The 55045-nt window shown below is 71.1% G+C and carries 57 protein-coding genes (2 of these 57 only partly in view); 22 read left to right on the top strand and 35 right to left on the bottom strand.

Annotated elements, in window-relative coordinates; genetic code table 11:
• The 5 genes from AB0C28_RS05105 to AB0C28_RS05085 all read left to right on the top strand — a co-directional run.
• Positions 1-422 carry the 3' portion of an alpha/beta hydrolase gene (locus tag AB0C28_RS05105; protein WP_358073120.1) on the top strand. The gene continues 415 nt to the left of window position 1, outside the view, so the window shows 422 of its 837 coding nt (coding positions 416-837); its start codon lies off the left edge, out of view; its stop codon occupies positions 420-422.
• A 21-nt stretch (positions 423-443) separates the two neighbouring features.
• Entirely contained in the window at positions 444-1316 is an 873-nt protein-coding gene (locus AB0C28_RS05100) for an alpha/beta fold hydrolase (RefSeq protein ID WP_358073119.1), read from the top strand.
• A 37-nt stretch (positions 1317-1353) separates the two neighbouring features.
• Entirely contained in the window at positions 1354-1827 is a 474-nt protein-coding gene (locus AB0C28_RS05095) for a MarR family transcriptional regulator (protein ID WP_346114276.1), read from the top strand.
• 207 nt (positions 1828-2034) lie between these two features.
• On the top strand, positions 2035-3123 hold the full coding sequence (locus AB0C28_RS05090; protein ID WP_358073118.1) for an MBL fold metallo-hydrolase: 1089 nt from the start codon (positions 2035-2037) through the stop codon (positions 3121-3123).
• Positions 3124-3168: 45 nt separating this feature from the next.
• A complete protein-coding gene (locus tag AB0C28_RS05085; protein ID WP_358073117.1) occupies positions 3169-3645 on the top strand; it encodes a helix-turn-helix domain-containing protein in 477 nt (158 codons plus the stop codon).
• Between the two features lie 70 nt (positions 3646-3715).
• On the opposite strand, the gene AB0C28_RS05080 is transcribed toward AB0C28_RS05085, so the two are convergent.
• Positions 3716-4246, bottom strand: a complete 531-nt coding sequence (locus AB0C28_RS05080; RefSeq protein WP_357838262.1) for a WHG domain-containing protein — start codon at positions 4244-4246, stop codon at positions 3716-3718.
• Positions 4247-4340: 94 nt separating this feature from the next.
• Between AB0C28_RS05080 and AB0C28_RS05075 the strand changes: the two genes are divergently transcribed.
• Positions 4341-5048 (top strand): MBL fold metallo-hydrolase, encoded by a 708-nt coding sequence (locus AB0C28_RS05075; RefSeq protein ID WP_358073116.1) that lies wholly within the window; start codon positions 4341-4343, stop codon positions 5046-5048.
• 107 nt (positions 5049-5155) lie between these two features.
• Here AB0C28_RS05075 and AB0C28_RS05070 read toward each other — a convergent pair whose 3' ends face one another.
• The 6 genes from AB0C28_RS05070 to AB0C28_RS05045 all read right to left on the bottom strand — a co-directional run bounded on the left by AB0C28_RS05070 (position 5156) and on the right by AB0C28_RS05045 (position 10642).
• Positions 5156-6382, bottom strand: coding sequence for a riboflavin synthase (locus AB0C28_RS05070; protein WP_357838267.1), 1227 nt, complete (start codon positions 6380-6382; stop codon positions 5156-5158).
• Positions 6383-6616: 234 nt separating this feature from the next.
• Complete coding sequence (locus tag AB0C28_RS05065) at positions 6617-6907, bottom strand: sigma factor (protein ID WP_357838270.1); 291 nt, start codon at positions 6905-6907, stop codon at positions 6617-6619.
• Positions 6908-7208: 301 nt separating this feature from the next.
• A complete protein-coding gene (locus AB0C28_RS05060; protein ID WP_358073115.1) occupies positions 7209-7481 on the bottom strand; it encodes a VOC family protein in 273 nt (90 codons plus the stop codon).
• Positions 7478-7771 carry a DUF1905 domain-containing protein gene (locus AB0C28_RS05055; protein WP_357838275.1) on the bottom strand — a complete coding sequence of 98 codons (294 nt, stop codon included), beginning with the start codon at positions 7769-7771 and terminating at the stop codon, positions 7478-7480. Before AB0C28_RS05055 ends, AB0C28_RS05060 begins: the two co-directional genes overlap by 4 nt.
• Positions 7768-8529 carry a metalloregulator ArsR/SmtB family transcription factor gene (locus AB0C28_RS05050; RefSeq protein WP_358073114.1) on the bottom strand — a complete coding sequence of 254 codons (762 nt, stop codon included), beginning with the start codon at positions 8527-8529 and terminating at the stop codon, positions 7768-7770. The genes AB0C28_RS05055 and AB0C28_RS05050 overlap by 4 nt, the downstream gene beginning before the upstream one ends.
• 34 nt (positions 8530-8563) lie before the next feature.
• Positions 8564-10642 (bottom strand): alpha-N-acetylglucosaminidase TIM-barrel domain-containing protein, encoded by a 2079-nt coding sequence (locus AB0C28_RS05045; RefSeq protein WP_358073113.1) that lies wholly within the window; start codon positions 10640-10642, stop codon positions 8564-8566.
• A 109-nt stretch (positions 10643-10751) separates the two neighbouring features.
• Between AB0C28_RS05045 and AB0C28_RS05040 the strand changes: the two genes are divergently transcribed.
• Together AB0C28_RS05040 and AB0C28_RS05035 are read left to right on the top strand one after the other, a co-directional pair.
• The gene (locus AB0C28_RS05040; protein ID WP_346114262.1) at positions 10752-11381 is read left to right on the top strand and encodes a TetR family transcriptional regulator; all 630 of its coding nucleotides are present in this window, start codon (positions 10752-10754) and stop codon (positions 11379-11381) included.
• Positions 11382-11383: 2 nt separating this feature from the next.
• Positions 11384-12637 (top strand): MFS transporter, encoded by a 1254-nt coding sequence (locus AB0C28_RS05035; RefSeq protein WP_357838285.1) that lies wholly within the window; start codon positions 11384-11386, stop codon positions 12635-12637.
• Between the two features lie 45 nt (positions 12638-12682).
• Here the strand turns inward: AB0C28_RS05035 and AB0C28_RS05030 are convergent, their stop codons facing one another.
• The 8 genes from AB0C28_RS05030 to AB0C28_RS04995 form a co-directional block, all read right to left on the bottom strand.
• Positions 12683-13903, bottom strand: coding sequence for a cytochrome P450 (locus AB0C28_RS05030; RefSeq protein WP_357838288.1), 1221 nt, complete (start codon positions 13901-13903; stop codon positions 12683-12685).
• On the bottom strand, positions 13807-15132 hold the full coding sequence (locus AB0C28_RS05025; RefSeq protein ID WP_358073112.1) for a cytochrome P450: 1326 nt from the start codon (positions 15130-15132) through the stop codon (positions 13807-13809). Before AB0C28_RS05025 ends, AB0C28_RS05030 begins: the two co-directional genes overlap by 97 nt.
• Positions 15129-15707 (bottom strand): ATP/GTP-binding protein, encoded by a 579-nt coding sequence (locus AB0C28_RS05020; protein ID WP_357838294.1) that lies wholly within the window; start codon positions 15705-15707, stop codon positions 15129-15131. Before AB0C28_RS05020 ends, AB0C28_RS05025 begins: the two co-directional genes overlap by 4 nt.
• Positions 15688-16038 (bottom strand): DUF742 domain-containing protein, encoded by a 351-nt coding sequence (locus AB0C28_RS05015; RefSeq protein ID WP_357838296.1) that lies wholly within the window; start codon positions 16036-16038, stop codon positions 15688-15690. Before AB0C28_RS05015 ends, AB0C28_RS05020 begins: the two co-directional genes overlap by 20 nt.
• Positions 16035-16490, bottom strand: coding sequence for a roadblock/LC7 domain-containing protein (locus tag AB0C28_RS05010; RefSeq protein WP_345575691.1), 456 nt, complete (start codon positions 16488-16490; stop codon positions 16035-16037). Before AB0C28_RS05010 ends, AB0C28_RS05015 begins: the two co-directional genes overlap by 4 nt.
• Before the next feature lie 7 nt (positions 16491-16497).
• A complete protein-coding gene (locus AB0C28_RS05005; RefSeq protein ID WP_357838299.1) occupies positions 16498-18132 on the bottom strand; it encodes an ATP-binding protein in 1635 nt (544 codons plus the stop codon).
• A 457-nt stretch (positions 18133-18589) separates the two neighbouring features.
• Positions 18590-19528 carry a hypothetical protein gene (locus tag AB0C28_RS05000; protein ID WP_357838301.1) on the bottom strand — a complete coding sequence of 313 codons (939 nt, stop codon included), beginning with the start codon at positions 19526-19528 and terminating at the stop codon, positions 18590-18592.
• 10 nt (positions 19529-19538) lie between these two features.
• Positions 19539-19661 carry a hypothetical protein gene (locus AB0C28_RS04995; RefSeq protein ID WP_358073111.1) on the bottom strand — a complete coding sequence of 41 codons (123 nt, stop codon included), beginning with the start codon at positions 19659-19661 and terminating at the stop codon, positions 19539-19541.
• A gap of 191 nt (positions 19662-19852) precedes the next feature.
• Between AB0C28_RS04995 and AB0C28_RS04990 the strand changes: the two genes are divergently transcribed.
• The 3 genes from AB0C28_RS04990 to AB0C28_RS04980 all read left to right on the top strand — a co-directional run bounded on the left by AB0C28_RS04990 (position 19853) and on the right by AB0C28_RS04980 (position 22719).
• On the top strand, positions 19853-20695 hold the full coding sequence (locus AB0C28_RS04990; protein ID WP_357838306.1) for a peptidoglycan-binding protein: 843 nt from the start codon (positions 19853-19855) through the stop codon (positions 20693-20695).
• Between the two features lie 79 nt (positions 20696-20774).
• The gene (locus AB0C28_RS04985) at positions 20775-21674 is read left to right on the top strand and encodes a peptidase inhibitor family I36 protein (protein ID WP_357838308.1); all 900 of its coding nucleotides are present in this window, start codon (positions 20775-20777) and stop codon (positions 21672-21674) included.
• Positions 21675-21771: 97 nt separating this feature from the next.
• A complete protein-coding gene (locus AB0C28_RS04980) occupies positions 21772-22719 on the top strand; it encodes a SpoIID/LytB domain-containing protein (RefSeq protein ID WP_358073110.1) in 948 nt (315 codons plus the stop codon).
• A gap of 62 nt (positions 22720-22781) precedes the next feature.
• Here AB0C28_RS04980 and AB0C28_RS04975 read toward each other — a convergent pair whose 3' ends face one another.
• The 3 genes from AB0C28_RS04975 to vanY-N all read right to left on the bottom strand — a co-directional run bounded on the left by AB0C28_RS04975 (position 22782) and on the right by vanY-N (position 24999).
• Positions 22782-23855, bottom strand: a complete 1074-nt coding sequence (locus tag AB0C28_RS04975) for an NBR1-Ig-like domain-containing protein (RefSeq protein WP_357838314.1) — start codon at positions 23853-23855, stop codon at positions 22782-22784.
• Positions 23856-23967: 112 nt separating this feature from the next.
• A complete protein-coding gene (locus tag AB0C28_RS04970; RefSeq protein WP_357838316.1) occupies positions 23968-24333 on the bottom strand; it encodes a DUF4267 domain-containing protein in 366 nt (121 codons plus the stop codon).
• Between the two features lie 108 nt (positions 24334-24441).
• Positions 24442-24999: a D,D-peptidase/D,D-carboxypeptidase VanY-N gene (gene vanY-N, locus AB0C28_RS04965; protein ID WP_357838319.1), complete on the bottom strand. Its 558-nt coding sequence runs from the start codon at positions 24997-24999 to the stop codon at positions 24442-24444.
• Positions 25000-25223: 224 nt separating this feature from the next.
• Here vanY-N and AB0C28_RS04960 point away from each other — a divergent pair, with 224 nt between their 5' ends.
• The 3 genes from AB0C28_RS04960 to AB0C28_RS04950 are packed head-to-tail and all read left to right on the top strand — an operon-like array spanning position 25224 to position 28139.
• Entirely contained in the window at positions 25224-25898 is a 675-nt protein-coding gene (locus AB0C28_RS04960; protein ID WP_326634011.1) for a response regulator transcription factor, read from the top strand.
• 7 nt (positions 25899-25905) lie between these two features.
• Complete coding sequence (locus tag AB0C28_RS04955; RefSeq protein WP_357838323.1) at positions 25906-27666, top strand: HAMP domain-containing sensor histidine kinase; 1761 nt, start codon at positions 25906-25908, stop codon at positions 27664-27666.
• Positions 27663-28139, top strand: a complete 477-nt coding sequence (locus AB0C28_RS04950; protein ID WP_358073109.1) for a hypothetical protein — start codon at positions 27663-27665, stop codon at positions 28137-28139. Before AB0C28_RS04955 ends, AB0C28_RS04950 begins: the two co-directional genes overlap by 4 nt.
• A 12-nt stretch (positions 28140-28151) precedes the next feature.
• Here AB0C28_RS04950 and AB0C28_RS04945 read toward each other — a convergent pair whose 3' ends face one another.
• Genes AB0C28_RS04945 through AB0C28_RS04935 form a run of 3 tightly spaced genes read right to left on the bottom strand, consistent with a single transcriptional unit; the run spans position 28152 to position 30635 of the window.
• The gene (locus tag AB0C28_RS04945; protein ID WP_358073108.1) at positions 28152-28790 is read right to left on the bottom strand and encodes a hypothetical protein; all 639 of its coding nucleotides are present in this window, start codon (positions 28788-28790) and stop codon (positions 28152-28154) included.
• Between the two features lie 52 nt (positions 28791-28842).
• Positions 28843-29499: a response regulator transcription factor gene (locus AB0C28_RS04940; RefSeq protein WP_357838331.1), complete on the bottom strand. Its 657-nt coding sequence runs from the start codon at positions 29497-29499 to the stop codon at positions 28843-28845.
• A complete protein-coding gene (locus AB0C28_RS04935) occupies positions 29496-30635 on the bottom strand; it encodes a HAMP domain-containing sensor histidine kinase (RefSeq protein ID WP_357838334.1) in 1140 nt (379 codons plus the stop codon). Before AB0C28_RS04935 ends, AB0C28_RS04940 begins: the two co-directional genes overlap by 4 nt.
• Before the next feature lie 128 nt (positions 30636-30763).
• Here AB0C28_RS04935 and AB0C28_RS04930 point away from each other — a divergent pair, with 128 nt between their 5' ends.
• On the top strand, positions 30764-32305 hold the full coding sequence (locus AB0C28_RS04930) for a hypothetical protein (RefSeq protein WP_358073107.1): 1542 nt from the start codon (positions 30764-30766) through the stop codon (positions 32303-32305).
• A 54-nt stretch (positions 32306-32359) separates the two neighbouring features.
• Here the strand turns inward: AB0C28_RS04930 and AB0C28_RS04925 are convergent, their stop codons facing one another.
• On the bottom strand, positions 32360-33178 hold the full coding sequence (locus tag AB0C28_RS04925) for an SDR family oxidoreductase (RefSeq protein ID WP_358073106.1): 819 nt from the start codon (positions 33176-33178) through the stop codon (positions 32360-32362).
• A 79-nt stretch (positions 33179-33257) separates the two neighbouring features.
• Here AB0C28_RS04925 and AB0C28_RS04920 point away from each other — a divergent pair, with 79 nt between their 5' ends.
• Positions 33258-33692: a MarR family winged helix-turn-helix transcriptional regulator gene (locus tag AB0C28_RS04920; RefSeq protein WP_357838342.1), complete on the top strand. Its 435-nt coding sequence runs from the start codon at positions 33258-33260 to the stop codon at positions 33690-33692.
• Positions 33693-33696: 4 nt separating this feature from the next.
• Here the strand turns inward: AB0C28_RS04920 and AB0C28_RS04915 are convergent, their stop codons facing one another.
• The 3 genes from AB0C28_RS04915 to AB0C28_RS04905 all read right to left on the bottom strand — a co-directional run bounded on the left by AB0C28_RS04915 (position 33697) and on the right by AB0C28_RS04905 (position 37222).
• A complete protein-coding gene (locus AB0C28_RS04915) occupies positions 33697-35835 on the bottom strand; it encodes a DUF6351 family protein (RefSeq protein WP_358073105.1) in 2139 nt (712 codons plus the stop codon).
• Positions 35836-35889: 54 nt separating this feature from the next.
• Positions 35890-36234: a hypothetical protein gene (locus AB0C28_RS04910; RefSeq protein ID WP_358073104.1), complete on the bottom strand. Its 345-nt coding sequence runs from the start codon at positions 36232-36234 to the stop codon at positions 35890-35892.
• 214 nt (positions 36235-36448) lie between these two features.
• Positions 36449-37222, bottom strand: coding sequence for a glucose 1-dehydrogenase (locus AB0C28_RS04905; protein WP_357838351.1), 774 nt, complete (start codon positions 37220-37222; stop codon positions 36449-36451).
• A gap of 226 nt (positions 37223-37448) precedes the next feature.
• On the opposite strand from AB0C28_RS04905, the gene AB0C28_RS04900 reads away from it, so the two are divergent.
• Genes AB0C28_RS04900 through AB0C28_RS04880 form a run of 5 tightly spaced genes read left to right on the top strand, consistent with a single transcriptional unit; the run spans position 37449 to position 41505 of the window.
• A complete protein-coding gene (locus AB0C28_RS04900; protein ID WP_358073103.1) occupies positions 37449-38888 on the top strand; it encodes an ATP-binding protein in 1440 nt (479 codons plus the stop codon).
• Positions 38885-39301: a roadblock/LC7 domain-containing protein gene (locus tag AB0C28_RS04895; protein WP_106241442.1), complete on the top strand. Its 417-nt coding sequence runs from the start codon at positions 38885-38887 to the stop codon at positions 39299-39301. Before AB0C28_RS04900 ends, AB0C28_RS04895 begins: the two co-directional genes overlap by 4 nt.
• Positions 39301-39657, top strand: coding sequence for a DUF742 domain-containing protein (locus AB0C28_RS04890; RefSeq protein WP_357838357.1), 357 nt, complete (start codon positions 39301-39303; stop codon positions 39655-39657). Before AB0C28_RS04895 ends, AB0C28_RS04890 begins: the two co-directional genes overlap by 1 nt.
• Positions 39638-40234 (top strand): ATP/GTP-binding protein, encoded by a 597-nt coding sequence (locus AB0C28_RS04885; protein ID WP_358073102.1) that lies wholly within the window; start codon positions 39638-39640, stop codon positions 40232-40234. The genes AB0C28_RS04890 and AB0C28_RS04885 overlap by 20 nt, the downstream gene beginning before the upstream one ends.
• Positions 40235-40242: 8 nt before the next feature.
• Complete coding sequence (locus AB0C28_RS04880; RefSeq protein WP_357838363.1) at positions 40243-41505, top strand: cytochrome P450; 1263 nt, start codon at positions 40243-40245, stop codon at positions 41503-41505.
• Positions 41506-41510: 5 nt separating this feature from the next.
• Here AB0C28_RS04880 and AB0C28_RS04875 read toward each other — a convergent pair whose 3' ends face one another.
• Genes AB0C28_RS04875 through AB0C28_RS04830 form a run of 10 tightly spaced genes read right to left on the bottom strand, consistent with a single transcriptional unit; the run spans position 41511 to position 53479 of the window.
• Complete coding sequence (locus AB0C28_RS04875; protein WP_358073101.1) at positions 41511-43073, bottom strand: arylsulfatase; 1563 nt, start codon at positions 43071-43073, stop codon at positions 41511-41513.
• Positions 43074-43111: 38 nt separating this feature from the next.
• On the bottom strand, positions 43112-44740 hold the full coding sequence (locus tag AB0C28_RS04870) for an alpha-amylase family glycosyl hydrolase (protein WP_358073100.1): 1629 nt from the start codon (positions 44738-44740) through the stop codon (positions 43112-43114).
• On the bottom strand, positions 44733-45641 hold the full coding sequence (locus AB0C28_RS04865) for a dihydrodipicolinate synthase family protein (protein WP_358073099.1): 909 nt from the start codon (positions 45639-45641) through the stop codon (positions 44733-44735). The genes AB0C28_RS04870 and AB0C28_RS04865 overlap by 8 nt, the downstream gene beginning before the upstream one ends.
• Positions 45641-47251 (bottom strand): FAD-dependent oxidoreductase, encoded by a 1611-nt coding sequence (locus tag AB0C28_RS04860; protein ID WP_357838375.1) that lies wholly within the window; start codon positions 47249-47251, stop codon positions 45641-45643. The genes AB0C28_RS04865 and AB0C28_RS04860 overlap by 1 nt, the downstream gene beginning before the upstream one ends.
• Before the next feature lie 27 nt (positions 47252-47278).
• A complete protein-coding gene (locus AB0C28_RS04855; protein WP_358073098.1) occupies positions 47279-48073 on the bottom strand; it encodes an ATP-binding cassette domain-containing protein in 795 nt (264 codons plus the stop codon).
• Positions 48070-49086 (bottom strand): ABC transporter ATP-binding protein, encoded by a 1017-nt coding sequence (locus AB0C28_RS04850; RefSeq protein ID WP_358073097.1) that lies wholly within the window; start codon positions 49084-49086, stop codon positions 48070-48072. Before AB0C28_RS04850 ends, AB0C28_RS04855 begins: the two co-directional genes overlap by 4 nt.
• Positions 49083-50609 (bottom strand): ABC transporter substrate-binding protein, encoded by a 1527-nt coding sequence (locus AB0C28_RS04845; protein WP_357838384.1) that lies wholly within the window; start codon positions 50607-50609, stop codon positions 49083-49085. Before AB0C28_RS04845 ends, AB0C28_RS04850 begins: the two co-directional genes overlap by 4 nt.
• 28 nt (positions 50610-50637) lie before the next feature.
• Positions 50638-51504, bottom strand: coding sequence for an ABC transporter permease (locus AB0C28_RS04840; RefSeq protein WP_357838386.1), 867 nt, complete (start codon positions 51502-51504; stop codon positions 50638-50640).
• Positions 51501-52427, bottom strand: coding sequence for an ABC transporter permease (locus tag AB0C28_RS04835; RefSeq protein ID WP_358073096.1), 927 nt, complete (start codon positions 52425-52427; stop codon positions 51501-51503). Before AB0C28_RS04835 ends, AB0C28_RS04840 begins: the two co-directional genes overlap by 4 nt.
• Positions 52424-53479: a LacI family DNA-binding transcriptional regulator gene (locus AB0C28_RS04830; RefSeq protein ID WP_357838392.1), complete on the bottom strand. Its 1056-nt coding sequence runs from the start codon at positions 53477-53479 to the stop codon at positions 52424-52426. Before AB0C28_RS04830 ends, AB0C28_RS04835 begins: the two co-directional genes overlap by 4 nt.
• A gap of 208 nt (positions 53480-53687) precedes the next feature.
• On the opposite strand from AB0C28_RS04830, the gene AB0C28_RS04825 reads away from it, so the two are divergent.
• Positions 53688-55045: the 5' portion of a glycosyl hydrolase family 28-related protein gene (locus tag AB0C28_RS04825; RefSeq protein WP_358073095.1), read on the top strand. 448 nt of this gene lie beyond the right edge of the window; only the first 1358 of its 1806 coding nucleotides appear in the window; the start codon lies at positions 53688-53690; the stop codon falls past the right edge of the window.

Here is a 55045-nt window from a genome sequence, read left to right as displayed (position 1 = left end):
ACATGCCGCGGATGAGCGAGAAGACGTGGCTGACCGCGACCAAGCCGGAGAACGTGGACGACGACTTCCTCTACCTCTTCTTCCCCGAGGACGAGGCGGGCCGGGCGGCGGGCCTGCGGTCGCTGCGCCGCCTCGACACCCGGCTGAGCGAGACCAAGGCGGGCGTCAGCCCGGCGGCGCTCGCCGCGCAGATGCGGGCCGCCGCCACGTTCGGCGGGTACTGGGACCGGATCGAGGAGCTGACGCTGCCGATCCTGGTGGCCAACGGCGCGCACGACGTCATGATCGACGCCTGGGGCAGCTGGGTGATGTCGCAGAAGCTGCCGAACAGCAAGCTGGTGATCTACGGCGACGCCGGTCACGGCTTCCTGTTCCAGCACGTCGAGGACTTCGGCCGGGAAGTCCTGGCCTTCCTGCGCTGACCGCTGCGGAAAGGGAGCAACATGCGTGCCTTATCGCGCAAGGTCAGCGGTTTCTTGGCCTTCATCACCCTGCGGACGACGTTCGCGGTCCTGGAGCGCGTGGCGCCGGGGCCCGGCTCGGCGCTGGCCGAGCGGCTGTGGTGCACCGTGCCGCGCCGCACGGTCAGACCGGCGAACGTCCTGCCCGGAAAACGGATCACCGTCTCCGTCAACCGCCGGGCCGTGGCCGCCGAGATCTGGGGCGACGGGCCGACCGTCTACCTGATGCACGGGTGGGGCGGCTCGCGTGGGCGGTTCGAGACGTTCATCCCTCCGCTCATCAAGGCCGGTTACCGCGTCGTGGCGCTCGACGCGCCCAGCCACGGCGCCTCGGCCCCGGGCGTGCACGGGCGGCGGCGGGCGGTGGCGGCCGAGTTCGCCGAGGCGCTCAGGTGCCTGATCGCCGAGTGCGGGCCGGCGTACGGGATCGTGGGGTATTCGCTCGGGGGCGCCGCCGCCGCGCTGGTCGTCCTGGACGGCGTGCCGGCGGGTCGGGTCGCTCTCGTCGCGCCGATGGCGAGCCCGCTCGCGTTCGCCGGCACGTTCGGCCGCGTGCTCGGCCTCGGCGAGCGCGTCCGGGCCGGCCTGCTCGAACGGGTGGAGCGCCGCAACGGCCGGCCGATGTCCGACCTCGATGTCGCGGCCCGGGCCGCGGCCCGGAGCGAGCTGCCCCCGCTCCTGGTCGTGCACGACCGGGACGACCAGGTCGTGGATCTGGGCGGCGCGGAGGCGATCACGAAGGCGTGGCCGCGAGCCGAGCTGCTGCGCACCGAGGGGCTGGGCCACCAGCGGATCCTCCGCGATCCTGAGGTCGTGCGGCAGGTCGTACGGTTCCTCGCCGACCTGCCGAGATAGTTGCGGCCGGGCGCAACTGAGAGGGTAACCTGCTCGGATGACGACCCCGGTGACCGGCCTGGACCGCGAAGAGGAGATCCTCTGGCGCTCCCTCATCGAAGTGCTCGTACGACTCCCGCGCCTGCTCGACGAGCAGTTCACCCGGGAGGCCCAGGTGGGGATGACCGAGTACTCGGTCCTCGTCGCGCTGTCCGAGGCGCCGGACGGCGAGCTGCGCATGGGGGAGCTCGCCCAGGCGACCGCGCTGTCCCGCAGCCGGATCAGCCGGGTCGTCGACGACCTGGTCCGCCGCTCGCTGGTGACGCGGCGCAAGTCCGAGCAGGACGCGCGCAGTTCGCTCGCGGCCATCGCCCCGGCCGGCGCGGCCGTGCTGGCGGCGGCCTATCCGGGACATCTCGCCCGGGTGCGTTCGCTGGTCTTCGACCATGTCACGAGGAGTGAGATGCGGACGATGACGGAGGCGCTCTCCCGGGTCCTGGTGGCGCTACGCGAGGCCGCGGGCGACGACTGACCGACCCGATCCTGCTTCCGGCGGCGGGATGCCTGTCGGCATATAGTTGCTTGCTTCCGCAACTAATCTGGCGCATACTGACGATCGTACACCGGCTTCATCCTGGGATAGCCGCGCACTCTAGCGACTCCCGACCAGCAATCCCGACTCCACTTCTGCCATCTACGGGCGGAAACTATTTCACAACGCAACTACTTGGAGCGCATCATGACCTCCTCCCCCACTTCCTCCGATCGGCGCGCCTTCCTGCGGCGGGCCTCCGTCGCGGCCGCCGTTCCCGCCGCGGCCGGCCTCCTTGGTCTCGGCCTGCCCCGTGCCGCGTCCGCCGCCTCGGCCGCGGCGGGCGAGCTGCCGGACTACGCGCCCGTGCCGGCCGGCGCCCTGGGCCCAGCCGTCAACGAGTCCGGATATTTCGTGGAACGCGTGCGTGGGAACCTGTACTGGGTCACCGACGGCTTCTACCAGGCCATGTTCCTGACCACGACCGAAGGCGTCGTGGTCGTGGACGCGCCGCCCACCATCGGCAAGAACCTGCTGCGCGCGATCGAGGAGGTCACCAAGGCCCGCCACCGGCCCAGCCGCGTGACGCACCTGGTCTACTCGCACTCGCACGCCGACCACATCGGCGCCGCCTCGATCTTCGGCAGCGGCGTCACCCGCGTCGCGCACTCGGAGACCAAGCGCCTGCTCAAGACCGCCAGGGACGCAAACCGCCCGCTCCCGGCCGTCACGTTCGACGACCGCCACGAGCTGCGGGTGGGCGGCGAGCGGCTGGTGCTCACCTACCACGGCCCCAACCACAGCCCCGACAACATCTTCATCCACGTGCCGTCCGCGGCGACGCTGATGGTGGTGGACGTGATCTTCCCCGGCTGGGTGCCGTTCAAGAACCTCGCCGAGTCGCAGGACATCCCGGCGTGGATCGCCGCCCATGACACGGTGCTGGCGAGCTCATGGAGCACACTGGTCGGCGGGCATCTCGGGCGCCTCGGCAGGCGCTCCGACGTGACCCTGCAACGCGACTACGTGCGGGACCTGTCCAGCAGCACCCGTACGACCATCGGCAAGCTGGATCCCACACCGTTCTTCGCCAAGTACGGCCCCACCGGCAACGCCTGGGCCGTCTTCAAGTCGTATCTCGACGCCGCCGCCGCGCAGGCCGCCGCCCCGGTCGTCGCGAAGTACAGCGGGCTGCTCGCCGGCGCGGACGTCTTCACCACCTCCAACGCGGCGGCCCTGGTCAACTCCGCCCGCATCGACCAGGGCGTCCTCGGCGCCTTCGGCATCCACCCGTAAGGACAGACTAGCCTCGACAAAAGTCAGCTCGGTACAATGAGGGACATGGGGAGTGTGCTGGAGAATCGGGACGCGTGGTCGATGGAGAACTGCTCGATCGCGCGGGCGTTCGAGGTGATCGGTTCGCGTTCCGCGGTGCTGGTGCTGCGCGAGGCGTTCTTCGGCGCCCGGCGGTTCGACGACTTCGTCCGCCGGGTGGAGGTCGGCGAGCCCGCGGTGGCGGCGCGACTGAAGGAGCTGACGGCGCTGGGGCTGCTGGAACGGGTGCCGTATCGCGAGCCCGGCCAGCGGACTCGCTACGAGTACCAGCTGACAGGCAAGGGCCGGGCCCTGTTCCCGGTGATCGCGGCGCTGCGCGAATGGGGCGACGCGTGGGCGGCCGACGCCGCGGGGCCGGCGCTGCGCTCGGTGCATCGGGGATGCGGGGCTGACGTGGGGGTCCGTCTGGTGTGCGCGGAGGGCCATGAGGTGACGCTGGAGGAGATGGAGGTCCGGGCGGGCCCAGGCCTGATCACCTCCTGACGGCTCGGACCGAGCGCTCCGGCGCCGGCGCCCCTTCTTGAGGGAGGGGCGCTCACGGCCCTGCCCCTACCTAGTGATCGGGCGCCAGCGCGCGGCGCATGCCGGCCAGGCCGTACTCGAAGGCCTGCTCGACGTCGCCCCCGAGCTTGAAGGCGCCGAGGAGTTCCATCTCGATGAAGCCGGTGATCCACGCCGTCAGCAAGCGGGCGGCTTCGAGCGCATGCTGTTCGCCCACGATCTCCCTGGAGACGCGCAGCACCGGATCGGCCACGCGGGCGCGGACCTCGGGCGCCACGTCCGCGGTGAGCATCAGCCGGAACCCGGCCGGCCAGTCCTGGGCGAACCGGCGGTAGCAGCGCCCCAGCGCGTCGATCGACCCGTCGGTGGCCTCCAACCGGGTGATCAGGTCCTCGATGGTGGCCTCGGCGACGGCGGTCAGCAGCGCCGCGTGGTTGGCGACGTGTTTGTAGAGGGACGGGGCGCGCACTCCGACCTTCGCGGCGACGTTCTGCATCGTCAGCTTCTGACCGCCGCCCTCCTCCAGCAGGTCGCGTCCGGCGGCGACGATGCGGTCGAGCGAGGTCTTCACTGGGGTCGGCACCGTTGATCCTCCCGAGGGGAAAGCTATTGACGTTAGCCATCATAGCTAATTATCGTAGCTATCAACAGTCCCGTCCACCTTGGGGAAGAAGACCATGAAACTCGCGCCCAACCTGCACCGCCTCGGTAACGATCTTGTGGCGTGCTATCTCGTCGACACCCCCGACGGCATCACGCTCATCGACGCCGGACTGCCCGGCCACTGGCGGGACCTTCAGCACGAACTCCGCTCCCTGGGCAAATCGGTCGAGAACATCCGCGGGCTCGTGCTGACCCACGGTGACTCCGACCACATCGGCTTCGCCGAACGCCTGCGGCGCGATCACGGCGTGCCGGTGTTCGTGCACGCCGCCGACGCCGTCCGCACCCGTACGGGAGAGAAGCCCAAGACCGCTCTCGGCCCCATGCGGATCGGCCCGACGCTCGGCTTCTTCGGCTACTCCGTCGGCAAGAACGGCCTGCGTACGCGCTACGTCAAGGAGGTCGTCGAGATCGGCGACGGCGACGTCCTCGACCTGCCGGGCAGCCCAGTGATCATCGGCATGCCGGGGCACTCGCCGGGAAGCGTGGCGGTGCACGTGCCGGTGGCCGACGCGGTCTTCGTCGGCGACGCGCTGACCACGCGGCACGTGCTCACCGGGCGCGTGGGCCCGCAGCCCGCCCCCTTCACCGACGACCCGGCGGAAGCGCTCGCCTCGCTCGACCGGATCGCCGGGCTGAAGGCGTCCTGGGTGCTTCCCGGCCACGGCGCTCCCTGGCGTGTCTCACCCGCCGAGGTGGGCGAGACGATCAGGAAGGCTTGAGCCGCCCCGGCACGCCGTACGCCGCCCGCCGATCAGCGAGGGCGGGGACGCTCCGGGCACGCCGTACAGCCAGGTGCCGGGAGCGTCACCTCACAGAGAGCGTTCTCTCACAGCCAGGTGCGGAGGGCGTCGATGTCGACCAGCGGAAGGCCCCAACGCAGGGCGGACGCCTCCAGATCGGCCGCGCCGGCCATGACGCCGTCGCGGCGCATCACCTCGCAGCACACCCCCACCGGCGGCAGGCCGGCGGCCAGGCACAGGGCGACCGTCGCCTCCGTGTGCCCGCCGCGTTCGCTCAACAGACCCGGCCTGGCGGCGACCGGGACGACATGGCCGGGCCCGACGAAGTCGGCCGGCCTGGCCTCGGGATGGGCGAGCCGCCGTACGGTCGCCGCACGTTCCGCGGCGCTGACCCCCGTGCCGGTGCCGGCGGCCAGATCCACCGGCGTGCGGAAGGCCGTCCCGTGGTGATCCCCCTCGCCGGACGGCGCCAGGATCTCCAGCCGGTCCAGGACCTCGGGCGCGCACGGGACGCACGGGTAGCCGCACACCTCGGTCAGCAGGAACGTGAAGGCGGCCGGGCGCAGGTTCTCGCCGGCGAAGATGACGTCGCCCTCGACCTCGCGATCGGGGTCCCACACCATGACCGCGCCGCCGGCGGCGATCTGCCGCACCGCCTTCTCCACCCCGACCCGGCCCGAGAGGTGCCCGGCCCAGCCGAGCGCCGCGACCGCGCGGGCGACGTTCGCGCCGGCGGAGGCGGGCCCGGCCTCGGCCAGGCGGCTCACCAGGTCGGATTCGAGGTTGACCCGGTCGCCCTCGGCCAGCCCGGCCAGGGTCGTCCCGGCCAGCGTGGCCGGGATCAGCGCCACCGAGAACCGGTCCTTGACGATCTCGGCCACCGTCAGGCTCACGCCCTCGACCGCGACCGACCCCTTGGCCGCGATCCTGCTCAGGAACCGGTCCGGCGGGCGGATCCACAGCCGCCGCCCGCTGCCGGGCTCGTCGTCCACGCGCACGACCTTGCCGACGCCGTCGACGTGGCCCTGCACCAGATGCCCGTCGAGCGGGTCGCCGACGATCAGCGGCGTCTCCAGGTTCACTGGCCGGCCGGGCTCCGGGGGCTCGTCGAACGTGGTCCGGCGCCGGGTCTCGGCGCTGATCGAGGTACGGATCAGGTCGTGCTCCACGCTCTCCGCGGTCACGCAGACCCCGGCGACGTTGAGCGAGCCGCCGGGGACCAGCCGCCCCGCGGACTTGGCCGCCCGGATGCCGAGGCCGCTCGCGTCGGCGTACTCGATCACGCCGATCTCGTGGATTCGTCCGGTGAACATGCCCATTCCCTTCGTGCCGGCGTCGGCCGCGTCCGTCGCGGCCGGTGGCGTCAGGGACCGTCATGGGGTCCGAGAGGGGGCGGGGTATCACCGCGTGGCTCCGGAATCGCACCGGATCGTTCCTCCCTGGGGAGAAACCGGGGGCTGTCACCGCCGCACCTGGAATTGCACCGCTGTCAACGATAACCGGCGCGATCTCCGATGGGAACAGCAGTCCGGCTGCTCCCACGCGTTCTACCCCTTGATCACGTCGTCGCGTGGACCGCCGTAGACGGGGTTCCTGGTGAGGCGGCGCACCTCGACCCGATAGTGGTTGGCCAGCACCTTGCGCGCCACGCCGTACAACCACAGGGTGGCCTGCTCTCCCTCCGGCACCTCGCCCATCCGCCGCCAGGCGATGGCGAAGGTCTCCGCCACGACGTCCGCCGCGTCCTGCGGCGAGTGACAGCGGCGGGCCGCGTACGCCGTGATCAGGCCGTACGTCGCCCGGTAGACGGCCTCGAACCGGTCCGGCTCGCTACCCACGGGCCGGTCCCGCGTCCGGTTGCCCCGGCATCCCCATGGCGGCCTCCTTCATGGCTTTGGCTTATCGACATCTGTGCCTATGTAAGGAGTCGGACCATCATTTCGCGCCAAAGCCGGATTTTTCACGACTGCTTCCGCCGTGGCACCGGGCATGATCGGGCCAACACGGCAGGAACGCCGAGCACGCCTGGGCCATGGGCGCCGGGCTACGGGACGGAACCCTCACCCCCGCGTTCCGTGTACTCTCCCGCCGGGCCGAGATCGTGGACGGCGGCGGCGGGACCTTCGAGTGGAAGCCGGCCTACGGCCGGGCGCCGCTGACGATCGTGCGTGACGTGCTGGTGAAGCGGATCATGATCGGGCCCCTGGTGACGTCCGTGGTGGCGTGGTCCAGGGTGACGATGACGTCGTCGGTGCCGGGGGCGAGTTCGATCCATCGCCCGGTCGGGATCGGGGCGTCGCGCAGTACGGTGAAGCCGAGTGTGCCGGTGTAGAAGCGCAGCGCCTGGTCCTGGTCGGTGACAGGCACGCTGACGGTTCTGATGCCGGTGACGAGCTTCGCCGGCGCGCTCATCGCGCGATCCGCTCGTCGAGGGTGACGGTGACGGTGTCGCCGGCCTGCTTGCCGATGCGGGCGCGGGTGCCGGCGGTGAACGCGAGCTTGTGCGTGCCGTCGCCCAGCGCCATGAACGAGCCCTGGAACGGCTCGCCGTCGACGCGTCCCCGGACCTTCACCAGGCCGCGGGTGCCGAAGAAGTCGGCCGAGCCGGGCATCACGACATAGGTCCAGCCGCCCTTGGCCGGGCTTTTGCGCAGGGTGGCGGTGAACGTCTTGTCCAGTTCGGTGCTTGCCGGTGCGGTCATGAGTGGTCGCCTCCGTACATGAGTGAGCCGGGTGTGGTGAGTTCGGTGCCGGTCTCCAGCCAGGTCTTGAGCCCAGACATGATCATCGGCCAGCCGCCGTAGAGGTGCTCGTCGGCGTCGGCGGTGAGCTGGTCGTGCCGGACGACGAGCCGGCAGCTGTCACCGACCTGCTCGATCTCCCAGGTCACCCGGCTGGTGCCCTGGGCGGCGATGTCGTCGTCCCAGATCGCGTGGTAGCTCTGCACGAGCCGCCACGGCGGGTCGACCTCGAGGTTCTCGCCCTCGATCAACCCGCCGGCGCCCTCGTGCGTGACCCGGTAGGCGGACCCGGCGGTCCAGTCCGAGTCCACGCGTGCGCCGAACTGGAACCGCGCCCGCGTCTCGGGATCCGTGATCGTCTGCCACAGCCGCTGCGGCGTGGTGCGGATGAAGATCTCGAACACCTTCTCCACGCGTGCCTCCAGTTCTCGTTTGAGGTCGACGAGGCCGGCGGCCCAGGTCGAGGTGTACTTGCTCACCCATCGGTCATGAACGAGGCGGATCGGCACGGCGTTCAGGAAGTGCAGTTTCTCCCTGCCCCGCCGGTCCGACACCACCAGGCCGGCCTCCTCAAGCAGGCGGAGGTGCTTGGCCACGGCGACCCTCGTCATCGCGAACCGGCCGGCCAGCGCGTTGAGCGACTGCCCGTCCCGCTCGAACAGCTCGTCGAGCAGTTCGCGGCGGGTCGGGTCCGCCAGCGCCTTGAAGACCAGTTCCACGCGCACCACTATAGGAAACCATTTGGTTTCATGTCTAGCCCTGCGAGCCCTGAAGGAGCTCGGAGGCGATCTCGATCGGGTCGCCCTGGGGTTCGGTCGGATACTCGGTGGGCTGGTCGGCCCACTGCTGGCCGTGGGCGTTCCAGTCGATGGAGCCCTGGTCGAAGAAGGTCTGCCAGCGGGTCCGGTAATAGTCGCCCATCAGGCCCGCCCAGTTGCGGTTGGCGTACTCGGTGAGGATGGCGGCGTCCGGGCCGCCCCACACCGTGACGAGCCGCTTGGCCGCGCGTTCCAACTGACGGCTCTCCTCCTCGTCGGCACCCCAGCGGTGGGCGTCGCGCAGCCAGCGGCCGAGGAGGTGCTCAGGGCGGGTGGCGAGCAGCCGGTCCTGGAGGTCGATCAGGCGCAGGAATCGCTGCTGGGCGTCCGCCGAGGCGAGGTCGGGCACGAGGGCGCGGCCGCGGTCGTCGAGGACCTGGCGGGTGACGTCCACCAGGTCGTGCCGGTACGTGTCGCGGTCGCGCAGCCGCGGCGCCGCCGCCAGCAGCAGCCGCCAGGCGGCCTCCACCTGGGCCGGGTCGTAGTGGAGCCGGTGCGGGCCGACGGCGGAGGCCTGGTCGGCGGTGTGGGAGGGGGTGGCGGCGAAGACGCTGTCGGTGGAGGCGTAGACCTTGAAGTCGCTCAGCTTCTCGTCGAAATCCCCGAACTCCTCCTCCATGGGCATGATCCCGCCCCAGGTCGCGTACGCCGACGTACGCAGCAGCCGCCAGGCGGCCAGCGCGTCCGGGTCGGCGGCGCCGTAGCGGGCGTGGACCCAGTCCGCCAGCCAGGCGTCCAGGTCGACGGGCTCACGGGTCCAGGTGAGGTCGGCGAACAGATCCCAGACCACCGGGTTGGTCTGGACGCCCTCGGCCATGTTGGTCAGGGCGACGAGCTCTCCCGAGGCCAGCGGGCCGGCCAGTTCGCCGGGGGCGCCGGCGATGTCGGGCAGGGAGCCGTACAGGCCCTGGCGGCCGCCGTAGTTGGGCAGGATGCCGAAGCCCCACGGCGCGCCCCAGAACCCGCCCTGGCCGCGCCAGGTGTCGCCGGTCAGGTCGAGCACGAGCATGCGGTCCCGGTCGCAGGCCTCGAACAGCTCCTCGCGCGGGTTGCCCGCCCACGCCTGCACCACCCACAGGTAGTCGGGGTCGGCCGCGCGCATCGCCCGTTCGACACCCGAGGCGGCGCCCGCAAGCGTGGCGTCGCCGATCCGGCCGCCCTCGTGCAGCAGGTCGACCGCCCAGGTGCCGCTCTGGCCGAAGCGTTCGCGCTGGCGGCGGTAGAAGGCCTCGGCGACCCGCGCGTAGTGGGGGGTGGAGGTGTCGAGCCAGTCGGGCCGGGCCGGTCCTGCCACGTCCATGAACCACAGGCCCTGCGGGACGACGGTGGCGCCGGGGTTGCGGTCGGCGAACCCGCCGGGGACGGTGCCGGAGAAGCCGGGCAGAATGGGTCTGATGCCGAGTTCGCGCATGCGCGCCAGCACTCGCAGGGCCAGCTCGGCGCGGCGTTCGATCAGCCCGCGGGTGGTGCCGCCGCCGAAGCTGTGGATGTTGTTCAGCCACTGCCACGGCTGGTGCGACGGCGGCACGATCCAGGCCAGCAGCTCGTCCTCGGTGTAACCGAACTCGCCGAACGCCTCCAGCCACACCGCCTCCTGCCCGAGCGTGAGGTGGGCGGCGTTGACACCGGAGGCGGCGAGCAGGTCGAGCTCGCGCTGCCACTGGTCCCAGTCGTAGAACGGCGTCGTGTACCCGGCGACGGTGAGGTTGTAGGCGACCCGATAGCGGTACGGCGACGTCGCCGTAAGGGTCGTCGCCGGCGGTGGTGCGGTGGACGGGAGATTGTCTCCCCAGCGGCCGACCTGGCCGCGGGCCACGTGCCGCAGGTAGTGTGCGAACGCGCTGGTCACGGCGACCGGGCCGGTGCCGGCGAGCACCGTCCTGCCGCCCTCCGCACGGATCTCGAAGCGATCGTCCGTTCCGGGAAGCGCGCGGACGTCGAAGGCGTCGGCGAGCGGGCCGGCGAGTCTGCGCAGCGACTCCTGGGCCGCGGGGATCCAATCGGGCGTGCTCATCGCTGACTCCAGGGGTCGAAGTGTCTCAATGGGACACTTTATAGCGCACCCGGAAATTTCCCGCTGAGCCTACTGTCCCAATGAGACACTTTTGCTCTACCGTATGCCCATGACCAGCGGCGAGACGTCTACGGGACTACGAGAGCGCAAGAAGGCCGGCACCCGCCGCGCCCTCATCGAGGCCGCGCTGACCCTGTTCGAACGGCAAGGCTTCGACGGCACGACAGTTCAGCAGATCGCCGACGAGGTGCAGGTGGCGCGGCGGACCTTCAACCGCTATTTCACCTCGAAGGAGGACGTCGTCCTCGCCCACGAGGACCAGGTCATGGAGGACCTGCTCGCCGCGATCGACGGCCGCCCGCGCGGCGAGTCGCCGGTCACCGCCCTGCGCGCGGTATTTCAGGCCCTCCTCGCCGATCCCCACTGGCGCCGGCACGAGCTGCCCAGGATGCAGCGCGTCCAGCTCCTGCTGGCCGACAATCCCGCGCTCATGGGCGAGAACATGCGGCGCTTCGCCGTACGCGAAGAACTGCTCGCCCACCACCTGGCCGAACGATCGAGCGCGGGTCACTGTTTCCATGCCCGGCTGCTGGCCTCGACGGCCTTCGCCGCCCTGCGCATCGCGTTCCAGGAGTGGGCCGGGTCCCCCGACGCCGACCCCGACTCCTGCGCGCGCCTCGTCGACGAAGCCCTGCAGCGACTGGACCTCGGGCTGGACCTTCCCCCTCTCATGGAGTAGGCATGACCATCACCTCCGGCCGAGACGGCCGGGACGCAGGTGCCCGCACCGGCCGTCTCGGCGCGCTCTTGGGCGCGATGTTCCTGTTCAACGTCGCCGGCTACGCGGCCGTCGGCGCCGCACTGCAAGTCCTGCTGCCCACCCAGGTCGAGGCGGCCGACCCGGTGGGCAAACTCTCGGCGTTCGGGCTGGTGACCGGCGTCAGCGCCATCGCGTCGGTGTGCGTGCCGCCGATCGTGGGCGCCATGTCCGACCGCACCCGCGGCCGGTGGGGCCGCCGCTCCCCCTGGATCCTGTACGGCGGCGTCGCCACCCTCGCCTCCCTCGTCCTGCTCGGCTGGATGTCGACCGTCGCCGGCCTGCTGATCGGCTGGTTCCTGGTGCAGGGCACGGTCAACATCGGGCTGAACATCCTCATCGCCGTGGTGGCCGACCAGGTGCCGAAGGACCGGCGCGGGCTGGCCTCCACCGTGGGCGGCCTGGGCGTGCCGGTGGGCTCGCTGGCGGGCACGGCGGTCGGCGCCACCGTCTCTTCGGCGCTGCTCGCGTACACGCTGCTCGGCGTGGCGTTCCTGGCGACGTCGGCGCTGCTCGCGCTGTTCAGCCGGGAGCGGCTGACCGGCGAGGAGTCTCATGAACGCGTGCCGCTGCGCGCGCAGTTCGGGTCGGCGCTGGCCAGTCTGCGCTCGCGGGACTACGCGTGGGCGTTCAGCTCGCGGGCGGTGATGTTCCTCGGCTACTTCGCCGTCTCCTCGTTCAACCTCTACATCCTCCAGGACTACATCCACCTGCCTGCCGGGCTGGACCCGAAGAACGCGCTGACGTTGCAGGTGACGGTCCAGACGGTGAGCCTCGTCCTCGGGACGATCGTAGCGGGCCCGCTGGCGGACAAGCTGCGGCGGCACAAGTTGTTCGTGCTCATCTCCTCGCTGCTGGTCACCGTGTCGGTGGCGCTGCCGCTGGTCTCACCGACCTGGACCGTGCAGCTGGCCGGCGCCGTCATCGGCGGGGTGGGCTTCGGCGCCTATCTCTCCGTGGACCAGGCGCTGGTCACGCTGGTGCTGCCCGCCGCTGAGGACAGCGGGCGCGACCTCGGCGTCTTCCACATCGCGTTGAACGCGCCCCAGGTCGTGGCCCCGTTCGGCGGCTCGCTGGTCGTCGCCCACCTCGGCGGTTATCCGGCCCTGTTCGTGACCGGCGGCCTGCTCTCGCTCGTCGGAGCACTCATGATCATGAGAGTACGCAGCGTACGGTAACGCGAACGCGGGCGTCTCCTGCACGGAGACGCCCGCCTTCGTGTGTCAGGGGTGCAGCGTGAGCGGCAGGCTGCCCCACCCGTGCGCGATGAACGACGGCACGTGCGGCACCTCGCCCTCATCCACGGCCAGCCGCAGGTCAGGGAACCGGGCGAACAGGGCAGGAAGGGCGGTCAACGCCTCCTGGCGGGCGAGCGGAGCCCCGATGCAGCGGTGCACGCCGATGCCGAAGGCCAGGTGCTCGGCGGTGTCCCTGGTCGGGTCGAACCGGTCGGCGTCCTCGCCGTGCTGGTCGGGGTCGTGCCCGGCCGCCATGTAGCTGGTGATGATCGCGTCGCCCGCCTCGATCGTGACGCCGCCGATCTCGATCGGCTCGATGGCGAAGCGCAGCGGCAGGTTGGCGATCGACGGCGCCCAGCGCAGCGTCTCCTCGATCACCGCGTCCCAGGTGATCTCCCCAGCCAGCACCCGCCGGAGGTGGTCGGGATGGGTGAGCAGGGCGTGCACGGCGTTGCCGATCAGGTTGACCGTGGTCTCGTGCCCGGCCGCGATCAGCAGCAGCAGGGTGTCGCACAGCTCGGTCTCGCTGAGCGAGTCGCCGCTGTCACGGACGTTGATCAGCTCGGTGGTCAGGTCGTCGCCCTGGTGCTCGCGCTTGTAGGCGACCAGCGCGGGCAGCACCGTGGCGATCTTCGCGGCCGTGGCCTGCGCCTGCTCAGGGGTGGCGGTGGTGTCCATGATGGCCTCCATGACCTGGGCCATCTCCTCCCGCATGTGCGCGGGAACGCCGAACAGCTCGCAGATCACCCGCATCGGCAGCGGGTGGGCGTAGAAGGAGCGCAGGTCGACGGGCTGACCGGGCGGCTGCGCGGCCATCGTGTCCAGCAGCTCGGCGACGATCTGCTCGACGATCGGCTGCATGGCCTTGCTGCGACGCGCGGTGAAGCTGGGTGCGATCAGCTTGCGCAGCCGGCGGTGCTCGTCGCCGTACGCGCTCAACATGTTGGACACGCCGATCCAGGTGAGGATCCAGGACCAGCCCGGCGTGACGAGCGCCTGGTCCAGCTTGCCCCAGTGCCGCTTGTCCTTGCTCACCCGTGGATCGAGGATGAGCTGCTTGAGCAGGTCGTGCCGGGTGACCGCCCAGGCGGGGATGCCTCCGGCGAGCTCTACGAGGACCAGGGGGCCGAGGTCGCGTAGTCGCCGGACCTCCCCTGGGAGGTCGGTGCCGAAGGGGTCGAGGACGACTGGGGCTGAACTGCCCAAGGGGATTCTCCTGGCTGGTCAGGTCGAATGGGAGTGAAACGCACCGGCAGATGCGCCAGCGCGCGGTGGAACGGGCCCGGCCGCCACGAGAGCTCCTCGCGCGGCACGGTCAGTTCCAGGTCACACAGGTGAGAGGTCAGGCGTTCGATCGCGGTCATCGCGATGATCATGGCCGGGTCGCTGGCCGGGCAGCGGTGCGCCCCGGCGCCGAAGCCCAGGTACGCGCCACCGTCGGAACGCAGCTCCTCGGGCACGTTGGTGGGCTCGGTGTTGGCCGCGGCGTAGGAGACGAGGACCAGCTCGGCCGGCTGGATCCAGGTGCCGTGGAAGTGCACGGGCTGCCGGACGAAATAGGGCCCGTAGTTCGACATGGCGGGCTCGGCGCGCAGGGCCTCCATCAGGGCGTCGTACGTGCCGAGCGCGCCGTTGGTCAGCGAGCTGTAGTAACGGTCGTCGCTGACCATCCGGGAGATCGTGTTGGAGATCAGGTTGGCCGTGGGCTCGTACGCGGCGGCCATCACCAGCACGAGGGTCTCGGCCAGCTCGTTGGGCTGGAGCGCGGCCGGATGGTCGATGAACCAGGAGGTCAGGTCGTCGCCCCGCTGGGCGTGCTTGGACTGGACCAGCTCGCCGATGTAGCGGCTGAACGCGTCGCTGCCCTGCTTGCCCCGCTCGCCGTCGGCCTCCATCAGGTCCGCCATGGCCTTGATCAGGCCGGCGCTGTCGGAGTCCGGCCGGCCGAAGAGCGAGTTGAAGATGCGGGCCGGGATCGGCTGGGAGAACTCCGAGACCAGGTCCGCCTCGCCTCTCGCGGCGAACTGGCTGATCAGCGAGTCCGACACCTCGATCACCATCTGGCGCAGCTTGTGCGGCTGGACCAGGTCGAAGCAGTCGGAGATCACCTTGCGGAACCGGGCGTGCTCGGCCCCGTCGGACATCAGCGCGTTCGGCCGGTAGCCGAGCATGGCGACGGGTCCTGCGGCCTCGGGGGTGTCGGGGACGCGGGCCTGCCAGGCGGTGCCGTTCTTGATCCAGACGCCGCCGACGTTGGTGAGCACGTCGAGCGCGGCCTGGTAGCCGATCACCAGATGCGCCTCCATGCCGGGGGCGATCTCCACGGGCGCGACCGCGCCGTGCCGCCGGCGCAGCTCGGCGTAGACGGCCTGGGGGTCCTTGGCGTACTCCGGCCCGTAGAGGCGACCGGCGTCGGGCATGTAGCGCATCGTCATGACAGCACCAGCTCTTTGATGTGCTCCACCAGCGCGATCAGCGAGGCACGGGCGGAGACGGGGTCGCGGGCGTCGCACACCACCAGCGGCGTGCTCGGCTGGAGGTCCAGCGCCTGGCGCAGGGCGTCCGGCGGGTAGTCGGGCGAGTCGGGGAAGTGGTTGACCGCCACCGCGTAACGCAGGCCGGCGCTCTCCACCAGGTCCAGGACGGCGAAGCTGTCGTCGATCCTGCGGGTGTCGGCCAGCACCAGGACCCCGAGCGCGCCGCGGACCAGCTCGTTCCAGAGCACCTGGAACCGGGTCTGCCCCGGCGCGCCGAACAGGTACAGCACCACGCCGGGCATGGTGAGGCGGCCGAAGTCGATCGCGGTGGTCGTGGTCGTCTTCTCGTTCACGCCGGTGAGGTCGTCCACCAGCGTGCCCGCCTGGGTGAGCACCTCCTCGGTGTTGAGGGGCTTGATCTCCGAGAGAGCGTCCACCAGGGTCGTCTTGCCCACGCCGAACGGCCCGGCGATGACCAGCTTGACCGGTATGTGTTCGGTACTGATACGGCTTTCAGAGAGCGCGGAGGCCACTGAGCACCAACTCCAAGATCTCAATGTCGGGCAGGTCGGTGGCGGGCGGATCGCGGGTCAGCAGCGTTCCGCTTCCGACCAGCCCGGCGACCAGCAACCGCACCACGCAGTACGGCAGGCCCAGGTGCGCGGCGCACTCGTACACCGACAGGGGCCCGTCCCCCAGCAGGGTCAGCAGATGGGACCCCGGTGGGTCGAGCCCGTTGGTGGTGGCGTCGGGCGCGATGTAGACCAGCGTCGTACGCTCGACGTGGATGTTCTCGGGAACGGTCAGTCGCGCGGCGGCCATGTAGTCCGGGACGACCCGCCGCCGTTGTCGTCCGGAGGTCATGCCCGGACGCCTGGCGTCCTGGCCGCACTGGCCTCGTCAAGAGCCTTGATCAGTTTCTGCACCTGGAGCTGCACCTCGTACGCCAGCGTGCCGATGTTGACGCCGCCGGTGGCGGCGACCACGATGGCGGCGCGGTCGCCGGCCGGGGCGACGTAGTAGTAGCCGTTGCCGGCGGAGATGACGATGTCCACCACCTCGTCGTCGGCCCCGTTGCTGAGGCCCGCGCACAGGGCGCGCGCGGCCCCGAGCACGGAGCTGGTCATGGCGGCGGCCCGCTCGCCGCTCTCGGTGGTCACGTTGGCCGAGCCGCCGAGGATCAGCCCGTCCCGGCTCAGCACCACGCCGCTGGCGACACCGGGCAGCGCGAGCAGGGGTGAAAGGACCCAGGACACGTCGAGGGGCAACGGGCGACCCTTGGCCTGGACCCGGCCGGAAGCGCTGTGAGCGTCCATGGAACGGTCATTTCCCTTCGGTTGCGTCGTGCTGCTCGGTGGGGAGCGCTTCGCGGCGGCCCGCTTCGGCTCCGACCTGGAAGTCACCCCATCGTTTCTGGGCCTCTTCCGGGGTGGTGAGCAACCTGCCGCCCGTACCGCCGGAACCGCTGCCCCCGCCGGCCGGCGGCGGGCCGGCGTCACGCGGCTGCTGGCGGCGGCGCTGCGGCAGCGGCGCCAAGTCCTCGGCCGTCCACTGCTGGGGCGCCGTGACGGGCTGGGGCCGCACGGAGGAGGCGGCCGGCTCGGGGCGGGAGGCCGAGGCGACCGGCTCGGGCCGGACGGCGGGGGCCACCGGCTCGGGCCGGGGGGCCGGCGCCGGCTCCCGCCGGGCGGTGGGAACGGACACGGGCTCCGGCCGGGGGGCCATGGAGGCGGGGATGGGATCCCTGCGGATGGCCGTGGCGGCGGCCGGGGCGACCGCGCGCACCGGCTCGGGCGCCAGCACCGAGGGCCGGCTGTCCTCCGGCATCTCCACCAGCAGCGCGGAGGGGATGTTCAGCACGGCCTGCACGCCACCGAAGGCGCTCTTCTTGACCGTGACCTGCATGCCGTAGTGCGCGACCTGGCGGCCGATCGCCGCCCAGCCGGTGCGGGGCGGGTTGCCCAGGTCCACCAGGCGGACCGGGTGGTTGCCGCTGAGCAGGCGGCTCGCGCGGGCGTACTGGTCCTCGTTGAGGCCGACACCGGCGTCGTCGATGACGATGGCGGCGCCGTTGTTGGTCTCGTGCACGGCGATGGTCACCTTGAGCGTGCCGTGCGAGTGGTGCACCGCGTTGGCCAGCAGCTCGGCGGTGATGAACAGGATCGACTCCGCGGCACGGGCGGCGACGCCGATCCGGCGGCGCAGGTGGTTGGCCGGGCCGTCGATGCGCAGCTCGAAGTTCTCCACCCGCGAGACGGCGCCCACCACCAGGTCCACCAGGTAGGTGTCGTCACGCGACAGGCCCGGGGTGGCGCCGCAGGCGATGCCGGTGACCTGCATCCGGCGGATGATCAGTTCGTTGAACATGTCGAGGCCGAGCACTTCGCGCAGCAGCGCCGTGTGCTCGTCGCCGCTGTAACGCTGCTGGACGCCGGCGAGCAGGTCCTGGGCACGCAGGGCCTGGCTCTGCACGCGGGACATGGCGCCTCTGATGACGGCCTGGGCGCTCTCGTCGATGCGCTCGGCCTCCTCGCGGATGCCGCGGGTGAGCGCGTCGAGGACGGCGCGGTGCTGCCGGTCGACGTCCGTGCCGGCGAGGGCCTGGTTCTGCATGCCGGGCACGATCACGTGCGGGGCGCGCAGGTGGGACAGCAGGGCGGGGATGCGCTTGTTGATCAGATGGTCGGTCTCGGCGCGTAGGAGGTCGTGCTGGGCGCGGGCGTCACGCACCTGGTCCGCGTTCTCCTGGACCTTGCGCTCCGCCTGAAGCAGGCGCTGGCTCCAGGCACTGGACTCTCGGGTCAGGTGATCCTGCACCTGACGGTTCTGCGCGAGCTGACCGCGGGCCTGGGCGAGCTGGCCGCGTACGCGCAGGTAGAGAATCAGGACGCCCGCGAGGGCGAGCACGAGGACGGCGATGCCGATCACCGTCGGGACGCTGAAGGAGTCTGGCGGCATGAAAGTCCTGGGGTCGGGGGGAGTCTGCGGGATCTGTCGACCGCCGCGAAAGGCTGCGCTAGCGGTGGGTGCCGGTCCCGTCCGGTGGCCGGTCGGGGCCGCGCCGGTCTGGCGCGTGCCTCTCCGCGTCGTCGGCGTCGCCGGCAGCCTGGTGCGGCTCCGCCCGGTGCGGCGTCGCCTGATACGGCTCCGCCTGGCGTGGCTCCGCCTGATACGGCTGTGCCAGATATGGCTCTGCCTGAGGCATCGCGAGGCCGAACGACGACATGGGAATCCTCGTCTCACTAGAACGACGGCCCAATCGGGTGACCAGTATTCCGCTTAAGTCGCGTTAGTCAACTGTGTGTAGTTCCGTCACTCCGTTCACAGCACCTCAGCGGACAGGTGCGGCGCTCGGCCCCGTGTCCGCCGCCCGCTCACGACCTGCGCGTCCTCTCCCGGAGGGGGCCGCAGGGCGTCAACTGGATACCTGACCGGATGTCGTAGATCCAGTTCGCGAAACCCAGCCGAGGAAGACGCCCTCGGGGCTGTGCGCCGCCAGCGCCGCCGCGATCGAGCCGTGCAGGGCGGCGTCGTCGGGCAACCGGAGCCGGCGCGGGTCCGGCTCGTCGTAGAGGGACAGATCGAGCCGGGCCGACCGGTGCCGGCGCACCCCGTTCACGACCTTGGCTTCGCCCTTGTACGACAGCGCCACCGAACGGAGCCTGGACCACGGATGCTCGTTGAGCTGCCGGCCGGTGACGGTCAGCACGCCCATGGCCCCGGCCCGGACATTAATCCAGACGTATCCGGCAATTCCCCCCAGAATCACCAGCACCACGCCTACCATGAAGGCGATATAGTCCGGGGCGTCCGTTCCCCGGTCCGCCGGCAGCGTCGCGCCGATGGCGCCGACCACGAACAGCATGAGCAGAGTGACCACGATCATCAGGCAGCCGAACTTGCCCCTGCCCTGTCGGAGCGCGGCGGACCGCAGGTCGAAGGCGGTCCCGTCGGGCGGCTGCCGGACCACCCGTACCGCGACCGTGGCCAGGCTCCACCGCTGGACCTCACCGCGCATGAGCAGCACCCCGGCGAAGATCCCGCACACCGCGACCGCGAAGGCGACCAGCTGCGACGGGTACACCTCACCGCCGCCGATCCCGACGGCCAGCCCGGTGGCGAAGATCAGGATCGGGCCGAGCCCGAAGAGCGCCTTGCGCATCAGCCCGATCGCCATCGGACCGCCCAGCCAGATCCGGGCGATCCAGAAGAACCACACCAAGCTCCAGAACGAGCCCGCGAAGAGCTCGAAGGGGGCCGCGCCCTGCCAGACGAGCGCGATGCCACCGATGAGGCCGAGCCAGACGACGACGAGCAGGCCGACGGCCGACACGAGGGCGAGGGGGCGCTGCATGCGCGGCATCCTAGCCCTGCCGCCGGACCGCCAGGACGTCCAGGACGGCCAGGACGGCCACGCCCGCCCGGCCCGCCAGGCCCACGCCCGCCCGGCCCGCCAGGCCCGCGGGCGTCAGATCCGTCGTGCACATGAGCGTCAGACCGGTCGCGCATCCGGGTGTCACGTCCGCTGGAGATTTGCCCGCTACCTGCGCTTATGCCGGTAAGCGGAGATCGTCGAACAGGCTGACAACACCGATCTCCTGGCGGACACGTGAGGCGACCCGCCAACGTGGACTCCGCCACACCGGCACCGCCTCAGCCTTTCGCACCAGGAGTGATGATGAAGTTGCCCGCATACGCCGCCGCCCTCATGCCGAGCGTCCTGCTCGCCTCGCTGAGTGGCGCGTTCGGGGCGTCGGCGGCGCAGGCGGAGTCCCGGGCCCTTCCGCGCGTCAACATGGAGGCCACCGTCAAGGCGGCCCAGATCGACCCGCGGCGGCCCGACAACACGCTCACCCCTGGCGCCAAGGCCGGCGTGCTCCTCGTCGAGCAGGCGCTGCGCGACCGGAAACTCCTGGACGCGAAGTGGGTCGACGGCTACTTCGGCACCACGACGGTGGCCGCCTACGCCAAGTACCAGAAGTCTCTGGGCCTCACCGGTCTGGACGCCAACGGGCTGCCGGGCAAGATGTCGCTCGCCAAGCTGGGGGCCGGCCGCTTCAAGGTCACCGCCGTCCTCGATCCCGGGCCCCGGGTGCCGTTCGGCGGCTTCGTGGTCAACACCCGTACCCGGGACATGCTGGCCGAGGCGAAGCGGCTGTTCGGGCGCGGTTTCAAGCTGGATCAGGGGTCGTACAACCCGGGCGGCGATCCCACATCGGCCGGCACCCACGACGGCGGGGGCGTCGTGGACATCTCGGTCAAGGGGATGAGCGCCGCCACCAGGACCGCGGCCGTCCGCGCGCTGCGCCTGGCCGGCTTCGCGGCGTGGGTGCGCAACCCTCAGCAGGACGACTGGCCGTGGCACATCCACGCCGTCGCCATCAGCGACACCAGTCTCTCTGGTCAGGCGCAGCACCAGGTCGGCGACTACTACCTCGGCCTGAACGGCCTGGCCGGCCGGGCGCCCGACGACGGCCCGAAGGTGACCATCCGCACCTGGGAGGAGCGCCGGCGCCGCTGACACCCCGGGCTCCGCCGCCCCGCAGCACACGAACTTCCCGACTCTTCGGAAGACGAACTCCGCAGACAGGAGAAACAGCATGTCCATGCTCACCAAGATCCTCACCGCGACGACCGCCACAGTGGCGCTCGGCGGCTCGCTGCTCGCCACCGCGGCGCCGGCTTCGGCGGCCGCGCGCGACGGCGTGTGTCAGAGCGGTGAGTTCTGTTACTACTTCAACAGCAACCTCCAGGGCTCGCTGTCCGACTTCACCACGTCGGTCGCCAACTACGACACCAAGCAGCCCACCTGCTACGACTACAAGGGCCCCGGCGCCGGCAAGGGCAAGTGCATCAAGAACGCCGCCGCCTCCGCCTGGAACCGCAGCAGCAAGACCGTCCGCGTCTACTTCAACAGCGGCTACTCCGGCGCCTACCAGGACTTCGCCCCCGGCGCCAAGGCCAACCTGAAGGCCGGGCTGAAGAACCAGAACGCCTCGCACCAGATCGGCCCGTCGTCCGGGGGCGGGGGGTCGCGCAAGAACATGTCGTTCTCGCTCTACTCGGCCGCCGGCACGATCACCTGCGGCTTCGACGGCTACCGGAACACCTCCGGCCGGCACGAGGGCATCGACATCGCCAGGGGCGTCGGTGCGAACGTCTACGCCCTGACGGCGGGCCAGCTCATCAACGTCCAGCGCGGGAGCACCGGCCGGTCTGGGCTGTCCACGATCGCCGTCTACAGCTCCTCGCTGAACAAGACGGTCATCTACCTGCACTCCGCCCCGCTCTCCTCCCTGCGCGTCGGCCAGTCGATCCGTCGCGGCCAGGTCATCGCCAAGGAGTCGTGGAACGGCGTGTCGAGCAAGGGCGCCGCCCACACCCACGTCGAGATGCGCCCCGGCCGGCAGACGCGCGCGGCCAAGAGCGTCGGCGACCCGCACCTGCAGAACCCGAACCCGACCTCGTTCTGGAACTCCCAGGGCTACACCGTGCGATGACACGGCCCGCCTCGGCCCAGCGTCAGCGCTGCCTCGGCCCGGCCGTCTCGGCGCTGCCGCTGACCATCCTGGACCTCCGGACAGAAGGAAGACTCCTGTGTCTGCACGTACAGCACGGCTGATCTCGCGGCTCGGCGCGGCGAGCGTCGCGGCGGCGCTCGGCGGGACGTTACTCGCCGCCGGGGCGCCCGCCTCGGCCGCCGCGCGCGACGGCGTCTGCCAGAGCGGCGAGTTCTGCTACTACTTCAACAGCAACAACAAGGGCTCGCTCTCCGACTTCACCACGTCGGTCGCCAACTACGAGACCAAGCAGCCCACCTGCTACGACTACAAGGGCCCTGGCAACGGCAAAGGCAAGTGCATCAAGAACGCCGCCGCCTCCGCCTGGAACCGCAGCGGCAAAACCGTCCGCGTCTACTTCAACAGCGGCTACTCCGGCACGTACCAGGACTTCGCCCCCGGCGCGAAAGCGAACCTGAAAGCCGCGCTGAAGAACCAGAACGCCTCGCACCAGTTCGTGACCTCGGGGTCGCCGACCGGGTGCAAGACCGACGGCACGGACACCCGGCTGCCCACGACGATTCTCGTCTACCGAAAGTCGCTCGACCGGGTGGAACGGGTGGAGTTCAAGAGCTACGTCAAGGACGTCCTGCCCAATGAGTGGGTGGCGAGTTGGCCGGCCGAATCGCTCAAGGCCGGGGCGATGGCGGTGAAGAACTTCGGCTGGTACTGGGCGCTGCACTCCAACCGCAAGACTCCGAGCGGCCAGTGCTTCGACGTCTACGACCACACGTCGAGCCAGGTGTACAAGCCCGGCTCGGCGAAGTCGACGACCAGCGCCGCGGTGGACGCCACCTGGGGCATGCGGCTGACCCGCAACGGAAAGATCTTCCGGGCCCAGTACTGCGCCACGACGACGGACTGCGGCAACTGGGTCGACGGCGACTGGATGTCGCAGAAGGGCTCTCGCGACAGGGCCAACGAGGGCTGGAACTACGCGCAGATCCTGCGGAAGTACTACACGGGAATCGCCATCGGTTCCTGATCGCCGAGATCGTCCGGCGCTGAAATTCCCCGTCGTGTTCCGCACGGCGGGGATTTTCCGTTTCAGTCGACGATGAGCTGGAAGTTGATCGGCCGGTTCCCGGGGAACGCGACCTTTCCGGAAGCGTCCACCATCTTGAAGCGCACATAACACAGGCCGGGTTTCTTGGGCGTGGTGACGACGGTCTTGATGTCGACGGTCTCGCCCGGCATCGTGTCCTTGATCGGCACGTCGGTAATGGTCTGGCACTGGTCGGCCTGCTGGGTGGGATGGTCGAGGCGGCGCAGCGAATATCCCTGCCACGGCACCGACCCGGCGTTCTTGAGCCGCCACACCTTGGTCACGGTCTGGCCGCCGGCGACGCGCGTGCAGTCGGAGTACGTGACGTCCGTGATGAACACCGCCTTGTCGTCCTTGTGCCGCGGCGGGGCCCAGGGCGGGTTGGTCGTGTGCACGGGGCAGTCGGCCGGGGTCAGCGCGGCGAGCGACGGGGCGGCGGTGGGGCTCGGGCTGCGTACTTCCGGCTCGGTGCCGCTGTTGATCACGGTCGCGACGAGGACGGCCGCTCCTGCGACGACGGCCGCCGCCGCCGTGAGCACGGCCGGGTGGGTCAGCCGGAACCGCCTCCCGCTCCCCGGCGGCTTCACGTCACCCGGGAAGCCGGACGGGGGCGGTGCATCGGATTGTGCGCCGCCCGCGAACGGGGCGGACGGTGGTGGCGGCGGGAAAGCTGAGGTCTCGCCGGCCGGCCAAGCGGCCGGCGCCCCGGTGGCGAGGTGCGCGGCACGGAGGTTCGCGCCGCCGGTGGCGGAGGTCGCGAGCTCACCGGGCGCCACCGACGTGCCGGCGCTGGTCGCGGGATCCCCGATGGTCACGGATCTGACCGTGCGGTTCGCGGTCTCCCAGCGTTCGCGGTACGCGGCCGGGTCGGCGTCACAGGCCTTGACGAACTCGACTGTGGTCTCCCAGCTCGGGAGCCGGTTGCCCTTGGTGGCCTCGTGCAGCGTCGTGTGGGAGATCGCCCCTGACCTACCGGACATTTCCCGAAAAGGTGGGTTGCCGACCGCGTTGCGCAACTCCCTGAGAGTCGCCGCGAAGCCCTCGATCGCCTCCACTCGTGCACGCCTGTCGCCCACCGTGCGAAGGTAACAGCACCCGCAGCCCCGCTCAACCGATACCGCCTGGATGCCCGGCGATCCGCATGACAGGACGTCTGACGGGACGCGTCCGGCTACGCGGTGTCACGGTTCAGACGGCGAAGAGCAGGGCGGCGCTGATCAGGACGACCACGGCGGTCGCGAAGTGCACACCGAACGCGACCGCCTTGGTGCCGCCGTTGCGCAACACGATCAAGGTGTCGCCGAGCGGCGCGAGGGCCACGACGAGCATGAACCAGGCTTCGGCGTAGGCGCCGACGAAGGCCAGCAGCGCCAGGCCGACCAGACCGTACGTGCTGTCACGTACTCCCTTGATGGACAGGTAGGCGCGATCCGTCTCGGCGGGGACGCCGTAGCCGGTGGCCGCGGCCACCGGCGTGAACAGGAAGCGCAACCCGATGAAAAGGATCATGAGGTTGAGCGCGATGGCAAGGCCGTAGGCGATGACGGTGAGCATGAACGTCTCCGATATCTAGCGTCGCTAGGAACAGGAACAAAGCTAGCATAGCTACGACATTCACGCTAGCGGCGCTAGATTCGGGAGCGTCCGCGGCGTCCAGTGCCTTCAGAGCGGTCCTGTGATCACGCCGGGGTGGGGCCGCCGGGGTGGCGGGGTGCCGCCGCGGCCGGGAAGATACTCGAAGTGCCACCACTCGTTGTCGTAGATGCGGTAGAGGTCGTAGCGGGCGCCGTGCTGCTCCAGCCAGCGCGCGCCCTCGTGCGGGCGTACGTCCAGGGCGAGGCCCCTGACGTGCGGGGACAGCGCCGGCGGCAGCACGAGCATGCGTGCCGAGGCCACCGAGCCGGAGCGGCGTACCTCCTCGTCGAACAGCCGCTGCTGGGCGGCGGGATCGCGGTAACCCGAGGTGAGGCCGATGAGCTGGCCGTGACGCCAGAGCGCCTCGGTGCGCGCCGCAGTGAACGCCGCCAGGGCGCCCTCGGTGAGCCCGGTCAGATCCTCGGCGGGGAAGCGCAGCCGCAACGCCCAGCGGCAGGCCAGTTCGCGGGCGCGGCCCGGGTCGCGAACGAGCGCCGCGGGCAGCAGCAGCACGGCGAGCACCAGCGTGACCACGGCATACACCCGATCTCGGGGCCGGGGTGGAATCATGCGGGGTTCGTCCATGCCGATTACGATTGGCGGCGAATGTGCGCGCGCCGTCCGCCGCATGTCACCGTTTCTCGACGGCGGCCGCCGTCCGAGGGCGCCCCGCCCGGCTGGGACTTGGCGGGGACCCGGCCGTGACACGACCATGACATCGCGCGGACGAGGCGGAGACACGGCCGGTCGACAATGGACGGGGGTTGACCGGCGGACGAGTGACGGAGCGTGTGGTGAAACTCGGCGGCGTGTCGCGAGTGTTGCTGATCGAAGACGACCCGGCCGTGCGTGAGGGCCTTGAGCTGGCCCTGAGCCGGCACGGGCACCGGGTGCGCGCGGTGGAGTCGGGCGAGCTGGGGCTCGACCGGCTGCGTGCGGACGTTCCCGACGTCGTCGTGCTCGACCTGATGTTGCCCGGGATGGACGGGTTCGAGGTCTGCCGCCGCATCCGGGCCATCGGCGAGGTGCCGATCATCATGCTGACCGCGCGCGGCGACGACATGGACGTGGTGGCCGGGCTGGAGGCGGGCGCGGACGACTACGTGGTCAAGCCGGTGCAGCCCAGGGTGCTGGAGGCGCGCATCCGCGCGGTGCTGCGGCGGATCGGCCGGGACCAGGCGGAGCTGGAGCGCTACCGGGATCTGACCATCGACCGGGCCGGGCTGGTGGTGACCAACCGCGGCGAGCCGGTCAGCCTCGCCCCGACGGAGCTGCGGCTGCTGCTCGAACTGTCCGGCACGCCCGGCCGGGTGCACAGCCGCCAGCAACTGCTGGAGTCGGTGTGGGAGCAGGACTACTTCGGCGACTCCCGCCTCGTGGACGCCTGTGTGCAGCGGTTGCGCGCGAAGATCGAGGACGACTCGGCGGCGCCCGTCTACGTGCAGACCGTGCGTGGGTTCGGCTACCGGTTCGGGCCGGTGTGAGCCGCCCGTGACACCTCGGCCGAGCCCGGGGCTGCGCGCCCGGCTGCTGTTCGCGTTCGCGCTGCTGTGTGTGGTCACCGCAGCGGCGGTGGCCGGCGGGTTCTACGTCGGCGCCCGCAACGCCATCCTGCAGCGGGCCCAGGACGCCGCCGTGGAGGCGATGCGGAGCCGGCTGGAGGCGCTCTTCCCGTTGCGTACCGCGACGCCGGGGCCGGCTGACCTCGAAGAGATCGCCCGCGCCATGACCGAGGGCAACACCTTCACGATCGCCGTCTACCGCGACATGCACGCACCGTCCCTGACCCGCCCCGCCCGCCCGCCGGCGGACCACCAGTCCCAGGACCGCCGACCCCAGGACGACCCACTCGGGGACGGCCCGACCCAGGACGAGCCGACCCAGGACCGCCGGCTCCAGGAGGACCCGAACCAGGACGGCCCGCTGAGGCCCCGGCTGCCGGCCATGCCGGCGGACGCGCCGGTCGCCGATCTCTCCATGATCCCGGCGGGGCTGCGGCGGACGGTGGCCGGCGGCGAAATGGCGTGGAAACGCCTGGTGCGGCACGAGCAGCCCATCCTGATCATCGGCGCGCCACTGCTGATCACCGAATCGGACCGGACGACCCGCGTGTCCGGCATCGAGGTCTACACCGCGCTCAGCCTGCTTCCCGAACAACGCAGCATCGACGAACTCGCCGCGTACGCCTGGCTCGCCGGCGGGGCGGCCCTCGCGTTCGCGGTCCTGCTCGCCTCGCTGGCCACCCGTGGCGTGCTGCGCCCGGTGCGCGAGCTCGGCCATGCGGCCCGCCTGCTGGGCGAGGGCGAGCTGCGTACCAGGATCGCGATCCGCGGCTCCGACGAGCTCTCCGACGTGGCGCGTACGTTCAACCACACCGCCGCGGAGCTGGAACGGCACGTCGCGCAGCTGCGTGAGATGGAGGCCGACGCGCGCCGGTTCGTGGCCGACGTGTCCCACGAGCTGCGCACGCCACTGGCCGCGCTCGCCGCCGTCGCCGACGTCCTCGACGAGGAGGCCGCCGAGCTGCCCGAGCCGGCCGGCCGGGCCGCCAGGCTGGTCAGCCAGGAGACGCTCAACCTCACGGCGCTGGTGAACGACCTGATCGAGATCAGCAGGTTCGACTCGGGTGTCGCGGCCCTCGCGCTGAACGAGATCGACCTGGCCGAGCTGGTACGCGCGACCCTGCGCACCCGGGGCTGGCCGGAGTCGGTGCGGACCGAACTGCCCGCCGGGGTGACGGCCCGGCTGGACCCGCGCCGAGTGGACGTCATCCTCGCCAACCTGGTCGGCAACGCCCTGCGGCACGGCGAGCCACCGGTGTCGGTACGGCTTTCCACCGACTCGTCCTGGGTCACCGTCGAGGTGCGCGACCACGGCCCCGGGCTGGACGAGGCGGCGCTGCCGCACGTGTTCGACCGGTTCTACAAGGCCAGCGCGGCCAGGGCCAGGTCGGAGGGCAGCGGGCTGGGCCTGGCCATCGCACGCGAGAACGCCCGCCTGCACGGAGGCGACCTCACCGCCGCCAACGCCCAGGACGGCGGTGCCGTCTTCACCTTGCGCCTGCCCCGCCTAACGCCCGACCCCGACGAGCGGACCGAACGCCCAGCGGACGGCCAAGCCAGCCCCGACGAGCGGACCGGATGCTCAGCGGACGGCCAGGACGGCCCCGCCGAGCGGGCCGACCGCCCAGCACACCCGGCGGACGGCCCGGAGACCCCGGACGGGCGGACCGACGTGGGAGGTTCCAAGTGAGCAGGGCCCGCCGCGTACTCGTGGCAAGCCTGGTGTCGCTCGTCGCCGTGGCCGGCTGCGGCGTGCGGCCGAGCGACGTCATCCCCGTCGGCCCTCCGCCGAGCGGAGCCGTCGCACCGACCCGGCCGATCACCCTCTACCTGGTGAAGAAGGGCAAGCTCAGCCCGGTGACGCGGCCCGGCCGCCGACTCTCCCAGACGGACACGCTCGCGCTGCTGGCAGCCGGCCCGACCGCCGCCGAACAGGCCCGCGGCCTCACCACCGACATCCCCCTCGAAGCCGGCCCGTTCTCGGTGACCACCGGCCCGGCCGGCCGCGTCGTGGTGACCGTGTCCGCCGGCGCCGGCGGGCTGTCCACGCGGGCGGTCGAGCAGATCGTCTGCACGGCCGCCACCGCCACACCGCAAGGCACCGCCGACGTCACCGTCACCGGCACCGACAAGAACGTCGACCCCCGGAACTGCCCCGAATAGCAGGGGGCGGGATCATTCGGCGTCCGGTTCGGGGGCAGGCGCGAGCCGCAGGGGCGCGGCGGAGCCGGCGGCGAGCTCGCGTCCCTGGTTCAGGGTGTATTCGAGCTGCCTGGCCAGCAGCGGAACGGTCGCCGGAGGGAGATACGCGTCGGCGCCGGCGTCGAGCAGCCGTCGTACCGGGCCGTGATACTGGACCCCGAGTTCGTGATCCTCGATCTCGGCGACGACGACGCGAGCCCGCTGAAAGCTCGCCCGCAGCGCCGCGATCAGCTGCGGGCTGCCAGGGGGCACCAGCAGCACATCGGCCGTCGCCGGGGCCGCGTGCAGGTCGAGGACCACGTAATCGGCTCCGAGCTGGGTGGACAGCGCGACCCTGGCCGCCTTCGACAGCTCCATGGCGGTGACCACGACCGTCACGCCGTCGTAGTCGGGCGGCGCCTCATCGCCGGTCTCGTCCGAGGCCGCACGATCGACGACGGCGCCCTCGACCACCGCGATCGTGCTGGAGATCGTCGCGATCGACGCGCCGTCACGGGTGAGGATGATCTCCGCACCCGGCTCCAGGGCGTCGATGAGCGCCACGACGTCCTCGGGCAGGCGCGTCACCTCGACCCGCGGGGTGGCGCGTGGGGTGCGTTTGCGAATCATCATCCCTGTTGGATGCTTTTGCGCGACCGCCGGTTCGAAACCCTGGGCGAGGTGATCAGGCGATTCGGTAGCCGACTCCTCGTGCCGTCGTGATGGCCGGTGGGTCGCCGAGTTTGCGGCGCAGGCGGCCGACCGTGACCGTGACGGTGTTGGTGAAGCTGTCGGCGTTCTCGTCCCACACCCGTTCCAGCAGGGTTTCCGCGCTCAGGAAGCCCGGGCTGGCCCGCAGCAGTGCCTCCAGCACGGCGAACTCCTTCACCGAGAGGTCGAGCTGCCGCCCGTCGCGGACGACCGTGCGGCGTACCGGGTCCAGCAGGATCCCGGCCACGTGCAGCGTCCGGGGGCGCGCGTCCGGGCGGCGGCGGGCCAGTGCGCGGATGCGCAGGATCAGCTCGGGGAAGTGGAAGGGCTTGGCGAGATAATCGTCCGCGCCCAGGGTCAGCCCGCTGACGCGGTCGCCGGGCGCGCCGGCCGCGGTCAGCATCAGCACCATCGGCCGCTCCGCCCGCTCGACGAGCAGCCGGCACAGGAGGTCGCCGTGCAGTCCTGGCAGGTCGCGGTCCAGGACCACCACGTCGTACGCGGTGAGGTCCGCCTTGGCGGCGGCGGTGAGCCCGTCGTAGGCCAGGTCGACGGCCATCCCCTGGTCGCGCAGCCCTTCGGCGACGACCTCGGCGAGGGCGTCGTCGTCCTCGACCACCAGGATCCTCATGCCCCCACCGGCCCCTCAGCGACCAACACCCCAGCGACCGGCCCTCCGGTGATCGGCAGGGTGATCGAGACGCGCAGCCCGCCCTCCGGCCGGGCCAGCAGGTCGAGCCGGCCCCCGTGGGCGGCGGCCACGGCGGCGACGATCGACAGGCCCAGGCCGGATGAGCCGGTACGTTCGCCGCCCAGCCGTTCGAAGGGCCGCGCCAGCCGGGCCACCTCCCGCTGGTCGAGTATGGGCCCGCCGGTCTCGACGACCAGCGTCGTCTCCCGCTCGTCCACGGATCCGGTGATCCCGATCCAGCCGCCGGGCTCGTTGTGGGTCACGGCGTTGTCGACGACGTTGCCCACCAGCCGCGCCAGCAGCGCCGGGCTGCCCACGACCGCCGTCTCCTGCGGCACGTCCACCGCCACGCTCAGCTCCTTGCGCCCGACGTCCGCGGACCTCTCCCGCAGCGCGGCGTCGATGAGGTCGCCGAGGTCGACCCGCGCGGTGTCGGCCGGCGGGCCGTGCTGCGCCCTGGCCAGCACGAGGAAGCCGTCGAGCAGGTGGTCGAGCCGGTCGAGCTGCCGGCGTACGCGGGCCGCGAGCGCCACCGTCGAGTGGGCCGGGTCGGGCTTGGCGACCGCGACGTCCAGCGAGGCCCGGATGGTCGCCAGCGGCGTACGCAGCTCATGGGAGGCGTTGGCGACGAACCGCCGCTGCGCGGTGAACGACTCCTCCAGCCGTCCGAGCAGTTCGTCGATGGTGTCGGCGAGGTCCTTGACCTCGTCCGCCGGGCCGGTGACGGCCAGGCGGCGGTCCAGGCTGTCGGCGGAGATGCGCCGGGTGACGGCCGTGATGAGCCGCAGCGGCCGCAGGACGCGCCTGGCCAGCACCCGGCCGAGCAGCACCGAGACGACCGCCATCACGACCAGCGCGAGCAGCGAGCCGACCAGCAGTTGCCGGGACTGCTGCGTGTGCACCGCGGCCAGCTGATCCTCCAGCACCCTGATGCGCTCGTGCGCCGCGGTGACGTCGCCCTGGGCCGGAGGGCCTTCCGCCGGGGCGGTCTCGCTCAGGCTGCCACCGCCGGAGAGCAGGAAGGCCAGGGCCAGCAGCCCGGCGCCCGACAGCAGGAACACAACGGCGTACATCATCGTGAACCGTGTGCCCACGGTCCCACTGCGCGGCCCGACCATGCTGTCAGCATGCCCCGGCGAACATAACACCAGCATGACGGGGCCGGTTCGGGCCGTGTTATGCGCGCGGACGTACAACCGACCGCATGTCGACCACCGAACTGCTCCGGCGGGAATGGACCGGGTTCCGCCGCCCGGGGCGGCTGATCGCCCTGGTTTGCGCGGCCCTCACCGTCGTCGCGCTGGGGCTGCTGCTCGCGCTGAACAACCGTTCGTCCTGCTCGGGACCCTGTCCGGCCGTGCCCGTCGCCGCCGACGGGTCCGTGGTCAGTGACACGTTCTGGCTCCTCCATCGTGACCTGGGCCGCGAGGGCTCGATCACCGTACGGATGACCTCGATGACGGGGACGATCACGTATCCGCCGCCGAAACACGACCGGATCGTGTCCGGGCTGGTGCCGTGGGCGAAGGCCGGGATCATCGTCAAGGACGGCACGCGGCAGGGCTCGCGGTACGCGGCGCTGATGATGACCGGCCATCACGGCGTGCGCTTCCAGCACGACTACCGGTACGACGTCGCCGGCGGCCCCGGCGGCGTCTCGGCGCGCTCCCCACGCTGGCTGCGGCTGACCCGTTCCGGCGACGTGATCACCGGCGCCGAGTCGGCCGACGGCAGCCGGTGGCGCACCGTCGCGACCGCGACGCTCGACGGGCTGCCGGACACCGTGCGGGTCGGCCTCTTCGCCACCTCGCCCGGCGACCTCACTCTGCGCGAGACCGGCCTCGGCGGGGCGATCGAGGAGGTCAGGTTCACCCAGGCCGTGGGCGTCTTCGACCACGTCACCGTCAAGGGCGGCGCTGGCGGGTGGGACAGCGAGCCGGTCGGCGCGATGAACCACACCGACTGGGAGAAACTCCACAACGCGTCGGGGGCCGTGGTGAAGGACGGCGTCATCACGGTCAGCGGCACCGGGGACATCGGGCCGGTCAGTGAGGAGGGGACGCGGGCCGTCGAGAACACGCTGCCCGGCCTGCCGATCGCCCTGATCGTCTTGGTGATCACGGCCGCCCGCTACGGTGCCCGCACAGCCGGTGCGGTGGCCGGCTCCAGCGCCCGCACGGGCGACTCGCCGACCGGTGACGGCACCCGCACGGCCGGCACAGCGGTGTACCGGCGGGTGATCGCCGCTCGGGCGCTCGTCGTCGCGGGGGCCGTCTTCGTCACCGGGCTGGTCGCGGTCGGCGTCGTCCTGCCGGTGGGGCTGGAGATCATGAAGGGCAACGGCATCGTGGTGCCGCCGCTGCCGGTGCCGACCGGGGTCCGGGTGATCGCCGGTCTCGCGGCGGTGCTCGCCCTCTGCGCCGTCGTCGCGTACGGACTCGGCGTGCTCCTCCGCCGCGGGTGGACGGCGATCGTCGCCGGCGTGTCGCTGATCGCCCTGCCGTACGTGGTCACGGCATTCCCGCTGCTGCCCGACACGGTCTCCGACTGGCTGCTGCGGCTCACGCCGGCGGCCGGGTTCGCGGTCAAGCAGACGTTGGTGGAGTATCCGCAGGTGACGCAGCACTACGCGCCGTCGGCCGGGTATTTCCCGCTGCCCTGGCCGGCCGGGCTCGCCCTGCTCTGCGCGTACGCGCTGATCGTCCTGCTGATCGCCACCCGCAGGACGAGGCCCGTCGCATCGTGAACAGCCCGTCAGCCATAAACCGCGTGTTGGGCGCTGTCTGCCGTGAGCGGCCGTTCAGGTGAGGTCGACGGTTTCGTGCAGGCGCAGGCGGCGGTTGAACGCGGCGGCGATCCGTACCACGGCGGTGCGTGGCAGCAGCCGCGCGGGCCAGGTCATGGCCCGGGTCACGGCCCGGCCCGGGTAGGACACCGCGCGCCGCCTGGCGTAGTCGTCCAGCGTACGGGCCGCGATGGCCTCCGGCGTGTCGGCCACCCGGGGGTCGATCGTGGCGGAGGTGCCGTCGAAGAAGCCGGTCGCGATCGCGCCGGGGTGCGCGGCCATGACGTGCACCCCGGTGCCGCGCAGCTCTTCGGCCAGCGCCTCGCTGAAGGAGAGCACGAACGCCTTGGTCGCGGCGTAGCTGGCCTGGTAGGGCAGGGGCTGGAAGGCCGCGGTGGACGACACGTTGATGATGCCGCCGGAGCCGCGGGCGACCAGTTCGGCCCCGATCACGTGGGTCAGCGCGAGCAGGCCGCTGACGTTCAGGCTGACGGAGCTCAGCTGCGGCTGGAGCGGGCGGCTGAGGAACGGGCCCGCGCTGCCCATGCCGGCGTTGTTGAGCAGCAGGTCCACGGTCAGGCCGCGGTCGTGCAGCTCCCGTACGATCCGCTCGGGACCGTCCTGGGCGGTGAGGTCGCCGACGATCACCTCGGTGCCCGGCCCGCCGTGCGCCTCGTCGATCCGGGCGGCGAGCTCGCGCAGGTCCGCTTCCGAGCGGGCCAGCAGGATCACCCGCGCGCCCCTGCGGGCCAGCTCCAGCGCGTACGCCCGCCCCAGCCCCTTGGACGCGCCGGTGACGAGCGCGGTGACGCCTCGATAGTCGTCGTCTCTCATCCGATCCTCCATTGTTTCGAGTCTCGAAGCAAAACGCTAGCACGATACTTCGATACTCGAAACGTCATAGGATGGCGGCATGTCCGGGCACGAGCTCACCGCAGCGGTCACGGCGACGTACGAGATCTGGATGCGGACCAACGCGCTGATCATGGAGGCGTTGGCCGGCCACCGGCTGACGCCGGCCACGTTCCAGGCGCTGTGGGCCATCGACCCGGACGAACCGCCGCCGTCCATGAAGGTGATGGCCGAGCGGCTCTACTGCAACGCCCCCAACCTGACCTTCATCACCAACCAGCTCACCGAACGGGGCCTGGTGGAACGCGCCGTGGACCCGTCCGACCGCCGCTCCCGCGTCCTGGTCATGACCGCCAAGGGCCGCGAGGTCCGGGCGGAGCTGCTCAGGACGACGCTGGAGAAGACCCCGCTGGGGGTGCTGTCGGACAGCGAACTGCGGCAGCTCGCGGGGTTGCTGAGCCGCGTCGTCCCACTCGAAGGACCCGCCGCCGGCTGAGTTGTCAGAACGACTGCCAGGTGCCGGCGAGGGGTTGTTGCTGGATGCCGGGTTTGGACCAGTCGCAGACGCCCTGCGGGAAGATGCGCCTCAAGCGGTCGAGCTGGGGCTGGGTCAGCGGAGTGCCGTAGGCGGTGGGGTCGAGGGGGCGGAGGTGGCATTTGACGATGTCGCCCGCCATCGGGCTGCCTGCGACGAGGCGCGGTGAGGTCCACACCGGGTACAGCGTGTTGCAGGTCGTCGTGCCGCTGCCGGCCACCTGGGGTTCGGCGATCTTGCGAGGGGTGGCGTCGCGGGTCCAGCAGGCGTCCGTGAGGTCCTGGGGTTTGTTCCGGACCGCCTTGGGGCCGGGGCGGTGGTCGGCGGCGATGGCGGTGAGCCACTGGTCCATCCGGGTCAGCGCCTCCATGAGGACGGGGCTCGACAGTGAGAAGCCGCCGTAGCGGTTGTCCTCGACGAGCATGACCTGGTTGGCGTACGTGCCGTTCGCCTTCAGCAGCCGTTCGCGGGTGGCGAAGGAGTGGAAGCGCATGTGAATGTCGCCGCCCGGCGCGTCGTCGGTGTAGGCGCGGTAGTCGATCATCGGCATGCTCGCCAGGCCGGCGCCCGCGTTGAGCAGCCGCCCGCTCCGGTACGCCGCCCGCGTCGCGGCCAGGTCGGCCCGGGTGCGCTCCGGTACGTGGTTGGCGTCGGCGTCGAAGCCGCCGATCCCCTCGTTGAGGTCGAGGAACTGGTCGACGGTGATCGTCTTGTCGCGCAGTGAGCCGAGCCCGTACTGGATGCCGGTGTTGTCCAGGGGCCGCCGGGCGAAGCCGGTGCGCGGGTCGCGGCCGTAGACGTTCACGGTGTGGTCGTAGACGTCGCATCGGGCGCCGGTCGGATTGGTCTCCGGGCGATAGCGGAGCGGCGCCGGAAGCTGGCCGGGGCAGAAGATGCGCGGGTCGATCCGGCCGCCGCCCGCGGCGAGGTTCGCGATGCTCTCCCACCGGCCGAAGCCGGAGATCGCCTGCTGCTGCTCCTGGCTGAAGGCGCCGGGCGCGACCTCACGGAAGTAGTGGTTGAGCAGGCGCGCGTCGGTGATCGCGTTGACGGTGGCGAAGCCGACCTCGGGGAAGCTGCATCCCGAGACGATGCCGTCGAGCAGGCCGGGGTAGTTGTCGCCGATCTGGTGCGTCTGGTACGACCCGCCCGAGCACCCCCACCCGATCGTGAACGCCGGCGCCCCGTACGCCTCGACGAAGCGTTCCTTGACCATGCTCGCCGACTCGGCGGCCAGCAGGTCGTTGCAGTTGTTGCCGAAGACGTTGAGCGACGACGACGCCACCGCGTACCCCTGGCGGAGCATCCGGTCGTCCATGACGGAGCCGGTGTTGCGACCCTGGACGTACCATCCGCCGGTGCAGCCGCCGCCGAAGGTGTAGATCAGCCGGCCGTTCCAGCCGGGCGAGCGCCGCCACGGGTCCGGCGGCTCGGCGGCGGGGTCGGCCAGCATCGACAGCTCATAGACGGCCCGGTTGATCGTGCCGGTCTCCACCCGCACGATGTACGGCACCCGCTGACCGGCGCTCGTCGTCATCCAGGCGAGGTCGGCGGGGCGGGTCTCGTTCGCGGGTAACGGCGCGAACTTCCCGGCTGTGGTGCGGTAGACGTGGTCGACCCGGGTGGCGACCGAGCAGTCCGAGTCCGCAGGCGGGCCGAGTTTGCCGCCGGTGACGGTGGTGAAGGCCGCCGTGTCGCAGATGAACGGCTGCTCGTGCGGGCCCGAGAAGACCGGTCCGGTGACCGGGTGGTCGTCGAGGACGAGCCGGGCCGATCGGGCGCCCGGCGCCGTCGCGGTGAGCACGTTGCGCCCGGTACGCAGGCCGGCGACCAGCCCTTCGAGCCCAGCACCGGCGCGCACGAAGCTTCCTGTCACGTCCGTGCCGTCGCGTTTCACCCGCACCTTCGCCGCGGGGACCCCTCGCGGGAGCTCCAGGCGGATGAGAGCGTCGTGCGCGGACACGGCCTGCGGGCGGGACGACAGCACGGTGAGGGTCAAGCCGCTCCCGTCCGAAGCGGCGGCGGGCGCCGCCGAGGAGGCGAGGACCGCCACGACCGCTCCGGTAACGGACAGCAGGCGCGTACGACGTACAAACGATCTCATATGGGGTTTGTACGTCAAAAACGATCTACAAGCCAGAGCCGATCAACCCTGGCGTCACCACTTGGTGGAGCAGACCGGGATCCGGCGGGTGGAGGAGTTCGTGATCCTGAAGTACTTCTTCTTCGGCGCGATCCGGCCGTTGGCCAGGCGCTCGATCTTGAAGAGGCCGGGCCGGCCGCGGAAGTAGCTGGCGCCGGTCACTCTACGCGCGGAGCCCGCGACGCCCGGCCCCTTGACGGTGACCGTCACCGGGCCCACGCGCGAACAGTTGAAGGAGAACTTGACGAGCGCGTACGGCGGCGTCGCCGAGGCGGAGGCGGGAGCGAGCCCGATGGCGGCCAGAGCGACCCCCATCGCGAGCGCGCTGGTGAGGACGGAACGCCGAACGATGCGCAGCATGGAGTGATCCTTTCAGGTGATCGCGGCCACCCTAGCGGCGTCGTCGGCTTGATGTCGCCTTGGGGGCTCACCATGCGACTGGCACTCTTCGCCGGAAAACGGAGTATTACCCGCCAAGAATCCCTTTTCGGGGCTTTATTCGGAAATGTCGTACACAAGGAAATCCTTCGCGCCGATGGGGCGGCGAACGGAGAAATCACCGCCCCCGACCGATTCAGCGGGCCGTCATGGCGCCGTCCACCGCCATCGGCAGGCCGGTGACGAACGACGCGGCGCCGGAGCTGAGCCAGGCGATCGCCTCGCCGATCTCCGGCGGGTTCGCGTAGCGGCCGACCGGGTGGTAGGCCGCCGTCTGCTCCAGCGTCATGATGCCCTGCTCGATCAGGTCGTCCACCATCTGCGTACGCACCGCGCCAGGGCACACGGCGTTCACCCTGATGCCCGAGGTGGCGTACTCCAGGGCGGCCGCCTTGGTCAGCCCCACGACGCCGTGCTTGGCCGCGATGTACGGCGACACGAACGGCGCCTCGATGCCCACCAGCCCGGCCACCGAGGCCACGTTGACGATGGAGCCCGAGCCCTGCGCCACCATCTGGGCCAGCTCGTGCTTCATGCACCACCAGACGCCCTTGAGGTTGACCTCGAACGAGGCGTCGAAGGACTCCTCGCTCACCTCGTGGAACCGGCCGTCGCCCGCGGTGTCCACGCCGGCGTTGTTGACCGCGCAGTCCAGGCGGCCGAAGCGCTCCACGGTGAAGGCGACCATGTCCCTGACGGCGTCGGAGCTCCGTACGTCCGCCCAGACGAAGGCGGCCTCGCCGCCGATCGCCTCGACCTCGGCGACCGTACGCCTGCCGCCTTCCTCGTTGATGTCGGCGACCACGACCCTGGCCCCGTGCCGCGCGAACACCAGAGCCGTCGCGGCGCCGATGCCCGAGGCCGCGCCCGTGATCAGTGCCGCTCTGCCGTCAAGGAGAGAACCTGCCATTTGCGAGCGACTCCAAGATTGTTCCGAAGGACAGAAAGGGGCACCGTACTTCGCGTTGATCAATATGTCGAGAAATCTGCAACCTGATGACCACATGGAGTGAAATGTCGTAAGATCCCATGTCACTCGCCCCGCGATCATGGAGGTCGGGAACCGGTCGTCGCTACGCGTTCGGCCCCGTCGGGTTCGCGGTGACCGTGATCCACTCGCCGACGAGGAACTCAAGATGTCAGCATCGGTACGTACTCGCCATCGCGCGGCACATCCGCGGCTGGGTGATCCCCTGGTCGTCCTGGCTATCACCGCCGCCGTCATGGGGGCCGCGTCGCTGACGGCAGTCCTCACCGCCCCGACCTCCTCGCGCGGCCACCTGGCCTGGGCCCTCGGCGTCGCGGCCGTCCTGGTCTGCGCCGCGATCACGTTCGCGGCCTCCAACAGACGGCAGATCCAGCAGCTCAGAGGCAGGATGGCCCTCGGAGACGCCGAACTCACCAGACTCGCCGCCGAGACGCTCCCCGAAACGGTGCAGCTCATCCGCACGGGGATGTCGGCCGAGTCCGTCCTCGCCAGGATCCACCGTCCGGCGAACAAGGCGCAACAGCAGATCCTGCGCTCGTTCGTCAGCGAGGTGAGCAGGGAGGGACGCGTCCGCGCCGCCACGACCTCCGCCTGCGCCAGCGCCGCCGGCCGGGTACAGGCCCTGGCCACCAGCATGCTGGCCGACCTGCGCGAGATGGAGGACCGGCACGACCAGATCACGCTCGGCGACCTGCTCAAGCTGGACCACACGACCGCCCAGGCCGGACGGCTCGCCGACAGCATCGCCGTCCTGACCGGGGCGCGCTCGGGACGGCGCTGGACCAAGCCGATCGTGATGGAGAGCATCCTGCGCGGGGCGATCGGCCGGATCAGCGCCTACCAGCGAGTCCGGGTCCACTCCACCAGCACGTTCGCCATCGCCGGGCACGCCGCCGAGGGCGTCATGCACGCCCTCGCCGAGCTGATGGACAACGCCACCAGCTTCTCCCCGCCGACCGAAGAGGTCCACGTCTACGTGGAGGAGGTCACCGCGGGCATCGTGGTCACGATCGAGGACTGCGGCCTGGTGATGAGCCCGTCCGCGCTGGCCAGGGCGGAGCGGGCCGTCTCGGCCGAACCGCTGGACTTCACCACGCTGTCCGGCTCGCGGCTCGGCCTCGCGGTCGTCGGCTGCCTGGCCCGCAAGCACGGGCTCACCGTCTCCTTCCGCCCGTCCTCCCGTGGCGGCACCGGGCTGGTGGTCATGATCCCGCAGCAGCTCATCAGCCAGAACGTGCCGGCCCCGGTGCCGGCGCAGGCACGGCCCGCCGGGGCCACGCAGGTCCCGGCCACGCAGGTCCCGGGCAAGCAGGTCCCGGACAAGCAGGTCACAGCCAGGCAGGAGGTCCCCGCGCAGGTGTCCCCCGAGCCGGACGGGGAGCTGCACGGCCTGCCGCGCCGCCGCCGCGGGCAGACGTTCGCGGCCGCCTCGTCCGCGCAGACGCCGTCCCGCCCGGCCCCCGCGCAGGAGCCGCGGCGGGCGCCGTCGGACGCCGGCAGCAAGTTCAGCGCCTTCCACCAGGCCGGCAAGGCACGGCAGAGTCAGGCGAGCGAAGCACGACAGATGGGTGAGGAAGAGACTCGATGAGAACTTCGGACCAGGAACTCGCCTGGCTGCTCGAGAACCTCCTGGAGAGGACTCCGCAGGCCAGGTACGCCGTGGTGCTGTCGAGAGACGGCCTGCGGCTCTCCCACACCGCCGCGCTGTCCGTGGACCGCGCCGACCAGCTCGCCGCGATCGCCTCCGGGATCCAGAGCCTGTCGTACGGCGCCTCGATCGAGTTCGGCGACGGCACCGGCGGCCTGCGCCAGTCGATGACCGAGTTCCACGGCGGCTTACTGTTCATCGTGGAGGCGGGAGAGGGCGCGCACCTGGCCGTGGTGGCCGGTGACGAGGCTGACCCCGGCGTCATCGGCCACAACATGAACGAGCTGGTGGAGCAGATCGGCGAACACCTGACCGCGCCACCTCGTGCGCCACAGACGAGCAGCCGAAGCTGATGGCCCCGCGCCTGGAGGACGAGAACCCGGACCGCCTCTACATGGTGACCGGCGGGCGCAGCTACGTGGCCGACGACGGCCTCGACCTGGTCACGCTCATCGTGAGCGAGTGCGACCCCACTCCAGGCATGCAGTCCGAGCATGTCCGGATCCTGCGGATGTGCACGAGTCCGACGGCGGTCGTGGAGATCGCGTCCGAGCTGCGGCTGCCGGTCAGCGTGGTCCGCATCCTGCTCTGCGACCTGCTCGACATGGGACGCATCACCGCCAGGAACCCGCGTCCGGCGCCGGCCGAGTCGCGTCTGCCCGACCCCGACGTTCTCAGACAGGTGCTCGTTGGACTCGAAAATCTCTGATGCGGCCGCGCGAACTCCACTGGCCAGTTCCGCGACCACCGGACTCAAGATCGTCATCGTCGGCGGGTTCGGCGTGGGAAAGACCACCATGGTCAGGTCGGTCAGCGAGATCCGCCCGCTGAGCACCGAGGAGACCTTGACCAGGGCCGGCGTGGAGATCGACGACCCGCGCGGCGTGGAGTGGAAGTCCACCACCACGGTCGCGTTCGACTTCGGCCGGATCAGCCTCAATCCGGAGATGGTGCTCTACCTCTTCGGCGCGCCCGGCCAGGAACGTTTCTGGTTCCTGTGGGACCGCCTGTTCACCGGCACGCTCGGCGCCGTGGTCCTGGTGGACACGCGGCGCCTGGCCGACTCCTGGTACGCCATCGACCGGCTCGAACACCACCGCATGCCGTTCGTCGTGGCCCACAACCGGTTCGGCGAGAGCACGCACACCCTCGACCAGATCCGCGAGGCGCTCGACCTGTCCCCGGACGTGCCGCTGGTCTCGTGTGACGCGCGGCAGCGCGACTCCAGCAAGTCCGTGCTGATCACGCTCGTCAACCATCTCTACGCTCTGTCTTCCGCCCGGTAGGTGACCTCATGACTGACTTCACGCAATCCTCCTGGTTCGCCAACCCAGCGGAAGGGCCGGACCAGAACGCGTTCGAGGGCGCCTTCCCCATGTACGGCCGGGCCTACCACCAGAACCCGGCCGCCGCCTTCGACGAGATGCGCCGGCATGGGCCCGTGGTGCCGATCCTGCTGGAGGGCGACGTCCCGGGCTGGCTGGTGCTCGGCTACCGCGAGCTGCGGTACGTGCTCAGCAATCCGAAGCTGTTCGTCCGTGACTCCCGCTACTGGAACCAGTGGGACAACATCCCGCCCGACTGGCCGCTGATGGCGTACGTCGGCTACCAGCCGTCGATGTTGTTCGAGATCGGCGAGGCCCACGAACGCCGGGCGGGCGCGGTCAGCGAGGCGCTGGCCGCGGCCGACCAGTTCGAGCTGCGCGCCAACTGCGAGCGGGTCACCGAGGGGCTGATCAACACGTTCATCGGCTCGGGCCGGGCCGACCTGATGGCGCAGTACGCCAACCCGATCCCGCTGCTCGTCCTCGGCTCCATGCTGGGCCTGCCGGACTCCGACACCCGCGCCCTGGTCGGCGAGGTCGCCACCACGCTGAACGGCGGCCCGGCCGCCATGGAGGCCTACGGCCGGGTCCAGGCCATCATGACCAACCTGCTCGAACTCAAGCGCAACCACCCCGGCCCCGACCTGCCCTCACGGCTGCTCGCCCACCCGGCGAACCTCACCGACGAGGAGCTCATTCAGGACCTGCTCCTGACCATGACCGCGGGCCACGACCCGACGGCCACGTGGATCGGCAACACCCTGCAGCTCATGCTGACCGACGACCGCTTCGCCATGACGCTCTCGGGCGGGCGGCGCAGCGTCGGCCAGGCGCTGAACGAGGTGCTGTGGAAGGAGGCCCCTGGACAGATCGCCATCGGCCGATGGCCGATCATGGACACCCAGGTCGGGGGCCGCCGCATCAAGGCCGGCGACCTGCTCGTCTCCGGCCTGGCCGCGGCCAACCTCGACCCGAAGGTGCGCCCCGACTTCCATGAGGGCTCCGTGGGCAACCACGCGCACATGTCGTTCGGGTACGGCGCGCACGGCTGCCCGCATCCCGCGCCGGAGATCGCCGAGATCATCGCCCACATCGCGGTGGAGACCCTGCTCGACCGGCTGCCCGACGTGGTGCTCGCGGTGCCGCAGTCGTCGCTGGAGTGGCGCTCGTCCATCCAGATGCGCAGCCTGGAGTCACTGCCGGTCGAGTTCACCCCCGGCTACCGCAGCTGACCCGTTCACGACCTCGCCAGGACGCCGACCCGCTCCGCCCACCGCCGGTACGCGCCGGCCAGCTCGCTGACGAGGGCGGGGTGCCGGCCGGCCAGGTCGGTCAGCTCGGAGCGGTCGGCGTCCAGGTCGTAGAGCTCCCACGGCGCGGCGTGCTCGCGGACCAGTTTCCACCGCCCCCGGCGGACGGCGGCGTTGCCCAGGTGCTCCCAGAACAGCCACGCGTCGGGGACCGGCGCCCCGCGCAGGGCGGGCAGCATGGAACGCCCCTCCGGGGGCGGCACCGCCCGCCCCCGGCGTCGCGCCGGGTAGGCGACGCCGGTGGCGTCGAGCAGGGTGGGCAGCACGTCGGTGAGCTGGAACGGCGTCCGCACGATCCGGCCCCCGGCCAGGTCGCCCGCCGGCCAGTGCACGATGAACGGGGTCGCGATGCCGCCCTCGTGGACCCACCGCTTGTAGAAGCGGAACGGGGTGTTGGACAGGTTGGCCCACGCGGGACCGTAACTCGCGTAGGTGTGCTCCGGCCCTGGATCGACGTCGGGGAGGTTGCCGACGCGCATTTCGCCGCCGTCGCGGGTGCGCGCGGGCACGATGTGCCGTTTGGCGCGGAACTCCTCGGGGTCTCCGAGCGGCAGGATCTCGGCGCAGCCGCCGTTGTCCGACAGGAACACCACCAGGGTGTCCTCCAGCACGCCGGAGGCCGCGAGCTGGTCGAGGATCCGGCCGACGCCCCGGTCCATCCGCTCCACCTGGGCCGCGTACACCTGCATGCGGCGCGCCTCCCACGCCTGGTCCGGCACCGCCGCCCAGGGCGGCTGCGCCGGATCGCGCCCGGACAGCGCCGACTCGGCCCCGAGCAGCCCCTCCGCGCGCAGCCGGTCGAGCCGGCGGGCGCGCAGCTCGTCCCAGCCCGCGGCGTAGACGCCGTCGTACCCGGCGACGTCCTCCTCGGGCGCGTGCAGTGGCCAGTGCGGCGCGGTGTAGGCGACGTAGGAGAGGAACGGGCGGGCGGCGGCGGCCTGCCCGCGGATGAACTCCACCGCGTGCTCGGTGATCGCGTCGGTGTAGAAGAAGTCCGGGTCGCGGGTCTCGGCGCTCGCGTCCGTCTCGCCCCGGAACAGGGTCGCCGGATCGTAGTAGCTGCCGCACCCGCTGAGCGTGCCGAAGAAGTCGGCGAATCCGCGCCGGGTCGGCCAGGATTCGTGCGGCTCCCATAAAGGCCCGCTCAGGTGCCACTTGCCCGACATGCCGGTGGCGTACCCGGCGTCGGCGAGCACCTCGGCCACGGTGACGCAGCGGTCGTCGAGGCTGCCCGGGTACCCTCCTGGCGTGCCGTTGCCGGCCAGCACGCCGATGCCGGTCTGGTGCGGGTGCAGCCCGGTCAGCAGGGACGCGCGCGACGGGCTGCACCGGGCCGTGTTGGCGAACTGCGTCAGCCGCACCCCTGACCGTCCGAGCCGGTCGAGGTTCGGCGTGCGGATCTCGCCGCCGTAACAGCCGAGGTCGGAGTAGCCCAGGTCGTCGGCGAGGATCAGCACGATGTTGGGCTGCTTCATGGTGCGCGGTCTCATGGCCGGGCTCGTGTCGGGCTTTCTCGCGTCAGGCCGTCTCATGTCGTACGGTCGTCCCGCATCCGCAGCCAGGCAGCCGTGTCCGGGCCGAGCGGGTCGCCCGAGGCACGGGTGTCGCTGCGCAGCAGGGTCACCGCACCCTCGGGCAGCGGCACCTCGGCGGAGCCGAAGGTGACCACGCACTCGAAGCCCGGCCCGCGCCGGAAACGCAGCACGGAGCCGCCCCGGCCGGCCCATTCGAGCTCCTGCGGAGGATCCAGCTCCCGCCGGATCCGCAGCGCCCGCGCCACGAGGTTGTAGGTGGAGCCCGGGTCGTCGATCTGGACGGCCGCCGAGAGCCGCCCCCAGCCGGGAGGCTGCGGCAGCCACGGGTCCGCGGCGCCGAATCCGGCGCCGTCCGGCTCCGGCGTCCAGGGCAGCGGGATCCGGCAACCGTCTCGGCCCCGGCGCCGCCCGCCGGAACGCGTCCAGATCGGGTCGCGGAGCCGGTCGTCGGGGATGTCCAGGTAGTCGGGCAGGCCCAGCTCCTCGCCCTGGTAGAGGTAGGCGACGCCGGGCAGCGCCAGCATCAGCAGCAGCGCGGCCCTGGCCCGGCGGCGGCCCAGGTCCTCGTCCACCGGGCCCAGCTCGTGGCCGGACCTCCCCTGGTGCTTGCGGGTGTCGGCGCGACCGTACCGGGTCACCGTACGTTCGACGTCGTGATTGGACAGCACCCAGGTCGGCGGCGCGCCGGACAGGGACATCGTCCCGAGGGTGGCGTCGATCACCTTGAACAGGTCGCCGGCGTCCCACGCGGACTGCAGGAAGGGGAAGTTGAACGCGGTGTGGAGCTGGGCCGGCGCCACGTAACGAGCCAGCCGTTCCGGATCGGCCACCCACGCCTCGGCCACGAAGATCCGCGGCGGGTCGTACGCGTCGGCCACCGCGCGCCAGTCCCGGTAGATCTCGTGCACCTCGTCGCGGTCGCGGTGCGGGTGGTCCGGCACGTCGGTCAGGACGAGCAGGTCCTCCTCCCGGTAGCCCAGGTCGGGATAGCCGGGGTGCTTGACCAGGCCGGTGGCCACGTCGATGCGGAACCCGTCCACGCCCCGGTCGAACCAGAAGCGCAGCAGGTCCAGGAACTCCGCCCGGACGTCTGGATTCGACCAGTTGAGGTCGGCCTGGGTGGGGTCGAACAGGTGCAGATACCACTGACCGTCGGGCACCCGGGTCCAGGCCGGGCCGCCGAACGTGCTGCGCCAGTCGTTGGGCTTGACCCCCTCGGCGGGGCCGTCCGCGAAGTGGTACCTGGCGCGTTCCGGGGAGCCCGGCGGGGCGGCGAGCGCGGCCTGGAACCAGGGGTGCTCGGTGGAGGTGTGGTTGGGCACGATGTCGAGGATCACCCGCAGGCCGTGCCGGTGCGCCTCGGCGATCAGTTGCTCGGCCGCGCGTACGTCGCCGTACTCGGGGGCGATGGCCCGGTAGTCGGAGATGTCGTAGCCGCCGTCGTTGTTCGGCGACTCGTACCAGGGCGTGATCCACAGGGCGTCCACGCCGAGCCCGGCCAGATAGCCCAGGCGGGCGCGGATCCCGGCGATGTCCCCGATCCCGTCGCCGTCGCCGTCGGCGAAGGAGCGGATGTAGATCTGATAGATGACCGCGCGGCGCCACCACTCGGCGTCAGTCATCGGCGGCTCCGATCAGTTCCGGCTCGAATCCCGCCAGGAAGTCGCGCAGCGCCGTCAGCTCTCCGTCGTTCAGCGTCCGCAGCGGCGGTGCGACCGCGGCGGAGCACAGACCGCGCAGGGCCAGCGCCGCCTTGACGACCGGGACTCCCGGGCGGATCCGGTGCACGGGGAGCAGCCGATCGATCCGTTTCTGGGCCAGGGCGGCCCGCTCCAGGTCGCCGGCCCGGTACGCGGCGACCAGCTCCAGGGCGACGCGCGGGGCGAGGTTGGCGATGCCCGGCGTGATCCCGTCGGCGCCGGCGGCCAGCGCGTCGAGCAGCGCGCCTTCGGCTCCCTGGTTCACCCCGAAGTCCGGCCGATCGCGCTTGACGTCGAGCCACCGGCGCAGGATGTCCGGATCGCCGGAACTGTCCTTGATGCCCACGACGTGCTCCATGTCGCCGACGGAGGCGATCGGGCCCGCCGAGAACGGCGCCGCGTACCGGGGGATGTTGTACGCGATCACCGGCACGGCCGCCGCCCGGCTCGCCCGGTAGTGCTCGACGATGTCCCGCTCGTCATGGCGGAAGTAACAGGGTGGGCTGAGCGCGACCGCGTCACAGCCGGCCTCGGCGGCGAGCTCGGCCCGCGCGAGCGATTCGCGGGTGCCGGCGGCGGAGACGTTGACGATGACGACGCCGCCTGGAACGAGCCCGCGCCAGTGGGCGACGGCTTCGCGCAGGAACGGGCCGATCTCAGTCGTCTGGTGCAGCGGCCCCTCGCCGTTGGTGCCGAGCAGCATGATCTTCTCGACGCCCGAGGCGGCGAGCGCGCCGAAGTAGCGAGTGCCGGCCGCGAGGTCGGGACGGCCGTCCGCCCCGATCGGGGTCACGGCGGGAACGATCACATCGGAGACGAACATCAGTACCCCCTGATCTCCGGCCAGGCGAGCTCGACGCCGTCGGCCTTCAACGCGCTCTGGAACGCCCGCAGATGCCCGTCCTTGCGCCGGACGTCGTGCGGCTCCACCGTCTCCCCCAGGCAGTAGGCCACCAGCGAGGCGGCGGCCTCCCCGATGTTCCACTCGACCGGGTGCAGCCGGTAGCAGCCGTTGGTGATGTGGGTGCTGCCGATGTTCTTCCCGGCCGGCAGCAGATTGCGCACGCGTACGGGCAGGAGCGCCCCGAGCGGGATCTGGAACGGGCTGCTGGGGACGTCGATGTAGTTGTCTCCGCCCGTCGAGGGGTGCAGGTCGATCCGGTACATGCCGATCCCGACCGTGTCGTCGTACGCAGCCGCGCCCGCGTCACCCCGTACGGCGAGGGAGACGTCCTGTTCGACCACCGTGTACTCGGCCCTGATCCGGCGGGACTCGCGGATGTACGGCGCGGCGGCGAAGCCGTCGGGCGTGTCCATGACGTCCGGCCGCAGCCGCAGGCCCGGCCAGCCACGGCCGCCGTCCGGCCGGGGAGCCTCGGTCTGCAGCCAGTAGAGCATGCTTTCCGACAGCTCCCGCGCGCCGGCGAGGTGGCGGGCCTTGTCCTGCTCGCTCACCCCGATGATCGGCCCCTCCACGTAGTCGATCATGGGCCAGTTCACCAGGGTCACGTCACTGGTCACGAAGCCGGGCTCGTACAGCTCGCGGGCGACGGCCCGGCGGAACTCCCACAGCTCCCGGTCCCCTGGGTCCTGGCTCTGGTCGGCGAGCACGGGGCCGGACGTGAGGTTGGGGGTGAACGTCCGCGTCAACGGCTCCCGCGTGCGCGGGTCCGGCGCGGTCAGCCCGATCTGCGTGCCCGGCCAGTAGTCCGGGCGGTAGGCGCGCCAGTGGTCGTAGTCGGCCGGCCGGTCGATGACGTGGTCCTCGCCCTCCCGGTGATCGATCGCGAACACCCAGGAGAAGGCCTGCATGTTGCCGGGCTGCGCCACCTCGGGCGCGCTCGGCTCCCCCGTCTCGTGCCGGGACTCGAACCCGGTCACGTGTTCCACCCCCGCCAGCGGCAGCAGGTCGCCGAGCTCGGTGGCGTCCAGATAGTACGGAGCCACGAGATGCACCAGATCGTCGTCCGCGCGCCGCACCGTCACGCCGGTGATCCGGTCGCCGTCGGTCTCGGCGGCCACCGGTCGTGCGTTGAGCAGGATGCGCAGCCGGCCGCTGCTCAGGTAGGGATCGACCAGCGCGCGCAGCACCGCCCCGCTGACCCGCGGCTCGTGGCACAGCGCGCCGACCCGGCCCAGCCCGGGATTCAGGTAGGGCTCGTTCCTGGCCGCCACCGTGAGGGGGTACCAGGTCCGGTAGTGATCGCGGACCGCGTTCCGGTAGCGGCGGTAGGAGGCGGTGCAGCCGAACTGCTCGATCCACCTGTGCTCGTCAGGAGGCACCCCCTGGCTGGTGAACTGCCCGCCGATCCGGTCGCCTTCCTCGGTCAGCACCACCCGCAGCCCGTGCCGGAGCGCCGCCAGCGCGGCGGCGACTCCACCGACGCCGCCGCCGATGATGGCGAGGTCCGCGTCACTGATCCGCGATTCCACCGTGTTCCCCCTGATCGCATATGTGTTTCAGGCGCCCTCTAGGTCGAGGGCGGCTTCGAGCAGTGTCTTCGTGTACGGATGGCCTGGCCGCTCGAACAGGTCGTCGGCCGTCGCGGTCTCGACCAGGCTGCCCCGGTGCATGACCGCCACCCGGTCGGCGATCTGCCTGACCACGCCGAGGTCGTGGGTGATGAAGAGGATGGCCAGCCCGCGGGCCGCGCGCAGGCCGGCCAGCAGCCGCAGGATCTGCGACTGCACCGACACGTCGAGCGCGGAGACGGCCTCGTCGCAGACCAGCAGCCGGGGCCGCAGGGCGAGCGCGCGGGCGATGCTGACCCGCTGGCACTGCCCGCCCGACAGGGCCGCGGCCCGCCGGTCGGCGACGCCGGGATCCAGGCCGACGTCCCCGAGGAGCTCGTCGATCGCGGCCTCCCAGGTCCGGCCCTCGGGCGCGACCGAGGGGTGGGTCCGCCAGGTCTCGGAGATGATCGCCCTGACGGTCATCCTGGGGTTGAGCGAGGCGGCGGGGTCCTGGAAGACCATCTGGATCGCCCGCCGGGTGGCCGGCGACCGCTTCGACACCGGGCCGATAGCGGCCCCGTCGAACCGGATCACGCCTGCCTGAGGGGCCTGCAGCCCGACGACGCAGCGGGCGACCGTGGTCTTCCCGGAGCCCGACTCCCCGACGATCGCCAGGGTCTCGTCCGGACGCAGGGCGAAGGAGACGCCGTCCACGGCGTTCGGCTTGCCGGCCCTGCGCTCCCTGCGGCTGTGGAAGTTGACCACGAGGTCGCTGACCTCGACCAGGGGCGATGCGCTCACGTCTCCTCCGGGAAGTGACAGGCGACCTGCCGGCCCGCGGCGACCTGGCGCATCCTGGGCACCTCGTTCGCGCACCTGTCCTGGGCCTTGGCACAGCGCGGGTGGAACGGGCAGCCGCTAGGGCGCTCGGCCGGGCTGGCCGGGCTGCCGGGCAGCGGCTCGGCGATGGCCGTCTTGCTGCGGACGGCCGGGACGCTCACGACGAGCGCCCGCGTGTACGGGTGCGCCGGGCTGTTGAGCACCTCACGGCCGCTGCCGATCTCGCAGATCCGGCCGGCGTACATGACGACGACCTCGTCCGCCACATGGGCCATCACCCGCAGGTCGTGGCTGACCAGCAGCATGGCCATGCCCTCCTCGTCGCGGACGCGCCGCAGCAGGGCGAGGATGCGGGCCTGGACGGTGACGTCGAGCGCGGTCGTCGGCTCGTCGGCCAGGATGAGCTCGGGCGAGCCGGCCAGCGCCGTCGCGACCATGGCCCGCTGCCGCAGCCCACCCGAGTACTGGTGCGGATACTGGGCGTGCCGCGTCTCCGGCTCGGGGATCCCCACCCGGTCGAGCAGGTCGATCACGGTCCTGCGGACCTCCTTCTTGGGCATCCCGCCGCGCCGCAGGATCTCGCCGACCTGCCGGCCGATCGTCTGCGTCGGGTCCAGCGCGGCCTGGGGATCCTGGAAGATCATCCCGATGCCGCGCCCGCGCAGCCGCCGCCGGTCCTGCTCGGCCATGGTGACCAGGTCCTCGCCGTGCCACATCATCCGCCCCGAGACCGCCGCGCCGGGCGGCAGCAGGCCGATGATCGCCGTCGCGGTCATCGTCTTGCCGCTGCCCGACTCGCCGATCAGGCCGGTGGTCCGGCCCGCGGCCACGGTGAACGAGACGTCGTCCACCACGCGGACCGGGCCGGCCGGACCCGGCAGGTCGATCGACAGGTGCTCGACGCGGAGCAGCGGCGCCGGCTCGGCGCCGCTGCCGACCGGCGCCGGGTCCGTCATGTTCGACAACCGGCTCATGAGCCACCATTGCCGATCTTGACCGTGGAGAAGTCCGGCGTCAGGTCCGGCGGGATGACCAGGCCCTGCACGGACTTGTTCCGGACGAACGCGTTGCGCACGAACATGGGGTACATGCCGACCGCGTCATCCCAGATGATCTTGTTGGCCTGCCCGTACAGCTCCTGCCGCTTGGCGTTGTCGCTGGTGGAGCCGGCCTGGGCGAGCACCTTGTCGAGGTCGGGATTGCAGTAGCCGGTGCGCTTGGCCGCGCAGGTGTAGAGCCGGCCGAGGTTGGTCGCCGCGTCGAAGCCCGCGGTGCCGAGCTGCTGGATGTTCAGGTCCCACTTGAGCGCCAGCAGGTCCTGGAGGAAGACCGCGGGCTCCTTCTGCGTCGGCTCCGCCTTGACCCCGATCTTGGCCAGGTCGCTCGCCACCGCGTCGGCGAACTGCTGGAACTGGGGCTGGGAGAACTGCATCCGGATCGTCTGGCCGTAGTCCCAGCCGGCGTCGTCGAGCGCCTTCTTGGCCGCGGCCGGGTCGTACGTCACCGGCGTCTGCGGCGCGTAGCCGAGCACGCTGGGCGTCACCACCGAGTCCGCCACCGAGCCGGTCTCGGGGAACAGCGACTTGATGATGGTGGGGAAGTCGACCGCCTGCCACAGCGCGCGCCGGACGGCGGCCTCCTTCAGCCCCTTGACGGAGCCGTTCATCCACATGGTGACGACGCCGCTGCCCGAGTCCTTCTCCACCACCAGGTCCGGGTTGCTCTTCAGGCCGGGCAACTGGTCGTCGGGGACCGCCCACGTCATGGCGACCTCGCCGGTCTTCAGCGCGGTCATCCGCGCCGCCATCTCACCGATGCTGCGCAGCTCCAGGCGGTTCAGCGCCGGCTTGCCGCCCCAGTAGCCGGGGTTGGGGGCGAGCACCAGGCTCTGGCCCGGCGTGAACTGCTGCACGACGAACGGGCCCGAGCCGACCGGCTTGGTCCAGCCGTCGTTCAGGTGGGCTTTCGGGGTGACGTAGAAGGTGATCAGCTTGCCCAGCAGCGCCGGGTCGGGGTCCTTGGAGGTGATGACGACCGTGCCCGCGTCGCCCTCCTCGGCCTTGTGGCCGGCGTAGTTGCTGGCCATCGCGCCCTTGAGCTCCAGCACCCGCTCGAAGGAGGCGACGACGTCGGCGGCGGTGACCGGGGTGCCGTCGGAGAACGTGACGCCGTCGCGCAGCTTGAAGGTCCACTCCGTGGCGTCGTCGTCGGCCTCCCACGACTCGGCCAGCACGCCGTCGAACTTGCCCTTCCCCGACGTGCTGACCAGTGGGCTGAAGATCGCCTTGGCGGCGACCTGGGTGCCGTTGTCCATCCCTGACGCGCCGTGCGGGTCCAGGTTCTCGATCGGGGTCCAGACGGCGACGGCCAGTTCCTGCGGCGCGTCACCGCCGGTGGACGAGCCGCCGCCGGTGGTGGTGCTGCAGGCGACCAGCCCCACGATGGAAAATGCCGCGGCGGCGAGTGCCGCCGCCCGACGAAGCCGAACGGGCCTCATGGAATTCCTCCTGACCTTGGCTGTGCTGTCAGCGGCTCGTGCCGAGACGCTGGGTGAGGTGGTCGCCGAGCAGGCCCGTGCTCACCACGAGGCCGGTCAGCGCCAGCCCCGGTAGCGCTGAGATCCACCAGGCGGTGTCGAGATAGTCCTTGCCGTTCGCGATGACCTGGCCCCAGGAGACCGTGGCCGAGGGCAGACCGAGACCGAGGAAGCTGAGACCGGCCTCCGACAGCACCGCGCCGGCGAACTCCGTGGTCGCCAGCGCCGTCACAGGACCGATCACAAACGGGATGATGTGCCGGATGATCACGATCGGAGTGGGCACCCCGATCAGCCGCGCGGCGTCGACCCACGGCCGCTCGCGCAACGAGAGGGTGACGCCGCGGGTCAGCCGGGCGAAGCCGACCCAGCCGGCCACCGAGAGCGACAGCACCACGACCAGCATGCTGCGCTGGAAGAGGCCGGCGATCACGATCGCCAGCAGAATGCCGGGGAAGGCCATCAGGATGTCGATCAGCCGGGAGATCGCGATGTCGGTCCAGCCCGCCAGGTAACCGGCGAGCGTGCCGAAGGCCAGCCCGACCGCCAGGCAGGCAGCCACCACGGAGATCCCGATGATGATCGACGTCCTGGCGCCATAGACCAGCTGGCCGAGCATGTCCCGGCCGGCTCCGTCGGTGCCCAGCAGGGCGAGCGTGCCGTCCGCCCTGGTCGCCCCGATCGGCAGCAGCCGGTCCGCCACGCTGGTCGCCACCGGGTCGTACGCGATCAGCAGCGGGCCGATCAGCCCGACGAGCACGTAACAGGCGAGCACGACGGTGGCGACCGCGGCGACGGCCGGCGTGGACCGCAGGCGGACGGGCCACAACCTGGGCCGTACGGTGATCGCGCTCATGCCCTCGCCCCCAGCCGTACCCGCGGATCGAGCCGGGCGGCGATCAGGTCGGCCACGACGTTGCAGCAGACCACGATGACCGCGATGAGCAGCACGGCGGCCTGCACGATCGAGTAGTCCCTGTTGGCCACCGCCGTCACCAGCAACGAGCCGAGGCCCGGCCAGGTGAAGACGGTCTCCACGATCACCGCGCCGCCCAGCAACGTGCTCACGTGCAGCGCGCCGACGGTCACCACCGGCGTCGCCGCGTTGCGCACCACGTGTCCCGTCACCACCTCGCGGGTGCTGAGCCCCTTGGCGTACGAGCGCTGCACGTAGGTCTCCGCCATGGTGTCGGCCACGCTGCTCCGGGTGATCCGGGTCAGCAGCGCGGTGAACGGGGCGGCGAGCGTGAGCGCGGGAAGGACGATGTGGGCCGGGGTCCCGGTGCCGGCGCTGGGCAGCAGCCGCAGCTGCAACGCCATCACCAGGATCAGCATGATCCCGATCCAGAACGGCGGCATCGAGTAGAGGAACAGGGCCAGACCGGAGATCCCGCGGTCGATCCACCGACCCCGGTAGGCCCCGGCCAGGGCGCCGAGGACGACGCCCGTCATCGCCATGAGGGTGGCCACCAGCGTGAGCTCCACCGAGGCGGGCACCCGCGACAGCACCAGCTCGAACGCCGGCCGGCCGAAGCGGTAGGAGTCACCGAAGTCGAGCGTGGCGAGCTGGGTCAGGTAGTGCCAGTACTGCACCGGCAACGGCTGATCCAGCCCGAGCCTGGTCCTGGCGGCGGCCACTTCGGCGCCCGTGGCGTCCGGGCCGAGCAGCACCAGCGCCTGGTCACCCGGGGCGATCCGCATGATGAAGAACACCAGCGTGGCGGCGCCGAAGATGATCAAAACGCCGGTGGCCGCCGTGCGCAGCGCGTACCGGGTCATCGCCGCACCACCCGGCTGATCGAGTTGCCGCGTACGTCCGTGCACGGCACCACGAGCTGCAGCGGCGACCGTTCCGCGTCCTCCAGCAGGGTGACCAGCAACTGCACGGCCGCCCGGCCGATCTCGACCCGGGGGATCTCGAACGAGGTCCAGATCCTGGTCGCGGTCGGCGGCGGTGCGGAGCCCAGGAAGGCGACCGACAACCGGTCGGGGATCCGCACGCCGGCGGCCTCGGCGGCCGCGGCCAGGGCGAGGCCGCTGGCGTTGTCCTCTGAGGGCTCGACGAGGACCGCCGTGACGCCGTCGTCCACCCATCCGGTGACCCGGTCGGTGCCGAGGTCCCCGGCGCCGGAGGAGTACTCCACCAGGAGGTCGTCCTGGCTCAGGCCCGCGGCCTCGGCACCGCGCCGCAGGCCGAGCTCACGGTCGTCGCCAGGCTCGGCGCCGTCGCTCTGCCGCAGGAGCAGGATCCGCCGGTGGCCGAGCGCGGCCAGCTCCTCCACGAGAGCCGCGGTCGGGGCGACGTAGTCGGGGGCGACGTAGGACAGCTCGGTGCCTTCGATGTCGCGCCGGCCGATGAAGACGAAGGGGAAGCCCTCGTCGACCAGGTTCGTCAGGTCGTCACGCGAGATGTGCCGGCCCAGCAGCACGCAGCCGTCGGCCTTCAGCAGCGCGTTGCGCCCTCTGGCGTAGACCCCGCCATGGGCGGTGTTGGCCGAGGTGAACAGCAGCAGGTCGTACCCGAGCCTGGCCGCCTCCTCCTCCACTCCGACCAGGAACGGGTGGTAGAAATCGCGCTGGTCGACGGGGAAGACCGACTCGAACGTGTAGAGGCCGATGGTCTTGACGCTCATCCCGCGCAGCGCGCGGGCGGCGGGGTTGACGGCGTACCCGAGCTCCTCGATCGCCTGCTGCACCCGCTGGCGGGTCTCCTCGGCGACCGGCACGCCGGGTCGCTCGCTGAGCACGAGGGAGACGGTGGCCTGGGAGACGCCGGCTCGCTGGGCGATCTCGACTTGGGTGGGGCGTCGTGGCCCCGCTCGTTTGCGCATGGGGATCCAGTTGACTAATACGTAACGACTCCGGGGCACTCTAGACACCTGTCGACGCTCACCACAAGGGGGAAATTTCACGAACGTTGCCGTCAGATGTCTAGATGTCATCCAATTATCAGCATTTATTAGCTCTTGTGAGCCGGATTGGCCGTATGTACGATCCCCGATCAATACGTATCAATCCGCGCAGCCGGAGGTAACGGCCATGCCCGAGTGGACCGATCGTCGAGCGCTCCTACGGATCGGCGGTGCGGCGCTCGGCGCCGCCGCGGCCACCGCCACCTGGGGAGCCGCACCCGCGGCGGCCGCGGGCCCGGAAGACGCGGACCCGGCGGACATCATCACGCCGCAGCAGTTCGGCGCGCTGGCCGACGGGCAGCACGACGACACCGACGCCATCGAGCAGGCCATCCTCGCCACGCGGACCCGGACCACCCGGATCGTCGTCTTCCCGCCCGGCACCTACCGGATCACCAGGACCATCGTCATCCCCGACGTGGCCGGAGAGTCCTTCAACCGCATCCAGCTCCGCGGTTACAGCACCATGACGAACCGCGCGTCGATCATCCAGGTGACGCACGACGGCGTGGGCATCGACGTGCGCTGCTCGCTCGCCGCGATCTACGGCCTGGCCTTCGTCGCCCCCGCCAAGACCGAACGCAACGTGGCGCTGCGCTTCGCCGGCGAGGTCAACACCGACGACACCGACGCCGCCATCCTGGAGTGCACGTTCGTGTCGTTCAAGCTCGCCGTCGAACACGTCGGCCGCGGGCTGTACTTCTCGCACAACCTCGTCGCGCTCTGCACCACCGGCGTCAGCCTCGCCTGGCCCACCAGCGGCGTGGAAGGCGGAGCCGACCACGTCCCGCCGTACGGGCTGCGGAAGTGGCTCATCACCAACAACCACTTCCACAGCCCGTTCCAGGCCATCGTCACCCAGGGCGCAGAGAGCAGCGACTTCCGCGGCGCGATCATCCAGGGCAACCTGCTCGACATCGGCCGGCGCCTGTTCATCGGCAGCCTCACCAACTCCACCATCAGCGGCAACGTGGTGGAGAAGGCGGACAACGGGGCGATCATCGAGATCACCAGCGGGGGCCACAACCTGACCATCGGCGACAACGTCCTCGGCGGGTTCGAACCACCGCAGAACAACGGCACCCGCGCGATCCAATTCTCCAGCGGCGTCAAGGCGCACAACGTCACCATCAGCGGGAACACCTTCAACTGGCTCAACGGCTCGCCGATCCGCTTCGAGAACGACGCCAGCCGGATCACCATCGCCAACAACTCGTTCGACAACTGGAACCTCTCCGGCAGGAACGACAACGCCGCCATCGCGGTGGCCGGAAAGGCGAGCGCGTTCAGCGTCATCGGCAACGTCATCTCGCCCGACCCCGCGAAGCGGCCGCCGATCACGACCACCGGCGGGCTGCACAGCTCCCACGTGATCGGCAACGCCTCCGAGCAGGTGCCGCTGGTCGCGGGCCCTGTGGGGGCGGACTCGTTCGTCCAGGCCACCCCCGGCCGGTTCAACCGGATCGAGGTGGCCGGGCCCCTGGG

The organism is Nonomuraea sp. NPDC048892 (assembly GCF_040649735.1).
GTDB lineage: Bacteria > Actinomycetota > Actinomycetes > Streptosporangiales > Streptosporangiaceae > Nonomuraea > Nonomuraea maheshkhaliensis.
Note: the sequence above shows the minus strand (reverse complement) of the source record. Positions and strands in the feature narration are given on the sequence as shown.

Excerpts from the sequence above, each read along its gene's own strand:
- AB0C28_RS04915 (WP_358073105.1), bottom strand. The coding sequence starts at position 35,835 with ATGAGATCGTTTGTACGTCGTACGCGCCTGCTGTCCGTTACCGGAGCG.
- AB0C28_RS05090 (WP_358073118.1), top strand. The coding sequence starts at position 2,035 with ATGACCTCCTCCCCCACTTCCTCCGATCGGCGCGCCTTCCTGCGGCGG.
- AB0C28_RS04985 (WP_357838308.1), top strand. The coding sequence starts at position 20,775 with ATGTCCATGCTCACCAAGATCCTCACCGCGACGACCGCCACAGTGGCG.
- AB0C28_RS04900 (WP_358073103.1), top strand. The coding sequence starts at position 37,449 with ATGTCAGCATCGGTACGTACTCGCCATCGCGCGGCACATCCGCGGCTG.
- AB0C28_RS05035 (WP_357838285.1), top strand. The coding sequence starts at position 11,384 with ATGACCATCACCTCCGGCCGAGACGGCCGGGACGCAGGTGCCCGCACC.
- AB0C28_RS04945 (WP_358073108.1), bottom strand. The coding sequence starts at position 28,790 with ATGATGATTCGCAAACGCACCCCACGCGCCACCCCGCGGGTCGAGGTG.
- AB0C28_RS04995 (WP_358073111.1), bottom strand. The coding sequence starts at position 19,661 with ATGTGCACGACGGATCTGACGCCCGCGGGCCTGGCGGGCCGGGCGGGC.
- AB0C28_RS04930 (WP_358073107.1), top strand. The coding sequence starts at position 30,764 with ATGTCGACCACCGAACTGCTCCGGCGGGAATGGACCGGGTTCCGCCGC.
- AB0C28_RS04875 (WP_358073101.1), bottom strand. The coding sequence starts at position 43,073 with ATGAGACCGCGCACCATGAAGCAGCCCAACATCGTGCTGATCCTCGCC.
- AB0C28_RS05025 (WP_358073112.1), bottom strand. The coding sequence starts at position 15,132 with ATGACGATGCGCTACATGCCCGACGCCGGTCGCCTCTACGGGCCGGAG.
- AB0C28_RS04830 (WP_357838392.1), bottom strand. The coding sequence starts at position 53,479 with ATGCGCAAACGAGCGGGGCCACGACGCCCCACCCAAGTCGAGATCGCC.
- AB0C28_RS04840 (WP_357838386.1), bottom strand. The coding sequence starts at position 51,504 with ATGAGCGCGATCACCGTACGGCCCAGGTTGTGGCCCGTCCGCCTGCGG.
- AB0C28_RS04835 (WP_358073096.1), bottom strand. The coding sequence starts at position 52,427 with ATGACCCGGTACGCGCTGCGCACGGCGGCCACCGGCGTTTTGATCATC.
- AB0C28_RS04970 (WP_357838316.1), bottom strand. The coding sequence starts at position 24,333 with ATGCTCACCGTCATCGCCTACGGCCTTGCCATCGCGCTCAACCTCATG.
- AB0C28_RS04850 (WP_358073097.1), bottom strand. The coding sequence starts at position 49,086 with ATGAGCCGGTTGTCGAACATGACGGACCCGGCGCCGGTCGGCAGCGGC.
- AB0C28_RS05075 (WP_358073116.1), top strand. The coding sequence starts at position 4,341 with ATGAAACTCGCGCCCAACCTGCACCGCCTCGGTAACGATCTTGTGGCG.
- AB0C28_RS04990 (WP_357838306.1), top strand. The coding sequence starts at position 19,853 with ATGAAGTTGCCCGCATACGCCGCCGCCCTCATGCCGAGCGTCCTGCTC.
- AB0C28_RS05060 (WP_358073115.1), bottom strand. The coding sequence starts at position 7,481 with ATGAGCGCGCCGGCGAAGCTCGTCACCGGCATCAGAACCGTCAGCGTG.
- AB0C28_RS05085 (WP_358073117.1), top strand. The coding sequence starts at position 3,169 with ATGGGGAGTGTGCTGGAGAATCGGGACGCGTGGTCGATGGAGAACTGC.
- AB0C28_RS05045 (WP_358073113.1), bottom strand. The coding sequence starts at position 10,642 with ATGAGCACGCCCGATTGGATCCCCGCGGCCCAGGAGTCGCTGCGCAGA.
- AB0C28_RS04895 (WP_106241442.1), top strand. The coding sequence starts at position 38,885 with ATGAGAACTTCGGACCAGGAACTCGCCTGGCTGCTCGAGAACCTCCTG.
- AB0C28_RS04920 (WP_357838342.1), top strand. The coding sequence starts at position 33,258 with ATGTCCGGGCACGAGCTCACCGCAGCGGTCACGGCGACGTACGAGATC.
- AB0C28_RS04940 (WP_357838331.1), bottom strand. The coding sequence starts at position 29,499 with ATGAGGATCCTGGTGGTCGAGGACGACGACGCCCTCGCCGAGGTCGTC.
- AB0C28_RS04845 (WP_357838384.1), bottom strand. The coding sequence starts at position 50,609 with ATGAGGCCCGTTCGGCTTCGTCGGGCGGCGGCACTCGCCGCCGCGGCA.
- AB0C28_RS04880 (WP_357838363.1), top strand. The coding sequence starts at position 40,243 with ATGACTGACTTCACGCAATCCTCCTGGTTCGCCAACCCAGCGGAAGGG.
- AB0C28_RS04865 (WP_358073099.1), bottom strand. The coding sequence starts at position 45,641 with ATGTTCGTCTCCGATGTGATCGTTCCCGCCGTGACCCCGATCGGGGCG.
- AB0C28_RS04890 (WP_357838357.1), top strand. The coding sequence starts at position 39,301 with ATGGCCCCGCGCCTGGAGGACGAGAACCCGGACCGCCTCTACATGGTG.
- AB0C28_RS04910 (WP_358073104.1), bottom strand. The coding sequence starts at position 36,234 with ATGCTGCGCATCGTTCGGCGTTCCGTCCTCACCAGCGCGCTCGCGATG.
- AB0C28_RS05070 (WP_357838267.1), bottom strand. The coding sequence starts at position 6,382 with ATGTTCACCGGACGAATCCACGAGATCGGCGTGATCGAGTACGCCGAC.
- AB0C28_RS04925 (WP_358073106.1), bottom strand. The coding sequence starts at position 33,178 with ATGAGAGACGACGACTATCGAGGCGTCACCGCGCTCGTCACCGGCGCG.
- AB0C28_RS04935 (WP_357838334.1), bottom strand. The coding sequence starts at position 30,635 with ATGATGTACGCCGTTGTGTTCCTGCTGTCGGGCGCCGGGCTGCTGGCC.
- vanY-N (WP_357838319.1), bottom strand. The coding sequence starts at position 24,999 with ATGGACGAACCCCGCATGATTCCACCCCGGCCCCGAGATCGGGTGTAT.
- AB0C28_RS05010 (WP_345575691.1), bottom strand. The coding sequence starts at position 16,490 with ATGGACGCTCACAGCGCTTCCGGCCGGGTCCAGGCCAAGGGTCGCCCG.
- AB0C28_RS05040 (WP_346114262.1), top strand. The coding sequence starts at position 10,752 with ATGACCAGCGGCGAGACGTCTACGGGACTACGAGAGCGCAAGAAGGCC.
- AB0C28_RS05000 (WP_357838301.1), bottom strand. The coding sequence starts at position 19,528 with ATGCAGCGCCCCCTCGCCCTCGTGTCGGCCGTCGGCCTGCTCGTCGTC.
- AB0C28_RS05005 (WP_357838299.1), bottom strand. The coding sequence starts at position 18,132 with ATGCCGCCAGACTCCTTCAGCGTCCCGACGGTGATCGGCATCGCCGTC.
- AB0C28_RS04870 (WP_358073100.1), bottom strand. The coding sequence starts at position 44,740 with ATGACTGACGCCGAGTGGTGGCGCCGCGCGGTCATCTATCAGATCTAC.
- AB0C28_RS05015 (WP_357838296.1), bottom strand. The coding sequence starts at position 16,038 with ATGACCTCCGGACGACAACGGCGGCGGGTCGTCCCGGACTACATGGCC.
- AB0C28_RS05055 (WP_357838275.1), bottom strand. The coding sequence starts at position 7,771 with ATGACCGCACCGGCAAGCACCGAACTGGACAAGACGTTCACCGCCACC.
- AB0C28_RS04905 (WP_357838351.1), bottom strand. The coding sequence starts at position 37,222 with ATGGCAGGTTCTCTCCTTGACGGCAGAGCGGCACTGATCACGGGCGCG.
- AB0C28_RS05095 (WP_346114276.1), top strand. The coding sequence starts at position 1,354 with ATGACGACCCCGGTGACCGGCCTGGACCGCGAAGAGGAGATCCTCTGG.
- AB0C28_RS05100 (WP_358073119.1), top strand. The coding sequence starts at position 444 with ATGCGTGCCTTATCGCGCAAGGTCAGCGGTTTCTTGGCCTTCATCACC.